At 40.3% G+C, this 57,671-nt stretch carries 49 protein-coding genes (1 of these 49 running past the window's edge); 26 read left to right on the top strand and 23 right to left on the bottom strand.

Features of this window, described 5'->3' with window-relative positions; genetic code table 11:
• Positions 1-800, top strand: partial view of a hypothetical protein gene (locus tag J3L16_RS11955; protein ID WP_207613215.1) — the 3' portion only. 196 nt of this gene lie to the left of the window's left edge; only the last 800 of its 996 coding nucleotides appear in the window; the start codon falls outside the window, past its left edge; the stop codon is at positions 798-800.
• A 39-nt stretch (positions 801-839) separates the two neighbouring features.
• Here J3L16_RS11955 and J3L16_RS11950 read toward each other — a convergent pair whose 3' ends face one another.
• From J3L16_RS11950 to J3L16_RS11940, 3 genes are read right to left on the bottom strand one after another with little or no spacing between them, the layout of a single operon-like run.
• Complete coding sequence (locus J3L16_RS11950) at positions 840-1,157, bottom strand: DUF2007 domain-containing protein (protein ID WP_207613214.1); 318 nt, start codon at positions 1,155-1,157, stop codon at positions 840-842.
• 6 nt (positions 1,158-1,163) lie between these two features.
• Complete coding sequence (locus tag J3L16_RS11945; RefSeq protein ID WP_207613213.1) at positions 1,164-2,276, bottom strand: PilT/PilU family type 4a pilus ATPase; 1,113 nt, start codon at positions 2,274-2,276, stop codon at positions 1,164-1,166.
• 9 nt (positions 2,277-2,285) lie between these two features.
• Entirely contained in the window at positions 2,286-3,326 is a 1,041-nt protein-coding gene (locus tag J3L16_RS11940; RefSeq protein ID WP_207613212.1) for a type IV pilus twitching motility protein PilT, read from the bottom strand.
• A 31-nt stretch (positions 3,327-3,357) separates the two neighbouring features.
• Here J3L16_RS11940 and J3L16_RS11935 point away from each other — a divergent pair, with 31 nt between their 5' ends.
• The 3 genes from J3L16_RS11935 to J3L16_RS11925 are packed head-to-tail and all read left to right on the top strand — an operon-like array spanning position 3,358 to position 5,473.
• Positions 3,358-4,056 carry a YggS family pyridoxal phosphate-dependent enzyme gene (locus J3L16_RS11935; protein WP_207613211.1) on the top strand — a complete coding sequence of 233 codons (699 nt, stop codon included), beginning with the start codon at positions 3,358-3,360 and terminating at the stop codon, positions 4,054-4,056.
• Positions 4,057-4,069: 13 nt separating this feature from the next.
• Positions 4,070-4,891 (top strand): pyrroline-5-carboxylate reductase, encoded by an 822-nt coding sequence (gene proC, locus J3L16_RS11930; RefSeq protein WP_207613210.1) that lies wholly within the window; start codon positions 4,070-4,072, stop codon positions 4,889-4,891.
• Positions 4,892-4,921: 30 nt separating this feature from the next.
• Positions 4,922-5,473, top strand: coding sequence for a YggT family protein (locus J3L16_RS11925; protein ID WP_207613209.1), 552 nt, complete (start codon positions 4,922-4,924; stop codon positions 5,471-5,473).
• Positions 5,474-5,555: 82 nt separating this feature from the next.
• Here the strand turns inward: J3L16_RS11925 and soxR are convergent, their stop codons facing one another.
• Positions 5,556-6,032 (bottom strand): redox-sensitive transcriptional activator SoxR, encoded by a 477-nt coding sequence (gene soxR, locus J3L16_RS11920; protein WP_278252853.1) that lies wholly within the window; start codon positions 6,030-6,032, stop codon positions 5,556-5,558.
• 108 nt (positions 6,033-6,140) lie between these two features.
• On the opposite strand from soxR, the gene J3L16_RS11915 reads away from it, so the two are divergent.
• Positions 6,141-6,560: a VOC family protein gene (locus tag J3L16_RS11915; protein ID WP_207613208.1), complete on the top strand. Its 420-nt coding sequence runs from the start codon at positions 6,141-6,143 to the stop codon at positions 6,558-6,560.
• 33 nt (positions 6,561-6,593) lie between these two features.
• Here J3L16_RS11915 and J3L16_RS11910 read toward each other — a convergent pair whose 3' ends face one another.
• Both J3L16_RS11910 and J3L16_RS11905 read right to left on the bottom strand, forming a co-directional pair.
• Entirely contained in the window at positions 6,594-6,938 is a 345-nt protein-coding gene (locus J3L16_RS11910) for a HopJ type III effector protein (protein ID WP_207613207.1), read from the bottom strand.
• An 11-nt stretch (positions 6,939-6,949) separates the two neighbouring features.
• Complete coding sequence (locus J3L16_RS11905) at positions 6,950-7,255, bottom strand: hypothetical protein (protein WP_242698811.1); 306 nt, start codon at positions 7,253-7,255, stop codon at positions 6,950-6,952.
• 158 nt (positions 7,256-7,413) lie between these two features.
• Between J3L16_RS11905 and J3L16_RS11900 the strand changes: the two genes are divergently transcribed.
• Positions 7,414-8,106, top strand: coding sequence for a DUF1461 domain-containing protein (locus J3L16_RS11900; protein WP_207613206.1), 693 nt, complete (start codon positions 7,414-7,416; stop codon positions 8,104-8,106).
• An 85-nt stretch (positions 8,107-8,191) separates the two neighbouring features.
• Here J3L16_RS11900 and J3L16_RS16435 read toward each other — a convergent pair whose 3' ends face one another.
• On the bottom strand, positions 8,192-9,946 hold the full coding sequence (locus J3L16_RS16435; RefSeq protein WP_207613205.1) for a PAS domain S-box protein: 1,755 nt from the start codon (positions 9,944-9,946) through the stop codon (positions 8,192-8,194).
• 304 nt (positions 9,947-10,250) lie between these two features.
• Here J3L16_RS16435 and J3L16_RS11890 point away from each other — a divergent pair, with 304 nt between their 5' ends.
• Positions 10,251-12,551, top strand: a complete 2,301-nt coding sequence (locus J3L16_RS11890; protein WP_207613204.1) for a chondroitinase-B domain-containing protein — start codon at positions 10,251-10,253, stop codon at positions 12,549-12,551.
• Positions 12,552-12,708: 157 nt separating this feature from the next.
• Here the strand turns inward: J3L16_RS11890 and J3L16_RS11885 are convergent, their stop codons facing one another.
• The 3 genes from J3L16_RS11885 to J3L16_RS11875 form a co-directional block, all read right to left on the bottom strand.
• Positions 12,709-14,286, bottom strand: a complete 1,578-nt coding sequence (locus J3L16_RS11885; protein ID WP_207613203.1) for a PepSY-associated TM helix domain-containing protein — start codon at positions 14,284-14,286, stop codon at positions 12,709-12,711.
• Positions 14,283-14,540 carry a hypothetical protein gene (locus tag J3L16_RS11880; RefSeq protein WP_207613202.1) on the bottom strand — a complete coding sequence of 86 codons (258 nt, stop codon included), beginning with the start codon at positions 14,538-14,540 and terminating at the stop codon, positions 14,283-14,285. Before J3L16_RS11880 ends, J3L16_RS11885 begins: the two co-directional genes overlap by 4 nt.
• A 446-nt stretch (positions 14,541-14,986) precedes the next feature.
• Positions 14,987-15,877: an ADP-ribosylglycohydrolase family protein gene (locus tag J3L16_RS11875; protein WP_207613201.1), complete on the bottom strand. Its 891-nt coding sequence runs from the start codon at positions 15,875-15,877 to the stop codon at positions 14,987-14,989.
• Positions 15,878-16,052: 175 nt separating this feature from the next.
• Here J3L16_RS11875 and J3L16_RS11870 point away from each other — a divergent pair, with 175 nt between their 5' ends.
• Positions 16,053-16,694 (top strand): MSMEG_1061 family FMN-dependent PPOX-type flavoprotein, encoded by a 642-nt coding sequence (locus J3L16_RS11870; protein ID WP_207613200.1) that lies wholly within the window; start codon positions 16,053-16,055, stop codon positions 16,692-16,694.
• A gap of 211 nt (positions 16,695-16,905) precedes the next feature.
• Here the strand turns inward: J3L16_RS11870 and J3L16_RS11865 are convergent, their stop codons facing one another.
• Together J3L16_RS11865 and J3L16_RS11860 are read right to left on the bottom strand one after the other, a co-directional pair.
• Positions 16,906-17,847 carry a hypothetical protein gene (locus tag J3L16_RS11865; protein ID WP_207613199.1) on the bottom strand — a complete coding sequence of 314 codons (942 nt, stop codon included), beginning with the start codon at positions 17,845-17,847 and terminating at the stop codon, positions 16,906-16,908.
• Between the two features lie 274 nt (positions 17,848-18,121).
• Positions 18,122-18,418 carry a hypothetical protein gene (locus J3L16_RS11860; RefSeq protein WP_207613198.1) on the bottom strand — a complete coding sequence of 99 codons (297 nt, stop codon included), beginning with the start codon at positions 18,416-18,418 and terminating at the stop codon, positions 18,122-18,124.
• A gap of 410 nt (positions 18,419-18,828) precedes the next feature.
• Here J3L16_RS11860 and J3L16_RS11855 point away from each other — a divergent pair, with 410 nt between their 5' ends.
• Positions 18,829-19,542, top strand: coding sequence for an autoinducer binding domain-containing protein (locus tag J3L16_RS11855; protein ID WP_207613197.1), 714 nt, complete (start codon positions 18,829-18,831; stop codon positions 19,540-19,542).
• Positions 19,543-19,607: 65 nt separating this feature from the next.
• On the opposite strand, the gene yaaA is transcribed toward J3L16_RS11855, so the two are convergent.
• Positions 19,608-20,387, bottom strand: coding sequence for a peroxide stress protein YaaA (yaaA, locus tag J3L16_RS11850; protein ID WP_207613196.1), 780 nt, complete (start codon positions 20,385-20,387; stop codon positions 19,608-19,610).
• A gap of 112 nt (positions 20,388-20,499) precedes the next feature.
• Between yaaA and tal the strand changes: the two genes are divergently transcribed.
• The 3 genes from tal (at position 20,500) to J3L16_RS11835 (ending at position 23,508) form a co-directional block, all read left to right on the top strand.
• Complete coding sequence (tal, locus tag J3L16_RS11845) at positions 20,500-21,453, top strand: transaldolase (RefSeq protein WP_207613195.1); 954 nt, start codon at positions 20,500-20,502, stop codon at positions 21,451-21,453.
• The gene (gene pgi / locus J3L16_RS11840; RefSeq protein ID WP_207613293.1) at positions 21,447-23,093 is read left to right on the top strand and encodes a glucose-6-phosphate isomerase; all 1,647 of its coding nucleotides are present in this window, start codon (positions 21,447-21,449) and stop codon (positions 23,091-23,093) included. The genes tal and pgi overlap by 7 nt, the downstream gene beginning before the upstream one ends.
• A gap of 238 nt (positions 23,094-23,331) precedes the next feature.
• The gene (locus J3L16_RS11835) at positions 23,332-23,508 is read left to right on the top strand and encodes a DUF3545 family protein (RefSeq protein ID WP_207613194.1); all 177 of its coding nucleotides are present in this window, start codon (positions 23,332-23,334) and stop codon (positions 23,506-23,508) included.
• Between the two features lie 32 nt (positions 23,509-23,540).
• On the opposite strand, the gene ung is transcribed toward J3L16_RS11835, so the two are convergent.
• Genes ung through thrA form a run of 4 tightly spaced genes read right to left on the bottom strand, consistent with a single transcriptional unit; the run spans position 23,541 to position 28,933 of the window.
• Positions 23,541-24,206 carry a uracil-DNA glycosylase gene (gene ung, locus J3L16_RS11830; protein ID WP_207613193.1) on the bottom strand — a complete coding sequence of 222 codons (666 nt, stop codon included), beginning with the start codon at positions 24,204-24,206 and terminating at the stop codon, positions 23,541-23,543.
• 2 nt (positions 24,207-24,208) lie between these two features.
• Positions 24,209-25,495, bottom strand: a complete 1,287-nt coding sequence (gene thrC / locus J3L16_RS11825; RefSeq protein ID WP_207613192.1) for a threonine synthase — start codon at positions 25,493-25,495, stop codon at positions 24,209-24,211.
• Positions 25,496-25,507: 12 nt separating this feature from the next.
• Positions 25,508-26,470, bottom strand: a complete 963-nt coding sequence (gene thrB / locus J3L16_RS11820; RefSeq protein WP_207613191.1) for a homoserine kinase — start codon at positions 26,468-26,470, stop codon at positions 25,508-25,510.
• 3 nt (positions 26,471-26,473) lie between these two features.
• Positions 26,474-28,933: a bifunctional aspartate kinase/homoserine dehydrogenase I gene (thrA, locus tag J3L16_RS11815; RefSeq protein ID WP_207613190.1), complete on the bottom strand. Its 2,460-nt coding sequence runs from the start codon at positions 28,931-28,933 to the stop codon at positions 26,474-26,476.
• Positions 28,934-29,283: 350 nt separating this feature from the next.
• On the opposite strand from thrA, the gene J3L16_RS11810 reads away from it, so the two are divergent.
• Positions 29,284-30,174, top strand: coding sequence for a pyridoxal-phosphate dependent enzyme (locus tag J3L16_RS11810; protein ID WP_207613189.1), 891 nt, complete (start codon positions 29,284-29,286; stop codon positions 30,172-30,174).
• Positions 30,175-30,178: 4 nt separating this feature from the next.
• On the opposite strand, the gene rsmI is transcribed toward J3L16_RS11810, so the two are convergent.
• Positions 30,179-31,030 (bottom strand): 16S rRNA (cytidine(1402)-2'-O)-methyltransferase, encoded by an 852-nt coding sequence (gene rsmI / locus J3L16_RS11805; RefSeq protein WP_207613188.1) that lies wholly within the window; start codon positions 31,028-31,030, stop codon positions 30,179-30,181.
• Positions 31,031-31,134: 104 nt separating this feature from the next.
• Here rsmI and J3L16_RS11800 point away from each other — a divergent pair, with 104 nt between their 5' ends.
• From J3L16_RS11800 to dolP, 4 genes are read left to right on the top strand one after another with little or no spacing between them, the layout of a single operon-like run.
• Positions 31,135-32,979, top strand: a complete 1,845-nt coding sequence (locus J3L16_RS11800) for a penicillin-binding protein activator (RefSeq protein ID WP_207613187.1) — start codon at positions 31,135-31,137, stop codon at positions 32,977-32,979.
• 3 nt (positions 32,980-32,982) lie between these two features.
• Positions 32,983-33,333: a YraN family protein gene (locus J3L16_RS11795; RefSeq protein WP_207613292.1), complete on the top strand. Its 351-nt coding sequence runs from the start codon at positions 32,983-32,985 to the stop codon at positions 33,331-33,333.
• A gap of 21 nt (positions 33,334-33,354) precedes the next feature.
• Entirely contained in the window at positions 33,355-33,957 is a 603-nt protein-coding gene (locus J3L16_RS11790) for a phosphoheptose isomerase (protein WP_207613186.1), read from the top strand.
• Positions 33,957-34,529 (top strand): division/outer membrane stress-associated lipid-binding lipoprotein, encoded by a 573-nt coding sequence (dolP, locus tag J3L16_RS11785; RefSeq protein WP_207613185.1) that lies wholly within the window; start codon positions 33,957-33,959, stop codon positions 34,527-34,529. Before J3L16_RS11790 ends, dolP begins: the two co-directional genes overlap by 1 nt.
• 29 nt (positions 34,530-34,558) lie before the next feature.
• Here dolP and arcB read toward each other — a convergent pair whose 3' ends face one another.
• Entirely contained in the window at positions 34,559-36,913 is a 2,355-nt protein-coding gene (gene arcB / locus J3L16_RS11780) for an aerobic respiration two-component sensor histidine kinase ArcB (protein WP_207613184.1), read from the bottom strand.
• Positions 36,914-37,430: 517 nt separating this feature from the next.
• Here arcB and gltB point away from each other — a divergent pair.
• The 4 genes from gltB to J3L16_RS11760 all read left to right on the top strand — a co-directional run bounded on the left by gltB (position 37,431) and on the right by J3L16_RS11760 (position 44,502).
• Positions 37,431-41,897 carry a glutamate synthase large subunit gene (gltB, locus tag J3L16_RS11775; protein ID WP_207613183.1) on the top strand — a complete coding sequence of 1,489 codons (4,467 nt, stop codon included), beginning with the start codon at positions 37,431-37,433 and terminating at the stop codon, positions 41,895-41,897.
• A gap of 18 nt (positions 41,898-41,915) precedes the next feature.
• Positions 41,916-43,331, top strand: coding sequence for an FAD-dependent oxidoreductase (locus J3L16_RS11770; RefSeq protein ID WP_207613182.1), 1,416 nt, complete (start codon positions 41,916-41,918; stop codon positions 43,329-43,331).
• 82 nt (positions 43,332-43,413) lie between these two features.
• A complete protein-coding gene (locus J3L16_RS11765) occupies positions 43,414-43,764 on the top strand; it encodes a hypothetical protein (protein WP_207613181.1) in 351 nt (116 codons plus the stop codon).
• A 156-nt stretch (positions 43,765-43,920) separates the two neighbouring features.
• Positions 43,921-44,502: a DUF2726 domain-containing protein gene (locus tag J3L16_RS11760; protein ID WP_207613180.1), complete on the top strand. Its 582-nt coding sequence runs from the start codon at positions 43,921-43,923 to the stop codon at positions 44,500-44,502.
• A 34-nt stretch (positions 44,503-44,536) separates the two neighbouring features.
• Here J3L16_RS11760 and J3L16_RS11755 read toward each other — a convergent pair whose 3' ends face one another.
• Positions 44,537-45,022: an acyloxyacyl hydrolase gene (locus J3L16_RS11755; RefSeq protein ID WP_207613179.1), complete on the bottom strand. Its 486-nt coding sequence runs from the start codon at positions 45,020-45,022 to the stop codon at positions 44,537-44,539.
• 185 nt (positions 45,023-45,207) lie between these two features.
• Here J3L16_RS11755 and J3L16_RS11750 point away from each other — a divergent pair, with 185 nt between their 5' ends.
• Positions 45,208-45,906: a 5'-methylthioadenosine/adenosylhomocysteine nucleosidase gene (locus J3L16_RS11750; protein ID WP_207613178.1), complete on the top strand. Its 699-nt coding sequence runs from the start codon at positions 45,208-45,210 to the stop codon at positions 45,904-45,906.
• Here the strand turns inward: J3L16_RS11750 and J3L16_RS16290 are convergent.
• Complete coding sequence (locus J3L16_RS16290; RefSeq protein WP_242698822.1) at positions 45,895-46,095, bottom strand: hypothetical protein; 201 nt, start codon at positions 46,093-46,095, stop codon at positions 45,895-45,897. The two genes, J3L16_RS11750 and J3L16_RS16290, sit on opposite strands and share 12 nt — an antisense overlap.
• Between J3L16_RS16290 and J3L16_RS11745 the strand changes: the two genes are divergently transcribed.
• Positions 46,028-46,888 carry a cobalamin biosynthesis protein gene (locus J3L16_RS11745; protein WP_347564667.1) on the top strand — a complete coding sequence of 287 codons (861 nt, stop codon included), beginning with the start codon at positions 46,028-46,030 and terminating at the stop codon, positions 46,886-46,888. The two genes, J3L16_RS16290 and J3L16_RS11745, sit on opposite strands and share 68 nt — an antisense overlap.
• A 40-nt stretch (positions 46,889-46,928) precedes the next feature.
• On the opposite strand, the gene J3L16_RS11740 is transcribed toward J3L16_RS11745, so the two are convergent.
• Together J3L16_RS11740 and J3L16_RS11735 are read right to left on the bottom strand one after the other, a co-directional pair.
• The gene (locus tag J3L16_RS11740; protein WP_207613176.1) at positions 46,929-50,075 is read right to left on the bottom strand and encodes a multidrug efflux RND transporter permease subunit; all 3,147 of its coding nucleotides are present in this window, start codon (positions 50,073-50,075) and stop codon (positions 46,929-46,931) included.
• Between the two features lie 8 nt (positions 50,076-50,083).
• Positions 50,084-51,187, bottom strand: a complete 1,104-nt coding sequence (locus J3L16_RS11735; RefSeq protein WP_207613175.1) for an efflux RND transporter periplasmic adaptor subunit — start codon at positions 51,185-51,187, stop codon at positions 50,084-50,086.
• Between the two features lie 372 nt (positions 51,188-51,559).
• On the opposite strand from J3L16_RS11735, the gene J3L16_RS11730 reads away from it, so the two are divergent.
• The 3 genes from J3L16_RS11730 to J3L16_RS11720 all read left to right on the top strand — a co-directional run bounded on the left by J3L16_RS11730 (position 51,560) and on the right by J3L16_RS11720 (position 56,969).
• A complete protein-coding gene (locus tag J3L16_RS11730; RefSeq protein ID WP_347564662.1) occupies positions 51,560-52,567 on the top strand; it encodes a choice-of-anchor A family protein in 1,008 nt (335 codons plus the stop codon).
• A 70-nt stretch (positions 52,568-52,637) separates the two neighbouring features.
• Complete coding sequence (locus J3L16_RS11725) at positions 52,638-55,442, top strand: tetratricopeptide repeat protein (protein ID WP_207613173.1); 2,805 nt, start codon at positions 52,638-52,640, stop codon at positions 55,440-55,442.
• Between the two features lie 204 nt (positions 55,443-55,646).
• Positions 55,647-56,969 (top strand): peptidoglycan DD-metalloendopeptidase family protein, encoded by a 1,323-nt coding sequence (locus J3L16_RS11720; protein WP_207613172.1) that lies wholly within the window; start codon positions 55,647-55,649, stop codon positions 56,967-56,969.
• Positions 56,970-57,671: the final 702 nt, after the last annotated feature.

The raw sequence follows: 57,671 nt of genomic DNA, 5'->3' as shown, positions 1-57,671 counted from the left end.
TCGTTTTGAAGCCTATTAACGAAACATTAGGTTACGTGAGCTTTATTGCAATTTCTTGGGGATTAGCTGAATTTTTTGTACTGCGAAAAAGAATGGCGTTGCCGGCAATTGTACTGATGATAGCATTTGTTGGCGGTGTGTTTGCATTACTCATGCCTCAATCAATTCAGCTTGAGTCTTTCAAATTAGTATTTGCTTCAGGTTTTGCGGCCATTGCAGCCTACGCACATTGGCGCAGATTTCACGTACCTATCACTGTTGCTACAGGCACCTTTGCCGCTTTAGCCTTAACGGTTTCCAGCTTAATCTACATTTTCCCACTGTTAAAACACATACTCTTTATACTGATATTTATGAGTGGAGTCATTACCTTTGCCTTCGCTATGTATTGGGATTCTTCAGATACGTCCCGCACGACCTCAAAGTCTGACGTTGCCTTTTGGTTACACCTTATATCGGCTCCCTTAATTATTCACCCTGTCTTTTCCATGCTAGACGTTCTCGGCGGAAACGAAAGTGTATTAAGCATGAGCTTAGTTGTAGTCTTGTACCTATTAATGACCATTGCGTCTCTTATTATCGACCGCAGGGCATTTATGGTTTCGTCATTAATTTACGTTGTATACGCTCTTAGCACTATATTTAATAGCTTTGGAAGCGTTGGTTATGGCTTTGCGTTGACGGGGGTCATAATGGGCTCTGCGTTATTATTACTATCGGCGTTTTGGCACTCTGTACGCAGGTCAATAACACAAAAGTTACCTCAGAGCATAAGAGCTTACGTGCCTGAAGCCAGCTAACTGTGCGAAAATCATTAACATCAATAAACCAGCCTCGATTCATTCTGTGTCAGGGCTGGCTTCTCCACACTGCCAACACACTTCGAAGGCAGCATCATTATCCTCTGTGCATCGATAACACGTCCAATCTCGACTATTCGCTGCAACCTGTTTTAAATCTTCCACAAGTGCGTTAGCTCGGGCAAACCAGTCATCGTCAATTAACCAAACTTCAGGCTGAACGTCAAAGGGCGACAACTCGCCCATTGCACCGGATGAAAATTCATTTTTAACCATAAAAGGAATACGATGAGCTTCAAGTAACTGTGCCACCTGCTGAATTGAAAACCAATCATTACTGACGTACAGTTTTTTCACTACAGACTAGTCCATATCAATAGAAACATTAGACAGGGTGCCAAGGCTATCGCCTTCCCTTGAATCCAGTTTGATCATCAGGCGCAAGTCGTTAGGCGAATCAGCATGATGCAGAGCTTGCTCTAAATCGATACGCCCTTCTTTGTATAGCTCGTATAGCGCCATATCAAAGGTCTGCATCCCCATTTCTTTGCCTTTTTTCATGGCTTCTTTTAATTCACCCATGTCATTTCGACGGATCATATCGCCAATCAGTGGAGAATTAAGCAGGATTTCAATTGCCGCAACGCGACCTTTTCCATCGACGGTAGGAACAAGCTGCTGCGCAACAATCGCACGAATATTTAGACTTAAATCAAACCTCAATTTGTCGTGCAAATCTTTCGGCGCCAAATGCATAATACGTTCAATGGCCTGGTTTGCGTTATTCGCATGAAGCGTAGCAACACACAAATGCCCCGTATCGGCAAAAGACATTGCATATTCCATCGTTTCCATAGATCGGATTTCACCAATTAAAATAACGTCTGGTGCTTGACGCAAAGAGCTTTTTAGAGCGTCATCAAATGTTTGTGTGTCCAATCCCACTTCTCGTTGTGTAATAACACAATTATTATGTTCGTGAACAAATTCAATAGGATCTTCGATAGTTAGGATATGCCCTTTTGAATGCTCATTTCTGTGTCCAATGAGTGCCGCAAGAGACGTCGATTTACCTGTCCCTGTTCCCCCTACAAACAACACCAAGCCTCGTTTAGCCATAATGATGTCTTTCAACACAGGTGGAAGACCCAAATCTTCTGCTTTGGGGATTTGCGAGACAATGCGCCTTACAACCATGCCCGCCAAATCACGCTGCCAAAATGCACTGCAACGAAAACGACCAACACCGTCTCTTGCAATGGCAAAATTGCACTCTCGGCTGGTTTTAAATTCTTCTTTTTGGCTTTCTGTCATCGCTTCATGCACTAGAGCCAAGGCTTGTTCATCAGACAATACCGCATCATTAAATGGCGTAATTGTGCCATCAACTTTTGCACTTACAGGGTAGTTTGCCGTTACGAATAAATCGGATGCTCCTTGGCTCACCATATATTCTAGGCATTCATTTAGGTTCATGTATTACTCCTACATACCAAAGCTTTGTTTGTTAATACATTTTTCTAATGCATCTTGCCTAGAGATAACCCCCATTCCAACCAACCGCTGTAAACATTGGTCCATCGTCTGCATACCATGAGATTGTCCAGTTTGAATAACCGAGTACATTTGCGGTACTTTGTCTTCACGAATTAGGTTGCGAATAGCAGGGATCCCTACCATTATCTCATGTGCAGCCACTCGTCCTCCTCCCTGCTTTTTCAGCAAAGTCTGAGAAATCACAGCGCGAAGAGATTCCGATAACATAGAGCGGATCATGCTTTTTTCTGCAGCGGGGAATACATCAATAATACGGTCAATGGTTTTTGGCGCAGAGTTAGTATGCAGGGTCCCAAACACTAAATGCCCTGTTTCCGCCGCAGAAATTGCTAATCGAATGGTTTCTAAATCACGTAATTCACCCACTAAAACCACATCGGGATCTTCACGTAATGCCGAACGAAGTGCATTGTTAAAGCTCAATGTGTCTCTGTGAACTTCACGCTGGTTGATCACACATAGTTTATTGTTGTGAACAAATTCGATGGGATCTTCGATAGTCAGAATATGTTCTCTTTTGTGGGCATTAATATGGTCGACCATGGCCGCTAAGGTAGTACTTTTACCAGACCCCGTAGCTCCTGTTACTAAAACGATCCCCGTAGGTTGGTTAATAATTTCTTTAAAAATTTCAGGTGCACCTAGTTCATCTAAAGTGAGTACTTTACTAGGAATGGTTCTTAAGACAGCCGCAGCACCGCGATTTTGAACAAAGGCATTGACACGAAAACGTGCAAGATCTTTTACTTCAAAAGAAAAGTCTGTTTCTAAGTTTTCTTCGTATTCTTTACGTTGTGAGTCATTCATTATTTCATAAATTAGTGCGTGTACATCTTTATGGTCTAATGCTGGAACGTTTAGTCGTCTCATTTCACCGTCTACACGAATTACAGGAGGTAATCCGGCTGACAAATGTAAATCTGATGCATTGTTTTTAACACTGAAAGCTAAAAGTTCGGTAATATCCACAGACTGTCTTCTCCAAAATAACAAGGCTAGTATGCAAACCATAGCAGAACGATTGGATAACGCTCGAAAATCAATAAAGGATGCTACGATAAATGCACAACGTAATGTTGATTCTGTTCAATTATTAGCAGTAAGTAAAACAAAATTGGTATCGGAAATTACTCAAGCGTATAAACATGGACATCGAATGTTTGGCGAAAACTATATTCAAGAAGGTGTCAGTAAAGTCAAAGAAATGAGTGCTATGGCTGATATTGAATGGCATATGATCGGTCCAATACAATCTAATAAAACCAAAGATGTTGCCACCTATTTTGATTGGGTACAAAGTATCGACCGTGTAAAAATTGCAAAACGACTCAACGATCAACGCCCCGAAAGTTTACCGAATTTAAATGTGTGCATACAGGTGAATATTGACGACGAACCCACTAAGTCAGGTGTGAGCGTTAATGAGGTTGATACATTGATAAATGAAATAAAAACAATGCCTCGCTTATCTTTAAGAGGGTTTATGGCTATACCCAAAGCCGACGCCGAACTTCAAACACAAATCGCTTCTTTTAAAAAAATGCAGGGTTTATTTACTGATTACAGTAAATTGCACGCTGAATTTGATACCCTTTCACTGGGAATGAGTAATGACATGAATTTGGCAATACAACATGGTTCAACCATGGTCCGTTTGGGCACCGCTATTTTTGGTGCTCGTTCCTATTCTAATAATTAAAAGCGGAGTATAGATGCAAACTAAATCACTGACGTTTATCGGTGCTGGAAATATGAGTAGAAGTATTATTTCTGGGTTGGTAAATTCTGGCTATCCGGCATCCAAAATAATGGCCTGCAATAGGTCATCAGGTGCTCTAGATTCAATAAAATCAGACTTTGGCGTGAATGTAAGTACTAACAATGATGAAGGAATAGACTTTGCCGACGTGGTCGTTTTAGCGGTAAAACCTCAAATGATGGCAGACATGTGTGAGGCGTTAAACCAACACGGCAGGCATGCAGATACCTTATTTATTTCCATTGCTGCAGGTATCAGCATCCCGCGATTGCAACAAATGTTGGGAAATTCAGTACCGGTAGTACGGGTTATGCCTAATACGCCTAGTTTGCTAGGAAAGGGCATGTCTGGATTATACGCAGATGACTCTATTTCCAATGACGATAAAGCATTTGTAGAGCATATGATGAATGCGGTAGGCACAACAGTGTGGGTAAACAATGAATCCGATATTAACGGCGTTATTGCAGCCGCAGGAAGTAGCCCCGCTTATTTCTTTTTGTTTTTACAAGCTATGCAAGAAGAAAGTATTGCCATGGGGTTTGACAAAGAAACCGCGCGAGCTATGGTTCAACAGGCAATGCTAGGTGCCGCTGAAATGGTTTGTCACAATCCTACACTTGAATTAAGTGAGCTAAGGGCCCAAGTTACGTCTAAAGGTGGAACAACAGCACAAGCTGTTAATACATTTATCGACAATGGCTTAAAAGAGCTCGTCAGTAAATCAATGCAAGCGGCTGTAACACGGGCACAAGAGATGGAAAAAACGTTTTAATATGAATACTATTTTTGGAGACTTATCTTAATGAATGCGGTGTATTTTTTAATTGATTTCATCTTCGGTTTATATTTAATGATAGTGCTGCTTAGGTTGTGGCTACAAGCCGCAAGAGCAGATTTTTACAACCCGTTGAGCCAAGGAATAGTAAAAGCTACTCATCCAATTCTTGCGCCCATGCGCAGAGTACTCCCCTCTATTGGGCCCATAGACACGGCTATTGTCGTGTTAGCGTTAATCGTCTCTAGTGTCAAAATAATCGTTATAAATGCATTATTTTCGAGTGGATTTCCCGCGATTTCAGCGCTAGCCGTTGGAGCCGTGATAGATGTGATTAAAGAAGGCTTACAACTGATTTTTTGGGTACTTCTTTTACGCGCGATATTAAGCTGGGTTAGCCAAGGCAGTTCACCGGTGGAGTATTTATTACACCAATTGACTGAGCCATTATTGGCCCCGATTAGAAAAATACTTCCATCTACAGGTGGGTTCGATTTTTCTATTTTGATTGCGATCGTCGCGCTTCAGTTTTTTCAAATATTGTTGAATGATGTACTTCGAACTCTTTTGAGTGCGTAAAAACCCGCAAAGGCATTGTGCTCTTTACGTACTCTTTTTGTACGATGCCTTTATTTAAATATTTAGCTAGACACTACAAAAACTAATCACCTTTAAGGTCAATCAGAACCGCCCCAGTTCCTTTGTCTGCAAGCTTGTCATCTTCGTTATACAGTGGACATGCTTCCATCGATAAGCAGCCGCAGCCGATACACCCAGTTAAATAATCTCGTAATTTTTCCATACTTTGGATACGTTGATTTAGGCTCTCTTTCCAATGACTAGATAACCTCTGCCAATCTTTTTGGTTTGGCGCCGTTTTCCCCTTTAGCGTATCAAGCTGAATTTTAATTTCAGCTAAGGTAATCCCCATTTTCTGAGCCGCTTTAATCAATGAAACACGACGTAATACTTGTTTGTGGTAACGACGCTGATTTCCTGTATTACGAGTACTTTGAATGAGCCCTTTGCTCTCATAAAAATGAAGAGTAGATACCTTAACACCACAACGCTTTGCGACATCCCCTACCGTTAACGCTTCATTTGCACCTAACCTATTTCTCACATTTTCCATATTCATTCAGTTGCATTGCCACATGTTCTTTTTACTTTATCTCTATAAAGCCTTGACCTCAAGTTAACATGAGGTTTTACAGTATCTACTCACACAATGTCGATAAGGGTTCACATGTACTTAGAACATATCAATTTAACCGTCAGTAATATTGACGAAGCATTAACATTTTACCGAGCAGCATTTCCCGATTGGGTCATACGGGGAGAAGGCGAACAAGTATGGTTTGGAAAACCTCGTCGTTGGCTACATTTTGGCAACGAACATTACTATATAGTGTTATGTGATAACGGCGAAGGAAGTAATCGAGACTTAACCGGGCATCAAGTAGGGCTAGCTCATTTTGCGTTCGTCGTCAGCAATATTAAAGCGATGCAGACTCGACTATTAGAAGCTGGCTTTGTGCCCGATAAAGACGGCGCTGATGAACCCTACAGGACAAATTTATATTATATAGACCCAGCAGGTTTCGAAGTTGAGTTTGTGGAATATCACAGTGACCTAATGGCCGAAAGAAATACGTACGCCGCTTAATTTGGCGCACATTAATAAAGAGATGCCTAAGGGCTAAAGTGCACTAAGGGCTTCTCCTTCAAATTTCACTCCAGCCCAACCACTACGCATAAAATTACGGATATTCGCGTGATCACTCCCATCTGGATTCTGCAATACATCTTTACGGTAATAATCACCAAATAGCGCAACAGTTTGCGCTTCAGGTAAATTGTTTAGCTTTGCAAAATAAAACAATTTGCACGACCCCTCATTCGTACCCGCTTGATTAAAAGTATCACCGTTATGAAAACTGGTAGGCGTATACTTGTAGGTGTCTTCAATTACCTGAATGACATCTGAAAATTGGATAAGATTCGCATCTTCATTCAGCTGAGTGAGTAACGTAGAAATGGTCATAAACCTTCCTTTTATTGTGGCGTTAAAACGGTATAAGCGAAACTCAATTTACAATCGATATGCTTGAGTAATTTATTCACATAACTCGGGGCGCTGATTGCTCCCGAAATGTCATAACTTTCAACACGGACGAGTATTTCACAATCTTCAATAGCGATTTGCTGGCGCACATAAAAAATATTTAAGTCGTCTAAACAGCTTAACTGTTCATCCAATATCACCTCGCCAATATACCTATCCCCTTTAAGGTTTAGTTGATAACTTGAGCCTTTAATTTCATGGGTTAAGGTAATAGCTTGTAATTTATCTAGGTTCAAAAATCGAAAGGTAACGAGACTGTTAATGTGAAATGACTCCAACGGCGTACTATAAACTGAGTATTTAATGTATATTATACTGCATAGCGGAATGAGTTAGTGACACTATTTTAATGCAAATAAAAACAATAATTACACTGCTATTTAGCATTTCAAATATGTTTGTTTTAGTCGCCATATCGTGGTTTTTACTTTATCAGAGTAATTTTTTATATGGTTTTTGGCATGATCATGGTGGAATTCAGCAAAAAATAGAGCGCTATGCCCCACAAAACCGAAATATAAAAGGGTTCGAGAACACCTCAAAAATAGAAAGAACTCGTGTATTTAAGCGTATTAATTATGCCGTTCATATAGATAAAACAATTTTATCTACAATTACATTCATTACAAAAGACGATACGGAAAAGACACTGTTAACCCAAGATGAAATTCTTCATCTTGAAGATGTGGCTAATCTTATTCGTATTTTATATTACTTCATGGTCGTTATGGTGCTGTTATGGGCTTACTTGTTAGCTAAACACATCAAATCTTACAACCAATTTCCAAGCCTCTTAGGTCAAACAAAATCTGTAGGAGGCTTTATTGGAGTCATTGGTTTAAGCGTTATTTTCGTGGGGCCGACCAAGGCGTTTTACTGGTTACATGACGTTATTTTTCCAGACAATCACAAGTGGTTTTTCTATTACCAAGATTCACTGATGTCTACGTTAATGGCTGCGCCAGATTTGTTTGGCTGGATAGCGATAGAGTGGGTATTGTTGTTTTCAATTTGTTTCTATTTTATGCATTTAGGATTAAAAAAATTACACTTCAAAATGCATATACAGCACACATCTGCAAACTAGATTTCAATTGCTTTTAGATAAAATGTAACTCAAATTAATCGGGTGCTAAGTATTGTTACCGAACACCCTATTAATTGGCTCAAGGTTAACCTTCAGAGCCGTTCATATAGGTAGAAAGCTGATCAACGTGTTGTTTAGTCTCATCAATCAAAGCGCCAATTTCTTTTGCTGATTCTGTGGTACTTTGTGCCAAATTCCTTACTTCATCAGCAACAACGGCAAAACCTCGCCCTGCTTCACCTGCTCGTGCAGATTCAATAGCTGCATTTAACGCAAGTAGGTTAGTTTGACTCGATATGCTATCGATAGTTTTGATGATGTTTCCTATTCTCTCCATTACTTGGCTCATTGCCGTATGGGTATTGGAAATCACTGCATTTCGTTCAGACACGTCAGAACCGTACATCAATATTTTCTCTAATCGCCCTTCAACATCCATTACTGGCGAAATCGATACAGATAACCTGACCGTTTTTTCGTCTTTGTCCTGTAAATTGATATCAGCATTCACTATTTCGCCAGATACAACCTGATTCCAACTTTCCGTTTGAACATTACTCTTCAAACTACCGATAAGTCTACTTAAATGCTCTACATCACCTACTTTTATCGCTTCTAACGCTAACGAGTTTGATGTCAGCAGTGTACCTGCGGCATCAAATTCCATCACTATATTAGTTTGACCGATGGCATCTAACCTAATGGCATTTTCTAATGCTTTTCCTTTAGTTTCATCAATATTAGCCTGAATAGATATGAAACGCTTTAATGTACCTTGCTCATCAAAAACTGGGTTAATCGCTAAACTAATCCAATAAGCATTACCATGGCAGTCATAATTTAAAATTTCACCTGTGTAAGGTATTCTTGCCTTCAGAGCTTCTCTAATCTCTGAAATTGTCTCTTGACTGGTACGTTCACCTTGCAAAATTGAACTTGGTTTTTTACCAAGAACTTCATTATCGGTGAAACCCGTTAGCTTTCTAAATCCTGAATTTACATATTCGATTAGTCCTTTAGGACAGGTAATAATAACGGAGTTATCGGTTTCATTCGCTACCAGAGACAATAGATTAAACCGACGCTCCTGCTCTACGTTCGACGTTACATCTGAGGCAAATTTCACCACTTTGAATACGTTACCATCACTGTCCAAAATTGGGTTATAGGTAGCTTCTATCCAAATTTCTTTCCCACCATTTCCTACACGCTTAAAACGACCACTTTTAAAACTTCCCCCAGCTAAATCTTGCCAAAATTGTTTATATTCAGCCGACTGAGCATGATGGCTTTCTACAAACATCGAATGGTGCTTACTTTGAATTTCGTGTAACGCATAACCCATAGCGCCAAGGAAATTGTTGTTTGCATTTAAGATGTTACCTTTTGTATCAAATTCAATTACCGCTTGGGATTTATGTATCGCCTGAATCTGACCTAACATATCAGCAGAGCTAACTTTTTGAGCGGTGATGTCAGAGGCAAATTTGATGACTTTAGCTACTTTTCCATTAGAGCCCAAGATAGGATTATACGTTGCTTGTAACCAAATTCGTTTCCCTTCTTTGGTTACTCGGCGAAATTCTCCTTGATTAAATCGCCCTGACTCCAGTCCTGACCAAAAAGACGCATATTCGCTAGTTTTTGCATCTATGGAATCGACAAACATACTGTGATGCTTACCTTTAATTTCTTCTAAAGAGTAACCAACAGTGTTTAAGAAATTATCGTTAGCTGTGAGTATTTTCCCTTGAGGAGTGAACTCGATAACCGCTTGGGAGCGGTCTAAAGCCTCTGTTATCGCGGCATTATCGTTACTTGTCTTTGAGAAATTAAACATCAGTACGCCTTAATCAAAATGGAAACGGTTTTTCAAAAATCTGAATTAAAAATCCGATATTAGTTTATCTATTAACCAATCACTTTAAGGTATAGGCAATAACAATAGATATTGCAAAAATAAAATTCACACATTAGCTACAATAATAAAACGCTTTTTCAAACTATCTGTACCTATTTTAGTCAATTTTTATTTTCACTCATTTAAGAAAAAACAAGGTTATAATAATGTTTGAAATTAACCTTCTAATAACACACAGCACTGATTTCGAGCTTTTGATAATCGCCATAAGGAATACAAAGAAATGTATAAACTACTGTTAGTCATAAGTACATTTTCGTTGCTGATAGTGAGTCAATTATCACTAGCAAAAGATAGGTTTGTTGGTGGTACTAACGAACTCAAAATCGCCATAAAAGACGCAAACGCAGGCGACAATATCATTCTGAAAAATGGAACCTATAAAGACATCCAAATTAAATTTTACGGACAAGGTACCAAAGACAAACCGATTACACTAAAAGCCGAAACGCCTGGCAGCGTGTTTATTGAAGGAAAGTCGAATTTACAAATCGGCGGTACTTACCTTATTGTTGACGGACTGCACTTCCGTAATGGTTACACGCCTACAAGACAAGTAATACGGTTCAAAATTGACGACGAGCGCATTGCTTTTCATTCGAAAGTCACCAACAGCGTAATTGAAGAATTCACCCAGCTCGACCGTGAGGTCACTGACCATTGGGTAGAATTTTGGGGTCAACACAATGAATTAAGCCACAGTTATATTGCCGGAAAATCTAATTTTGGACCTACAATTATGGTGCAATTGAAGGGCAATCAACACGTCAACAACTATCATCAAATAGTAAACAATCACTTCGGCCCAAGACCAAGAAAAGGAGGGCCTCATGGAGAAACCATGCAAATTGGTGACAGCAGCACGTCTATCACGCCTTCTTTTACCAATGTTGAAAATAACTTTTTCGACCGCTGTAACGGCGAAGTAGAAATCATTTCAAGTAAATCAAATTACAATCAGTTTAAAAACAATATCTTCTTTAAAAGCGAAGGTTCGTTGGTGTTGCGCCACGGTAATTATGCAACCATTGACGGCAATGTATTTATTGGCGATGGCGAGTCGGAGTTTTTTGGTGGTATCAGGGTTATCAATACAGGTCATTGGATCACCAATAACTATTTTTACAAACTAACTGGTAAGAAGTTCAGAGCCCCCATTGCTGTGATGAACGGTATTCCAAAATCGTCTCTTAATCGCTACAACCAAGTCACTGATGCTGTTATTGCATATAACTCTTGGATTGATTCACCCACACCATGGCACTTTAGTGTGGGATCGAATATTGACCAAAGCGGCGTGTTACCAAAATCAGAAATTCGTTCCGCAAGACCCATTAGAACCATTTTTGCCAATAACCTTATTTATAATACAGAGCCCGCAGAGTACCCGATTTACCACTATGACAAAGTAGACGGTGTAACATTTAAGAACAATATCTCAAATCACAGCAACAAAACAGATATAGCAAAAGATGGGATCACGACTCAAGCCGTGACTATGATAAATCACTCACACTATTTAAGTTATCCAGCTACAAGCAATAGTGATCTTTATCACGGCTTTGATTTTGATAAAATTACTACTGACCTATTCGGCAATTCCCGATTAGAAAACAATAATGTTGGCGCTATTGTTGGCGCAGGTAGTAATGATGTCCCACTCATTGACAAAACAAAATACGGAACACGTTGGTTTATTACTGAAAAAGCAGAAAAACAAGCCACTTCATTTAAAGTTAACACATCAAAAGACTTAGCAAACGCGATTAAAGACGCAAAATCTGGTGACGAAATCATCCTTGCATCAGCAACATACGTTGTAAAACAACCTCTTGCCATCAACAAAGAAGTTCATATTCGCTCTGCGGATAAAAATGATAAATCGACAATACACTTTAACAGCAAGCACACCGGATTTTCTCTGCAGCCCAAAGGGTATTTGTATTTAGATAATGTAATTCTAAAAGGAAACAACAAACAGAACGCCTTTACAACTTTAGATAAAAACATGTCAAAAGCCTACAATTTATCTATTCGAAATAGTGAGATTTATAACTTCATTAATGTACTTGAAGTTTCTAAAGGCTCTTTTTCAGACTCTATCCTTGTTATTGATTCTATAATTGAAAACACTAAAAATGGTTTTATTTTAAACAAAGAGACCAAAGACAAGGGTGACTATAATGTAGAGTTTCTAACTGTAAAAAATACTGAATTTGACCATATAGACGGTGTCATTTTGGACTACCACCGAGGTGGGTATGATGAATCAACCATTGGTGGCAATTTAGTATTTGAAAACAATACAGTCACTCATTCAGGTGGAGACCAAAAAGAGAAAATACTGATAAAAAACAGAGGTATTGTTAATGTTTCCCTAAAAAACAATACGTTCACCGACAACCCTGTGAAATTGATTGCCGTGTTATGGGGTGCTAAAGGACAAAAACCAGACAATAACACCATCACACAGTCTGGTGAAATCAAAGTTGTCGATAACTTAAAATTGAAGCTTGTTTACTAATAAACCTGTATCTTGTTGAAGGAATGGTGCAAGTGTTTGTTAGAATTGAGCGCCGTTTCTTAAACAGGATTCAGGTTGATAACTTTAACCAAGTTTGATTCAGTGCGTATTCAAAGGCTGGAAATGAAGCCATCTTCCAGCCTTTTTTAGAATTAAATTATGACACCGCTACCTTTGCGACGTTTGAATTATTCGTTTCAGAGGTCTTATCAATCAGTTTGTTTCCGATGAATACTAGTAATGTAGCCGAAAGTAGTAAACCTATATCAACGGCGAAAATATCCGTTATTCCTTGTGACCAAAGTATAAGGTTTTCATCACTAAACATTACCCAACCACATGCAACAGTTACAACACATAAGCACCCTGAAGCGCGCAAAAACCAACTTAGTAGTGTGATCTTACGAAATTTAAAGCACAGCATTACAGCACTTAAGACAAGAGTTATCACAAAACTACTTGCCATGTAATCAGCGCGATTTAGCAAGCTAATAGGCAAAACTCTTTCGACGAAAAATGCAACGGAAGTAGCCAACACAACGCCTCCCGCAGACCAAACCGTAAAACGTTTTACGAAGTCTAATGTTCTTGCAGATTGACCACGTTGCTTCTCTCGTTTTTTTATCCACAATAAGTTACCTGTCACAATAAGACCACACACCCCCATCCCCAAGATGAAATACAAAATACGAATATCAACACCTGCAAAGTCTGCAAAATGTAGCCTTGAAAACACACCTAAACCTTCTCTTAGTGCGTTGCCATGTTCAGCGTCATATTGTGTATAAACAGTGCTATCTTTAAGGTTGTAGCTGATATCATTAATATTAGTTAAGCTGTTTTTTTCTCTCACAAAGAAACGAGCAACAGCACTATCATCTGAGTAATTAAATAATTGTGTAAGGTAAGGATCCTGACCGTATTGCTCTGAAGTTTTAGCAAATAGTGTATCTAGTTCATGTGTACCTAGCGGCTTGCCTTGCCACTCAGGATTAACAACTTGAACGCCAGCATCGTGTAATAATGCTTCTTGATCGCCTTTGTATAACACGACAGCAAATGCGATTTGATAAATAATGACAAGGTTAAAAATGAGCCCGCTCATCGCGTACATAAGAGTAAAAGGAATACTCATAACACCAATAACATTATGCATGTCTAACAATTTACTTCGAGTTTGATTGTCGTGGCGGTATTTGAAGAAATTAGTAACCAATTTACGAGCGTGAATAAAAATACCTGAAATCACGGCGAAAAAGAGGAACAAAGTAACGAAGCCCACAATGTAAGTCCCAGTAGGGATATTTAATTCTGTGTGCAAATCGTATATAAAATCAGATAACTCAAAATTATCATGAGTTTCAAATTTGGCTCCGCTGTAAGGATCAACTAAAAAATTCACCCGCTGCGCCTTGCCTTCAACATCCAAAAGCTCAAAACTTACATCAAAATAAGGTAAATGTTTCTTAGGCGAATCAAGAGTAATACGCCCTTCGGGATCAATGTGCTCCACACCATCTTTGGCGATATCAATAACCTTACTTATTGGTAGTATTTTTTTATTTACCGTTACTACTTCAGATAAAGGATAATGAGGTTGCTGCGCCCATTGCTTTACTTCATCTCTAAACAACGAAATTGAACCGGCAAAAAACACCACAAAAAGCACACCTGATATACACAGGCCAAGCCAGCTATGAGCTTCTGTTAAACGTCTTATAAACCCTTTACTCATTTTGCCTCCAAAAGAAAAAAGGCATTAATGCTCACTGAAATAAGTAAAGTAAATCCATACTTTTTCCATGCTTGCTTACCTGAAGTACTACTATACCCCCACACCATAGCTGCCACCCATAATGGAAAAGAAATAAGCACACCAATTAAAAGCTTTACATCAAAAGGAACCGGCGCAAGGTAGTTTACATTTAGCATAATTGAAATAGACACTAAACAGCCACCAAAAACACTGGCAATAGTTTTAGAAATCATAAAGTAAAACCGAGAATGTGAATTGAAGAAAAGAAAACACAACCGCTAAGTAAGTATAAGGCCAGGCTAGGCTTTGTATGGCTTAATATAAAAACGGTACTAGGTAGCATAACCATCGCTTGAATAACGATAATAATAAAAGCAATCACACCAGAATAACTAGGTAACAGTACGTACCAACTTACACAGAAACACCCTACAGAAAAAAAATAGGTGAGGTTTTTGCGTAAACTATGTTTGAGTAACTTCTGGTTTGGACTTGAAAGATAAACCAGCAAGCAGCCAATCCATAGAACAACACTTGAAATTAACATACGCGACAAAATATAATACGACTTATTATCATTAATAATACTGTGATTTAGTCGTATTGGATAGTTTTATCTTTATTAAGCGAAAGAAAGTATTACCCCTCTTCCGCTTTCTTTATACATCAATGATCCAAATTAAAAATTAATGGGTACTCGTTTATCTTCCATACGTTCAATAAGGTGCTCAGGAACCCCAAAGACTAAACCGGCAATTGCCCCTAATGCCATAGAGCGTCCACAGCTATCACCACCACATAAAATATTGTTGCGAATAGCCGATTCAAAATCAGTTGAGTTATTCAGTATGTACCACACTACCGGCATGGCATGCTCGATATAGCACGCCAAACCAAAGCTCTTCGCTGTTTCACGCATATCATTGAAATCAGCTACAAGTGCATCTTGCATCAGTTTCCCCACAGGGCCTTCAGTGCTTTCAGCCGCCGTAGCTAATGCTTTAGATAAGCTTAAGCCGTCATTAATATCTTCAAGACACTGATATACGGCTTTAACCGACTCAATCACATCAGCGTTAATTGATATTACTTTCGCTGCCATTTCTGCAACATCCACGCCTTGTGAAGACGCGAAGATACCTGGAACAACACATAGCGCAGGCATTTGATTGTCGTCCATGCCAGAAGGCTCCGATATATCCCCTTCTTCAACAAGCATTTTAGCTAACAATACTTTTGTAGGTTTGTCAGCATAACCACAGTAATTCCCACAAGGACCAAATGACTCAAAAAAATCAATTCTATGTTGTTCAGTAGAGTAATCATTTTGTGCCGTCAATTGCCCAACTACCCGAGCGGACTCGCCATAGTGAGACAGTTCACCAGAGCGCTTTACGCCATGAGCAAAGTATCCACGCTTATCTTTATATGTCTGGGCATCAGGTTGGCGAAAAAGAACGTCGCCGGTTTTCGCTACTGCCGCGACTTGATCTTGGTCGTACATCCAATGAAGGCCCATGGCTGCGGCGTCGGCCACTAACGCCCCTATAAGTGCATCTTTACGGTTCATCTTAGTCTCCGTTTGGGCGTTTCATCTAGAATAACCCTTGGGTTAATAGAAAACTCTTTATTTCACTCTGGTCGGAAATTAGACAAGGCGAGAATGAAACAAAAAAATTCATTTTGTGCTAGGGTTTTATGTTAATTAGTTAACATTTCTAAATCCTAACAATGGTGGTCACGGCATGCAAGGGCTGAACATAGACGATAAATATATATTAAAAAATGAAGCTCAGTTAAGAGAGCAATTTGGTGAGACCACAGAAAGCATTTGGGCAAAAGCAGCAAGCTTTATTAGCGAACCCATGAAAGAGTTTATTGCTTTATCTCCGTTTTGTTGTATTTCTTCTTACGACAACACTGGGCGCACAGACATATCCCCTCGTGGCGATGCTCCGGGTTTTGTTACCGTAGCGGACTCAGGTGAGTTGCTTATTCCCGATAGACCGGGAAATAGGCGCTATGACACCATAAGAAATATAATGGAAACCCGTCATGTGTCGTTACTTTTCATGATCCCTGATATAGCCATTACTTTACGTGTAAACGGACACGCTCAAGTTACTTTCGACCCAGATATTCTTGCCCGTTTTTCAGTACAAGGTAGATTGCCACAAATGGCGTTAGTCATAACTGTACAAGAGGCTTACGGCCACTGTGCAAAAGCAATTTTGAGGGGCAAAGTATGGCAAGACGACTACAAAGTAGATACACAAGACGCTCCCACATTAGCTTCATTGATGTCTAGTCACTTAGATTTACAGAAAAAAGAAGTGGAAGCCATTGATAAAAACGTGATTAAAGATATTAAAGACAGTATGTATTAATATTCAAGACCATTACTATTTAGTTGGTGCAAGTGTTTGTGTGAAAGGACTAATTTTAATCTTAACACTCGACGCTGTTAGAATTGTGAAGTTCAAGGCATAAAAGTCATGTAATAGCTATTCTATTGTTGGTTTTTACAACGCAGTAATTCGCAATTCTAGCACTATTGAGCGTCCTTTCTTAAACAGGATTAAGGTTGACTTAATTAAATCAACTATCGCCTAAATACTGTCCTCTTGTCTTCTCAAGACTTTCAGCATAAATTTCAAACCAAGGTTGCCTTAACAAATCATCGGCATCAGTGATGTTGCCAAATGTTTGACTACTTTCAAGCTCTGTTTCAGCTAATTTCAACGCATCGAAAAGTAACCTAACTAAAGAGTTGTCTGTACTGAAATCCTCTGGAATTTCTCCATTTTCTCTAACTGAGTTCTCATACGAACGTTGTAAACTCGCTCGTTGAAACGCAAATTCAATAGAGCCAGCTTGCTCTTCTTTGCTAACCCCATCAAGAAATTCGATCCCTAATTTAAACTTTTGGGAAAAATTTCCAAACGTGGTAATGAACTTATCTTTTTCACTTGTTGGCCCACTATATAACCCCATTGCCAAACTCTGCTGTTGTCGCATCTTACTAAGCGCAACATCCTGCTCATTTTTTGTGAATAAACCGCCCTCATTACTAGCGACAGCGTATAAAGCCCTTCGGTCAAGTTCACCAATCAAAGAATTCCTGTCTATGGTTTTCGATGAATTAACGCTATACGGCTTGCCAATTTCTTCAAGTCGGTCATAATTTTTATCTAAACTGGCCCGAGCATCAATAGCGACTTGTTCGAAATTTTTACCTGCAGAGAAACTTTCTATTCCCGGTTCAGATACACCGCTAGCAATATTTTTTGCCGAAAAACCATCGTACGTAGGCATAAATTGCTCATAATATTGTGTAGAACTGCTGACAAGAGCACTGTTTGACGAAGCTTGTCCTGCACTAGAAATAGAAACGGTATCAATAGATTTATCAGATAAAACTTCGCCCGCACTTTGATCCTGAGTTTCGATATTATTATCGGAGCGATCTAAATCCTGATTAGACTTATTCGGCAGCGAATTATACAACGTACCTATTGGAATTTTCGCAAATGTAATCATAACGCACTCTCAAAATAAGGCGCTAAAATTTTTTGTTTACAATAGATTGATACATTAGCTGTACTAAAACCATTAATAGTCATTATTACTTCCTTATATAGCCGCTTATTTTTACTGATACTTAAATCGAGCAAACAGCATGCCGAAAATTCAGACCATTATTACAGTTTGCCTCGTACCGAATTAAATGGACACAAATGTTGAGACTAGGGTTTCCAGCGTAAAGTTAGTTTATAACAAACGCAAAACGAAAAAACCTGACACAAATAACAGGCTAATAATTCATATAACTACAATAAAAAATCGGATGTAGTGGTAAGACAACGCCTAAGACATTAAGGTCAACATAACACGCGACGAGAACATACCCATTAAGCCGCATCGGAGTCCCTAACCGATTACTCTGTATACCCATAGACCTTAACAAACGTTCAATTCCTACTGAAGAAACACTTACAATGGCTTTGGCTCCATATTTCTGCGCTATACAAAATGATTCTCTAAGCAATTCCTCAGTAACTTGCCCAGTTAACTGCCCACTTCCATCGCAATACTCGTCTTGAAGGTTCATACTTGTAAACCGAGAAAGTTCCCAGACATCTTCTGACTTCGGAGCGTCAAAACCATCTAATAATGAGGATTAGTTGTAAAGGTTTAAGGTGAAATATTGCTCCTGCTAAAAATAACAGGTTTAAAAAAGTGTTTGTTGTTAACACTAAATTATAACTTTCTCGTTTAGCGGTATATTGGATGGATGATAACGTTTATTTTAGCTCATCGAGTATGTATAAATTTGCAAATAGTAGACTATCCCATAAATAGATTCTTTGGTCTTACTCACACTTATCAACATCCCCCCTAATTGATATAAAACTTTTAATTCTCGAAATTTAAACTGGATTTCTTAGCTACATGGCCCGTAATTCTCTCATTAAATTTGACTAAAAAATTCAAATTAACATTATAAAGAACGGAAGTATTATGGATGTACATATCTCGGCTTTATTTTTTCAAATCATTCAAGAGCTATCCCATTCATCAAATGACATTGATTTATTCAAACATTTACGTTCAGCCACAGAATACTTAGAATTTAATTACTGGGCGTATGGAGTTCAATTAGCTCACCCTGTAAGCAAACCGACATTTATTTTGAAAAACAACTATCCAAAAGCTTGGCAATCAAAATACATTGATAGTAACTATATAAATATTGATCCAACTGTAAAGCATGGCTTAAATACATCGCTCCCTTTTGCTTGGACTCCTAAACAAACTGGAAAACAAAAAGCATTTTGGGAAGACGCCCAATCTTTTGGCCTACAATCTGGCTGGGCTCAATCAGCTAACCTTAAGCCCAATACAACAGGTATGCTAACCATATCTCGCAATGACAAATCAGCAATTTCACCTTTTCACTCTTGTCACCTATTGCTCTTAAGTAGCACCTTTCAGGCTGCCTATACCGAAATACAGCTTCCAAAAATCGATAAACACTGTGTAATAAAACTAACTCCCAGAGAAACTGAAATACTGAAATGGTGCTGTGACGGCAAAACCTCCGACGAAACAGCATTAATACTTAGTATCAGCAAGCGCACCGTAAATTTTCACATCGCAAATTTAATCACAAAGTTAGATGTCACAAACAAGGCTGCAGCCGCAGTAAAAGCAATACAGCTACATCTACTTTAAAGAGTATGAAATAGTACGTTAAGTCTAAGTTTATCCAGCCAATGTACTTCCTTTCTAATTACTCTTTACTGCCCGTTTTCATCTCTTAAAAAAACCGGCGCAGCAGCCGTACTAGATTGTTCATCGTAATAGTAACCCGCTTCGGTAAACCCTTTAATGTCTTCAGCTTGGGTTAGCCTATTTTGAATAATGTAACGCGCCATCAAGCCTCGAGCTTTTTTGGCATAAAAGCTAATCACTTTATAAGTGCCATTTTTACAGTCTTTAAAAACTGGCGTGATGATATTCCCTTTATAAACCTGTTTTTTAACCGCTTTAAAATATTCATTAGAAGCTAAATTGATCAGTGTTGTTGAACCACTTTCTTCAGCAGACACATTCAATGTTTCAGCAACTGTGTCCCCCCAATATTCGTACAGATTCTTGCCGCTATCCGTATCGAGTTTAGTGCCCATTTCTAATCGATAAGCCTGCATGAGATCCAGAGGACGTAATACACCATACAGCCCAGATAAAATGCGCAAATGCCCTTGTGCAAACTCAACGTCTTGTTCCGTTAACGTATAAGCGTCAAGCCCTGTGTAAACATCGCCATTAAAAATATACATGGCTTGACGGGCATTATCTTTATTAAAAGGGGTCGTAAAACTGTTAAAGCGTTCAGCATTTAATATGGCAAGCTTGTCACTAATCGACATCAAAGAGCTCAAATCAGCAGGAGACAAATCCTTGCAACGCTCTGCTAAGCGACTGGCTTTGTCGAGCAAAACGGGCTGAGAAAAGTTATCTGTAGGAATTTGGGTCTCTACATCCAAGTTTTTTGCTGGCGATACTACAATGATCATAAAGGCTTCCAGTGGTTTTTATTAGTAAGAGAGTATACCATCACAGTATCAAAACAGTTTAGACCAAATGGTTTGGCTGTATTTTTTTTTGAATTGAGTTAGAGAGTATTTTATGGCGCACCAATTAGACGCACTAAAACAAGTTACCACAGTCGTTGCCGATACTGGCGATATTGAAGCGATTAAAAAATATGAACCCGTAGATGCCACAACAAACCCTTCATTACTATTAAAAGCAGCAGCGTTACCTCAATACAAAAATCTTATCGAGCAGTCTATTGTTTGGGCGAAGCAACAATCAAACGACACTGCAACGCAAATTGAAGATGCCAGTGACATGTTAGCCGTATTGATTGGTAAAGAAATCAGTGCACTTATTCCTGGACGTATATCAACAGAAGTTGACGCAAGGCTTTCTTATAACACTCAAGCGACAATAGACAAAGCTCATAGACTAATACAGTTATACGCCGATGCGGGTATCGAAAAGTCTCGTATCCTAATCAAAATAGCCTCTACTTGGGAAGGAATTAAAGCCGCTGAAAAATTAGAACAAGAAGGCATTAATTGTAACCTCACTTTGTTGTTTAGTTTTGCTCAAGCAAGGGCCTGCGCTGAAGCAGGTGTGTATCTTATTTCTCCTTTCGTTGGACGTATTCTAGATTGGTACAAGGCGAAAACGGGTACTGAAAGCTACGCTTCCTTGGAAGATCCTGGTGTTATTTCAGTCACTAAAATTTACGATTACTACAAAACTCACGGGTATAGCACAGTTGTTATGGGTGCAAGTTTTAGAAATGTAGGCGAAATTCAAGCGTTAGCTGGGTGCGATAGACTTACAATCAGTCCGCAATTGCTAGAAGAGTTAGCCAACCTCAATGAGCCTTTAACCACGCAATTGGTGGACAATGGAGCACAAGAAGCCGCTCCAGCCCCACTCACTGAGACGGAATTTCGTTGGGATATGAATGAAGACGCTATGGCCACAGAGAAATTAGCAGAAGGCATACGCAACTTTGCTATCGACCAAGGCAAATTAGAAGTTCAACTAAAGGACTTATTATAATGCTTACCGATTTACCTATTTGGGAAACGTTAACCGCAAAAGCAAACGCAATTAAATCATCTCACATGCGCGACATGTTTGTAGCTGATCCCGAAAGAGCTCAGCGCTATAAGGTGTCTGCATCTGGCTTGAACATCGATTTTTCTAAAAACATTATCGATGATGAAGTGTTTGGCGCACTAACGTCTTTGTTTCAACAGTCAAACGTAGAAGAAAAGCGCAATGCAATGTTTCAAGGCGAGGTGATTAACACTACCGAAGGCCGAGCTGTGCTGCATACAGCATTGCGTAACAAAGGTGCAGATCCCATTTATGTAGATGGCAAAGATATTATGCCAGACGTTCGTGATACGTTAGCAAAAATGAAAGACTTTGTTGAAAGTATACATACTGGCAGTCATAAAGGTTACACAGGAAAACCCATTAAGCATATTGTTGCAATTGGCATTGGCGGCTCTTTTTTAGGGCCCAAAATTATGACTGAAGCACTTAAGCCCTATCAAACTGATGCCGTAAAAGTGCATTTCGTTGCCAATGTCGATGGCTGTCATATTCACGATGTACTCGATACCTTAGATCACGAAGAAACCCTTGTCGTGATGTCATCAAAATCGTTTTCTACTCAAGAAACACTGCAAAACACTTTAACTGCAAAAGACTGGTTTATTAAAAGTGGAGGAAATCAAAATGATGTTTCTTTGCATTTTATCGCCATATCTTCCAACGTTGAGGCCGCAGTAGAATTTGGTATCGATGCTGACAACATTTTCCCTATGTGGGATTGGGTTGGCGGGCGTTACTCACTATGGTCGGCTATCGGCCTACCCATAGCACTTGCGCTGGGCTTTGAGCATTTCGACGCCCTATTAGAAGGTGCATTTGAAATGGACACCCATTTCTTAAATGCTCCGGCAGACCAAAACCTCCCCATGATTTTGGCCGGCCTAGGAATATGGTACAGACACTTTTTTGATGCGCAATCTCAGGTGTTACTGCCTTATTACCATTATTTACGCGGCCTGCCAGCCTATGTTCAACAATTGGACATGGAAAGTAACGGCAAGCAAGTCGATATTACAGGGCAAAGAGTAGACTATCCAACGGGGCCAATAATTTGGGGAAGTGAAGGCACAAATGGGCAGCACAGCTTTCACCAATTGATCCACCAAGGTGCAGGTTGCATGCCTATCGACTTTATATTTCCGTTAACTGCGCAGAATACTAACCACCAACACCACGCTATGTTGGCATCAAATTGTTTCGGTCAAGCCCAAGCATTAATGCAAGGTAAGTCATTCGAAGAATGTTATAAAGACCTTGAAAATAAAGGACTTTCTGCATCTGAACAAAAAGAATTAGCGCAACATAAAACCATGCCGGGCAACAAACCCAGCACAACAATTACCTTCAATGCACTCACTCCTAAAATTTTGGGCGCACTAATTGCAATGTATGAGCATAAGGTATTTGTTCAAGGTGTTGTTTGGGGGCTTAACTCTTTCGACCAATGGGGCGTTGAGTTAGGTAAAGTACTAGGCAGTCGAGTATTAGATGGTTTGAATGGCGATACGCCACTTTCAACATTCGATACATCAACTTCCTCGTTAATAAAGCAATTTCAAGACGCAAACCCACTTTAAGGGCTGTGTTAGGCGCTAAGTTTCGTTAAATTAAGTTACTTAGCGTCTCAAAAATTGCTCAACCTCCACTCTCCTCGCTGTACCTTAGTCTTAGAATTGTCATTTACTTGTCACTATTTGTTAATAAAAAGTAAACCAATTCGTGTTATTTTCATTTTGTTGTGTTAAAAAGTAATAAGTAAATTGAAAATTCTCAATTTACTTCAACGAAGTAAGCGGTATCAACAAGGAGATCTACGTGGATAATTCCGATCTTTTTTCAACATTAGATATTGAAGCTCGCCCAGTCAAAACAAAAAGTAAAAAACGCAAATGGCGTGAAATCGAAGCGATAAAAGATCGCTTCGAGCTAAAAAAAGAATTAGCCGAATTCGATATGGACTACGAGTACGAACTCGAAGTCTCTGAACGATAAAAGAAAGGTCGCTTTGTTATAGGCGGCCTTTTTTAGTTTAGGCAGTTCCAATTTACTGGTGACTTACCTTGGTCAGCTAATAGTGCGTTGGTTTGGCTAAAATGTTTACAGCCAAAAAAGCCTCTGTATGCCGATAAAGGTGACGGGTGTGGCCCTTTGAGAATACAATGCGTATTGTTAGAAATACGCTTGGCTTTCTTCTGAGCATGAGCACCCCAAAGTAAAAAGACCGTTCCCTTAGTATGGTCATTTACTGCGTCAAGTATACTGTTGGTGAATTCCTCCCACCCTTTATTGGCGTGAGAGTTTGGTTGGCTGTCTTCTACTGTAAGCACAGTGTTTAACAATAAAACACCTTGTTTAGCCCACGGGGTTAAATCGCCGTGAACGGGTGTTTGAAAATCAACATCATCCTGTTCGAGTTCTTTAAACATATTTTTTAAAGAAGGAGGATGAGGAATGCCCTTACCCACAGAAAAGCTTAACCCTTGGGCTTGGTTTGGGCCGTGGTAGGGATCTTGACCCAAGATAACAACCTTCACCTTATCAAGGGGAGTGAGTGTTAACGCATTAAATACATCGTCATCTGGAGGGTATATTTTTTTACCAGCAGAGCGCTCCGAAGCAACAAAAGCCATTAAACTGTGATAATAGGCTTTTGACTTTTCTTGCTTAAGTGCGTCCTGCCAATTTGGCATTATTATTTTGCCAATCTTTCAAACATAGCGGCTTTCAACGCTTGATAATCGTTCGGTAAACTCTCATCAAGGCTCTTTTCCACAGAACACTTAACCAATGGCTCAGGCAGCGCAATAGGGTTGCCCAATACATTCTCAACTGTTTCTCTGAACTTAGCTGGATGAGCCGTGCCTAAAAACAGCCCCACTTCGCCGTCTTCAAGAGTATGCTCAAGGGCTTTGTAAGCAATTGCAGCATGAGGTTCACTGATATAGCCTTTGTTCGCCAGCTCTTTCATCGCAATCATTGTTGATTCTTCGTCAATAGCCACGCCATTTAACAAAGCTCCATCAATAATACCGCGCTCAATCATGGCTTCGATACGAGGCCAGTTGTTTGGACGACTAACGTCCATCGCGTTTGACATAGTAGCCACTGTGTCATTTGGCTCCCACTCACCAGTTTTAAGATAGCGGGGCACAGTGTCATTAGCATTAGTTGCAGCAACAAAGCGTTTAATGGGTAAACCCAGTGCTTTTGCTATCATACCTGCGGTTAAGTTACCAAAATTACCGCTAGGCACGGATAACACAACCTTATCACGGTCATTTTTGTCGATTTGTGAGAATGCTTCAAAGTAATAACACACTTGCGCAAGTAAACGACTTATATTGATAGAGTTCGCACTGTTTAAATGTAATCCATCTCGCACTTCTGCATCGTCAAATGCGGTTTTAACCATAGCCTGACATGCATCGAAATCACCATCAATCGCAAAGGTATGAATGTTGCCACCAAGAGTAGTAAATAACTTCTCTTGTAGCGGGCTAATTTTTCCTTCAGGGAACAAGATCACAACATTAATGTTATCAATTCCGTGGAAAGCATGAGCCACTGCCGCACCGGTATCGCCCGATGTTGCCGTTAAAATAGTGATAGGTGCGCCATCGCTAATATGCGATAACGTTTGCGCCATAAAACGGCCACCAAAATCTTTAAACGCTAAGGTTGGTCCATGAAAAAGCTCTAAGGTTTTTATATTCTCAGTCACTTGCTCTACAGGTGCTGGGAAGTTAAAAGCCTGATTAACTATATTTTCAATCTCAGTTGACGTTAATTCGTCTCCGATGATGTGCTTGAGAATCAATGCACTTCGCTCTTGCAAAGATAACGCTAAGCAAGCATCAATATCACTAAGAGGAGTAAATCCTTCAGGGAAAAATAGTCCCTGATTTTTTCCTAGCCCTTTTTTAACGGCTTGTTTAAAACTTACAATTTCTTGTGGGTCTTTTAAATTGACTAATTCCACTGTGCCTTCCTACTACGATTGATGGATTTCTATGCCATGCTCGGGAATACGACACACATGACTAAATCCAGTTTCATTTTTTACATAATGAGTACGCAACCACTGTGCTATCTCATTGGCGTTTTGTTCGTTGTCTGTTACTGCAAAAACCGTTGGACCTGACCCTGAAATACCAAAGGCCAAGGCGCCACTTTCTTTTGCCGCATCTCTAGCTTCCGCAAAGCCAGGAAGTAATTTTTGTCTATGGGGCTCTGCGATAACATCATGCATCATTTGAGCAGCCAAACTTGCGTCTTGTTGATGTAAGGCGTGTACAAACACACCTAACTGCTTACCAAAAACCAAGGCATCTTTAAGCGCTACTTCTTTTGGCAAAATTTCTCGCGCCGCCGATGTAGACACCGACAGTCCTGAATAACACACAGTCCAGTACCAATTTTTCATCAGAGGTAATGACAAAGAAACTGGAGACTCAACCCCAGTCATAAATGTCATGCCGCCTAAGTAACTTGGCGCTACGTTATCGTAGTGAATACTGCCACTGATTCTGCCTTCGCATTCGCCCATCATTAACAATAACGTATCTTGGTCAAAAGGGGAGTCAAAATGAGAATTTAACGCAGCAAACGCTGCAACAATAGAACTAGCACTTGAACCTAGGCCACTTCCAATGGGTAAATTTTTGGAAAGTGCCAATGCAAGTTTAGGTACAGTTTTACCTTGGGCTTGCATTTTTTCTCTAAAAAAATGTAAACACTGTAAAACAATATTTTTTTCTGGCTCTGGTGGTAACTTGTCAGCAAAACGCCCCGTTACACTCAGCGAATCCTCACTCGCATCAGATACAGTAACCGTATCGCCTAACTGCGTACCATCAACAGGTTTCAGTGCGGCGCCTAATAAATCAAAACCCAAACTAACGTTACCAATGCTCGCTGGCGCAAATGCTGTGGTTGATGAAGCTTGTTTAGACATAACTTACACCTGCTTCCATGGTTTCGTGCGCAATACATCAGAGAACACGCCAGCTGCAGTTACTGCTGCTCCCGCACCATAGCCTCGAATAACATAAGGTTTGGGTTGGTAATATTCACTGTGAATTGCCAATGCATTTTCACCATCTCTGATGGCTGCTAATGGATGCTCTGGCTCAACAGCTTCAATACTTACACTACAACGACTGCCTTCTATTTGACCAATATAACGCAGTACCTTGCCTTCGCTTTTCGCTTGAGCAACTCGTTTTGCAAACGCCTCATCACATTCGTGTAAACGGGCCATAAAGCTTTCTATATCATCATCGCCACCAAAGCCTTGAGGCAAAATAGGCTCAACTTCAATATCGTCAAGCTCTAACTCTAAGCCTGATTCTCTCGCTAAGATAAGGAGCTTTCTCGCAACATCAGTTCCACTCAAATCGTCCCTAGGATCTGGTTCTGTATAGCCGTTAGATTTAGCTGTAGATGTGGCTTCTGATAACGTCATACCATCTTCTAGCTTTCCAAATACGTAAGAAAGACTACCTGATAAAATACCGTCAAACTTATGCAAAACATCACCTGCAGATAATAGCTTTTGGAAGTTATCAATGACGGGTAAACCAGCACCAACAGTTGTCTCATACAAATATTGTCTATTGGTTTTCAATGCAGTTTGTTGAAGTGCACGGTAGTACTCTATGGTATCAGTGCTGGCTTTTTTGTTTGGAGTCACAACATGAAAACCTGCATTCATCATATCCACATACTGACTTGCCACTTTACCGCTACTAGTGCAATCAATCAGTACTGGATTCACCAAACTATTGTCGTTAACAAATTGCTGCAGTGCTGCCAGGCTTAACCCATCTTCAGATTGGGTTAATTCTGCTTTCCAATCGCTACTTAAATCAATACCTGAATTGTTTAATAGGAGCTGCTTGCTATTAGCGATACCGTACACTCTAAGTTGAATGTTTTTTGCTAATAACGACGATTGCTGGCGATGAAACTGTGATAACAATTCGTCGCCCACTGTTCCACAGCCCACCAAAAACACATCAATAGTATGACGGTCTGAAAAGAAGTTTTGATGAATTGCACGAACTGCTTTTTTCGCTTTATCAGCTTCAACCACAGTTGAGATTGAACGCTCACTAGAGCCTTGAGCTATAGCAACGTTATTCACTCTCGCTTGAGACAATGCGTTAAAGAAACGAGCAGCAAGACCATTAGTGTGCTTCATTCCGTCGCCTACCAAGGTCACTATAGCTAAACCTTTACGTATTTCTATTGGGTCGAGCAACTTGTTGGTGAGTTCGAGTACGAAGGCATCTTCTAACAAAGACTGCGCTTTTTCAGCATCTTTGCTGTGAATACAAAATGAAATGCTGTATTCCGACGAAGATTGAGTAATTAAAGTAATCGAAATGTTTGCATTCGAAATAACCTCGAATACACGGCTCGCCATGCCAACCATACCTTTCATTCCAGGTCCCGCAACATTAAACATAACCACGTCATCTAGCTGTGAAATTCCTTTCACACTTGTCCAAACGGTGCTGGCTTCTTGGCTAATAAGTGTACCTGGAGCAGCGGGATTCAAAGTATTTCTAATTAAGCATGGGATATGATGCTGGGCGATCGGCCCAATGGTTTTCGGGTGAAGCACTTTGGCACCAAAGTAAGACAATTCCATGGCTTCTTGATAAGTTAACTTATCCATCAATACCGCCCCTTCAACTTGATTGGGGTCGGCGTTATATACACCATCAACGTCTGTCCAAATTTCACAACAAGATGCATCGATACACGCCGCAAGAATAGCCGCTGAATAATCAGAACCGTTGCGTCCTAAGGTCACTTTTTCGCCGCTTTCATTAGCTGCAACAAATCCGGGCATGATCAACAGGGTTTTGCCTGATTTATCTACATCGCCAAACTGCGCTTTACTTAAACTCACGTCCGCGATGCTGTCAAGGTAATCCCCTTCAGCGATAACGTAATTAACAGGGTCAACAATGGCACACGAAACTCCTTTACTTTGCATTATGCCTTGTAAAAAGTTAACACTGACATATTCACCTACGCTTAAAATCGCAGCAGAAATAGCATCCGGCGAACAGCCCAGCAAAGTAAAGCCTTCTAATTGACGACTTAACCATAGTAACCGTTCAGTAATAAAGGTTTCTAATGTTGCATGAGGGTAACCTGTAAGCTTTTCGTTTAGCTCATCGTTAATACCTTGTAGTGTCATCCGCAACTTAGCCAACAATTCGCCATAGTCACTTTGACTCGCAGCTTGTTCGCAAAGTAAAGATAAGGCATTGGTCACACCTTTCGGTGCAGATAAAACAACTGCCGCCCCTTCAGCTTGATGGCAATCCAACGCAATATCAGTGACGCGTAAATAACGCGTTGCATCGGCAAGAGAACTGCCACCAAATTTCATCACCTTCATGTTTTACTCCCGTTGCTTCTCACTTTAGAGAAGTCCAAAAAAAAGCCCGCTTGTTTAGGGCGGGCTTTTGTGAATCTTTTTCTACTCACACTACCCGACGACCATCAGCATACGGATGGTAATAATCATTGTGTCGATAGTGCTTGTAATAGTTTTCATGTCGCCAATTTGCCGTATAGACGTCTATATGTCAACCTAGATCTGCTTTGTAAGTGAATTTATCCTAATAAAGTACAGTTTTTAACTAAAAATATTCTAATTTTCATAACCTATTAAAGACTATGGGTTTTAGATATACTCATTCTTTGTGTATTCGCTATGCTTAAAGACAACTTGTATATTGTTTTATTATGACCCCTATCCCACCTATTTTTAGTCAGATTACGTCTCCCATTGAGTCTTTTAGTTTACCTCACTGGCCTCAATGTGCTCCAAAGGTGTGGGTTAAGCGCGATGATCTTATTCACCCCTTCGTATCGGGTAACAAATGGCGAAAACTAAAATACGCCAATCTTCATCACCATAAAAAAATAGTCAGTATTGGCGGCGGTTATTCTAACCACCTGCATGCACTGGGTTATTTGTGCTCACAATTACAGCTACCTTTTACCGCACTGGTACGGGGACATTATGGCGCGACTCCAACGCCGATGTTAAATGATTTACAAAACTGGGGTTGCCACATTGAGTACATAGATAAAAAACTCTACGCAACACGAGACACAGAGCAATTCAAAACCTGGTTAGATGAACATCATATCGGAAGTCACTTTATTCCTGAAGGTGGCAGTACCGCGCAGGCCGTTAAAGGCGTTAGCGAACTTTGTGATGAAGTTCATACACAACTTTCTGCTTTACCCACTCATTTTATTACTCCCGTTGCCAGTGGCGCAACGCTAGCAGGTTTAGTCACAGGGATGGCCAGTACAACGCAAAGGGCAATAGGTATTGCCGTACTAAAAGGTAAAGGGTACCTAGAGCAGCAAGTGCAGCGTTTTTTACCAAAGGCTCAAGAAAACTGGCAAATACAACATGGTTACGTACACGGAGGCTATGCAAAAAAATCAGATGCGTTATCTGATTTTATCATTCAATTTAACCAGCACAGTACTATTCCTATAGAGCCTGTTTACAGTGGCAAACTCTTCTTTGCCGTAAATGAAATGATTATGAACAAGGAATTTAGCTCCACCGATAGACTGGTGCTATTACATACCGGTGGAATACAAGGAAGTCGTTAATTGGCTACTTTGACTCTAGTCCAATTTGATATAACTGATTTTTTTTCAACCCATAATGGGCAGCAACAATCCCCGCTGCTTTTTTTAATGGCAACTCTGTCTGTAACACGTTAAGCAACTGCAACGCTTCTGCTGGTAGCGCATTATCTTGTTTATCCGCAGGAGAAATTAAAATCACAAATTCGCCTTTCTGACGTAACGGGTCTGCATTTAACCACTCAATACAAGACGCAGCACTACCTAGCTGATAATGCTCAAAGGTTTTAGTTAGCTCTTTTACAATCGCGATTTTTCGATCATCACCTAAGGTTTCTTGTATTACCGCCAAAGTATTTAATATTCGTCTTGGCGCTTCATAAAAAACTTGGGTTTCAAATGCATCTAATAGCGCAGTAATTGCCGCTTTTTTTGCTTGTTCTTTGACAGGTAAAAAACCGCGAAAAGAAAAACTATCTGTAGGAAGACCCGCACCGCTTAAGGCAGTTATTAGCGCACTTGGTCCAGGTAATGCCGACACCAAAACACCTGCTTCACGACACGCATTAACAAGAGTATAACCAGGATCGCTGATCAATGGCGTACCTGCATCACTCACTAACGCGATGTTTTGTCCTTCTTGTAACTTTCCAATTAACATTGAAGCTCTACTGGCTTCGTTGTGTTCATGAACAGATAATAGCGGGGTCGATACCCCTAAATGCTGCATTAACACACCACTATGGCGCGTATCTTCTGCTGCAATTAAATCAACACTTTTAAGTGTATCGACAGCTCTTAATGTAATGTCTTTGAGATTCCCGATAGGAGTTGGCACAATGTACAGGGTGCCAGTTGTAGCATCTGCTGGTAAACTCATGGATGCTCCATGTATTGTAATACTGATTTTGAGAGTAAGTTTAACACGCTTATCTTAAAGACTTGATTGATTTTATTAAGATCTACGTAGGGATTATCACGTTAATGCGCCTCAATTACTTCATCTATTTGTTCGCTTTATCTGTTGTTGCAACATTATTGGTTTCAGGTTGTAGTAATCAACCTACCCAGCCACAAACGAATACAAACCAAGTAAAGCCTAAACGAATCGAACAAAAGCCAGTTTCTCGCTTGCCTTCAGTCGCGCAAGTTAAGCAGTTATTAGAAGAAACACCTTTAGACAATGAACAGTTACTCGCGTTTACCCGCCAATTTGTAATCGCTGAAGATTACGCTAACGCAAATGCACTCTTATATGCCATAGCTCCTAATCTTCCTATTGAATATCACAGTCAAGCAAAAACACTACTCGCGCTATCATCTAGTCAGCAAACCGGTATACCTGATGATTGGCTAGATGTAGAACTCGAATCAAATGAGCTAAACATCCGTAGAATTGAGAAATTAATACAGTCTCTGAATAACCACGGTAAAATTTGGCAATCACTTGCACTTTCAGCCTCTTTGAAAGAGCAAAGTGCTCAGGTACATCACCAAATTTTTAATCAACTATCTCCTTTATCAGATAAATCTCTGAATGAGCTCCATAATAAATATTCCTCCCTACGCCCTCACATTACGCTAGTAAAACTGACTAGGAATTGGGCTGAAGACAACCAAAAGTTAACGAATGCAGTTGTTCAATTCAAGCAGGTTTACAATGGTCATCCATTAGTGACACCACTGCCAAATGAATTAACCGAAGCGATGGAAACGATACCGAAAAAACTATCCGATGTATTGATTTTATTGCCTTTATCCGGCCGTTTTGAATCTACAGGAAGTGCGATAAAGCAAGGTATTTTAGCGGCGTACTATGACGAAAATTCTGATCTATCCCCTGAACTCAATTTTATCGATACTGCTTCAAGCTCAAAAGAAGAAATCTTAGAGCATGTTAATAAGGCTACTGCTGTTTTAGGTCCGCTGCTAAAAGAAAATGTAGATGCACTACTCCCGTTTTTCCCACCTAACACCAGTCACCTTGCACTTAACCGTTCGAATCAACTTGAGTACCAAAAAGCAGCAGCTCAATTACCAACCAAGCAAACATCATTTTTCGGTTTAGCGCCAGAGGACGAAGCAATACAACTGGCGCATCATGTACATCAGAGCGGATATAAGCACCCAATTGTTGTGGCATCTTCTGCTGGTACAACCAAGAGAATGTTGGACGCATTCAACGCTAGCTGGCAACAAACTCAGCAGGGTAGAGAAGAAAAAACACCTGTGGATGTAGTTTCGTTTGACGATATTGACAGCTTAGACGCTTCACTTTCCTCGGCTCTCGGCGTTGCACAAAGCGAAGCAAATGCTAAGCAAATAGATAGAATGACAAACAGAATATTATATGACCAAACTAGGAGTAGACAAGATATTGACGCCATAGTGGTATTTGCTAGTCCAGAAGAAATGGCCCTAATTAACCCCATGGTTGAAGCCAGCATAAGCCCTTTTAGACAGCAAGTTGTGCCAGTCTATGCAGCGTCTCGTTCAATTGGACTAAATCAAGGTAAAAATACCCGACGAGATCTAGAAAATGTCCGCTTTGTAGACGCCCCCTTACTCATAGAAAAAGACAAATGGGTAACCACTAACAATACCCTAAAACAATTGTGGCCAGATCAAACTGCTAGCTTTAATCGCTTATTTGCTTTCGGTTTCGATGCCTATTCATTATTGCCTAAATTACCTATTTTAATGAAACTTCCCGCTTATCAGTATTCCGGTATGTCGGGTTCACTACAGATGTCGGATAACAATGAGTTAATACGAACCTTACCCATGGCAAAAATAGATAACGATACAGTTAATTTAATTAAGGATTAAGCTCTGGCCTTTTCCTATAAGCAAGGTCAACAGGCAGAAAACCAAGCCGTCGATTTTTTACTTTCGAAAGGCCTGCGTATTGTTGAGCGAAACTTTAGGCGAAAAGTAGGTGAGCTAGACATTATTTGCAAAGAGAATGATGTCTGGGTCTGCGTTGAAGTGAAGTTTCGCCGCCACTCTGACCATGGTCACCCACTAGAAATTGTCGACCGGAAGAAATTAAATAGAATGATTGCTGCTTTCAATCTTTTTTTGATGGATAATGGAATGAATCCAGCTCATACACCCATTCGATTTGATATTGTAGCGATAAATAATGATGAACTCATATGGCTTAAAAATGTCACAGTCTAATAACCAAATCTCGGTATTGCCATGATTGAAAATATAAAAACAAATTTTACTGAAAGTATCCAAACAAAAATTGCTGCGGCCGAAGTGCTTCCTCCTTATATAGAAAGCGCTGCACTTATGATGGTAGAAGCATTAATTCGCGGAAATAAAATACTTTGTTGTGGAAATGGCGGCTCTGCTGGCGATTCTCAGCATTTTTCATCTGAACTCCTTAACCGATATGAGAGAGACAGACCTAGCTTACCAGCAATAGCGCTGACAACTGATACCTCTACCATTACCAGTATTGCCAACGATTACAGTTACGATGAAGTGTTTTCCAAACAAATACGCGCCCTTGGTCAGGCAGGTGACGTACTGTTGGCTATTTCAACTAGCGGGAATTCTCGCAATGTGATCAATGCTATGGAAGCAGCCTTATCTAGAGATATGACAATTGTTGCCCTCACGGGAAAAGACGGCGGAGAAATGGCCGGTTTTCTCAGTGAAAACGATGTTGAAATACGGGTTCCATCAAACCGTACTGCACGTATTCAAGAAGTGCATTTGTTAGTCATTCACAACTTGTGCGAATCCATAGATGATAGTTTATTCCCCACTGACGAAAGCGAGAGAGAAGACTAATGCAAACGAGATTACTTTGTTTAGTTGTCACTAGTATTTTGTGCCTACAGGGCTGCACTGTATTGGTTTTAGGGACTGCTGGCGCAGTAGCCGCAAAAACCGCAACAGACAGGCGTACCGTAGGCACACAAATCGATGACACTACATCGAGTAGTTCCGTTTCACTCCGCTGGGGACAAGATGAGAGTTTGAGTGAATCAGCAAATCTGCAGGCAAATGTATATAATGGAGTGCTGTTAATTACAGGCCAAGCGCCAACACAAACATTAATTGATAAAGCAGAAGAAATAGCAAAATCAGTTCCCCATATTACAAAGGTACACAACCAAGTCCGATTAGGTAGTCCTATTAATGCGTCAGCGCAAGCGAACGATCTATGGATTGACTCGAAAGTCAAAGCCAAGTTACTTACCGATAAAACAGTACCTACCACTCAAGTGAAAGTTGTTGTCGAAAACAGTGAGGTGTTTTTAATGGGGAAATTATCAAGCCTTGAAGCGACACGGGCCATTGAGCTGACTCGAAATATTCAAGGCGTAAAGCGCGTAGTACGCGCTTTAGAACTTATTTAATAGAATGCGACTAATCTGGATAATCCAGATTAGTCATCTATTCGTTGCCCCTGTAGCCAATCATTTAAAGCACTGGTATCGTTTAATACCGCCATTTGTAATTCTTCAACCCAATCGTGAACATTCTCCCACCATGCTGGGTGGTCGCCTTGTTGAATTTGATTTGCGATACGCTGCACTCTTCCTAAACCAACTGACCCCGCGGCACCTTTTATTTTATGGGCTTGAGCACACACTTCTGATTTTTCATCTGCACTTAAACTCAGCTGTAGAATTTCCATATATTCGGGCATTTTTTCATGGAAAACACCTACGCTCTCGCGAACCATATCAACACCAATGGTTTCAATGAGCATTTGCAACAACTCCAAATCAAGAATGGTGCTTAACATCTTATGAGGCTCTTCTTGTTTCGTATTTTGAATAAACTCCGGTGTTGCAATGGGTTCACAGAAAAGCTCATTAAAAACCTCGACAATGCGGCTTTTTTTAATGGGTTTAGCGATAATGTCATCCATACCATTCTGCAAATATTCTTCTCGTTTTTTAATCACATTTGCGGTTAAAGCAACAATCGGTGTTCCCGTGCACAATTCTTCTTCATGCAACACTTCAGCAACATCAAACCCAGTCATATCTGGCAATTGTATATCGAGTAAAACAAGATCATATTGCTGTTTTCGGGCTTTATCGATAGCTTCCGTCCCTGTCATTGCAACATCCACGTGCTGACCTAATTTTTCCAGAAGCGCCTTTGCAACCATGACATTAAGTTCAATATCTTCGACAAGTAAAATATTGAGATCATGTACTTTGAGCTCCTCAACTTGCATAGGCTGCTTGGACAATTCCAAAGGCAACTTAATAATAAATTGAGTTCCTTGGCCAACAATACTTGAAACCTCAATACTGCCTTTCATGAGGTCGACCATTTGTTTACAAATAGCCAAACCAATTCCAGTCCCGGTCGCAGATTGGTGATCAGGGTGATCAACTTGATAGTACATAGCAAAAATGTTTTCTAATTCCGACTCAGGGATGCCAACCCCCGTATCATTAATAATAAAACTAACCTCGCACACATCATCGCGAGGTGTACTTGCAGAAATGGCAAGTGATACATGGCCTTTTTGAGTAAACTTCACCGCATTATAAAGTATATTCCATAAAATCTGACGTAAACGAGTCCCGTCAACCTCGACTAAATTAGGAAGAGGCTCTTGCACTTCGCAAATAAATTCTAGGGATTTGTCTTCTGCAAGCAAACGGATAATACTGCTGAGTTCCTCAGCAAACTCTCGTGGAGAGATGGTTTTTAGTGACAGCTCAAGTCTATCTCTATCCAGTTTGTCTAAATCAATAATGTCATTAAAAATATTACCTAGAGTAATGGCGCTTGCATAAATAGTGCTAACCCAGTTAAATTGTTCTTTACTTAAATCTGTATCTCGAAGCATTCGACTCAAACCAACAATACCGTTTAATGGCGTTCTTAGCTCATGACTTATAGTTGCTATGAATCGAGTCTTATCTTGACTCGCTTTTGCCGCTGCACTTTCAGCCTGTTTACGTTCGGTCATATCTCGACCAAAAGCCAATAAACCAAGCCTATTTTTTTCTGAATCATAAAAAGGTACTTTTCTCATTTCAAAGTACCGTCGTTTGCCGTCTGCAAATCGCAGCCATAACTCTTCGGTTATACTGGCATTTCCTTCCAAGACTTCATGATCACTCAGCACAACTTGTCTGGCTAAATCTTCTTCATAGACATCATGAGGTGTTAAACCTAACATCTCATCTTGAGTCATTCCTGCCATTTGCTCGGCTACACGGTTACACCCAGCAAAACGTCCCTCTTCATTTCGGTAGTAAATTAAATCCGGTGAGGCATCAATAATAGATCGTAGCAGCGTTGATAGCCTCCGAGCCTGCTCTTCTTGCTCGGTTTTATCGCGGATCTCAATTTCCAACTCTTTGAGAACCGTTTCTCGCTCTTCTTGCGCAGCGCGCCTTTTTTCAATTTCATGGTTGAGCTTTCTGATATTTGATTGAAGCTCTCTATTCAAGAACACATCTTCTTCACGTAGGTGCTCTAATTGAGCTACAACCTCTTTCAAGTTTGTGCGAGAGTTTTCAAGATGTAGTACCAGCTCTCCAAAAAAGTACATTATCCAAGGCGCTGAAAATAGAGTAAGCAGAACTGCGCTAACAAAATCATCATAATAAAACTCTGTACCCAAAGCTGCGCGGATCCCAAAAGAAGCGCCCACAACAAACAACAACATAATTGCCACTACAATTATATAAAGTTTCAGTTTGCCAAAGTATTTTAGAAACTGTGCTAATCTAATGGCCCAAGCGTCTTGAGAAGGATCGGAGTGCATAAACAGTCACACTGTAATTTCTGATGCTAGCATCCTACCAGCTCTTTTCGTTGACGCAACGGCTGGTTATCAAACACGAACCAGGTTAAAAAATAACCAAACAGAATATTTATTCATATTTTCTGAAAAAAAAGTCCACTTACAAAACTAAACAAAGACCCTACAACGAAAAAAAAACCGTAATGATAATCGTTCTCAGAAAGAACATTTGAAACTTAAAAAAACTGCCACAGGGTTTATTTTTCATGGCTTTTGTCAAATTATATATACTATATATATTAATACTGTTTGATTTTATTCCCGACTATCTGTATTTTGTACGGCCCGCTGAAGCAAGTGAATATTCATGCTATTTGGCGAATAAATTTGAGGGCTGGCTCCTCCTCGCTGATATCTTAAAGATGTCAGCTCCAACATAATAATAAAAATAATCTTGGCCCCCCACATCTAAGCATTTAGATGGCTGGGGACATCATACTGAATCACCTTGCCCAGCCCAAGGTGCGTGGAGAGTAACATGAGTTTATATAATCCGAACGACTCGAAAGACAACTGTGGTTTTGGCTTAATTGCCCATACAAATGGAGAACCAAGCCACAAGCTAGTTACCACTGCCATTACTGGCTTAGACCGTATGCAGCACCGTGGTGGTATCGCCGCTGATGGAGTAACTGGCGATGGTTGTGGTTTGTTGTTGCAAAAACCTGATAGTTTCTTTCGAGCTGTAGCCGATGAAAATGGCTGGAAGTTAGGTAAGAAGTACGGCGTTGGCATGATCTTCTTAAGCCAAGATGAAGACAAAGCGAACGCTGCAAAAGCCATTTTAAACGAAGAAATCGCGAAAGAAACACTCGATGTAGTGGGCTGGCGCGATGTACCAGTTAATACCGAAATACTCGGAGAACTGGCTTTAACTGGCGTACCAAATATTGCTCAAGTATTTGTAAATGCTCCTCCTGGTTGGCGTGAACGAGATGTAGAACGCCGTTTATTTATGCTACGTCGCAGAGCAGAAAAACGCTTAGCGGAAGATCCTGATTTTTATATAGCTTGCTTGTCTGGCCTTGTCACCGTTTACAAAGGTCTAGTGATGCCTAAAGATTTGCCGGCATTTTACAAAGATTTAGCAGACACTAGAATGGAAAGTGCTATTTGTGTATTCCACCAGCGCTTTTCAACCAATACCTTGCCTAAATGGCCATTAGCTCAACCATTTCGTTTCTTGGCCCACAATGGTGAAATTAATACGATAAAAGGCAACAGAGATTGGGCTAAAGCCAGAACATCAAAGTTTGCTACTCCTTTATTGCCTGATTTAAAAGACGCAGCACCATTTGTAAACACCGAAGGTTCTGACTCCTCATCACTAGATAACATGCTAGAGCTGTTTCTTGCTGGCGGCATGGATTTATTTAGAGCGATGCGTTTGCTTGTTCCACCTGCGTATCAAAACGATGCGACTATGGACCCAGAATTACGTGCGTTTTATGAATTTAACTCAATGCACATGGAGCCATGGGATGGTCCAGCGGGTATTGTAATGACCAATGGTCGTCACGTAGCCTGCAACTTAGACAGAAACGGCTTACGTCCAGCGCGCTATGTACTAACAAAAGACGGCTTTATTACGCTAGCCTCAGAAGTTGGAATTTGGGACTACAAAGAAGCTGACGTTCTAGAAAAAGGCCGCGTCGGCCCAGGCGAAATGCTAGCGGTTGATACCTACACGGGAAAAATCTGGCGCTCTAACGAAATCGACGAAGATTTAAAAGGTCGTCATCAATACCGTGAGTGGTTAGATAAAAGTATCCGCCGCTTAACACCGATTGAAAAACTCGATGCCGATCAAATTGGTAAACGTGAGTTTGATGACGACACAATGGCCACTTATCATAAGCTGTTTAATTACAGCTATGAAGAAATTCAGCAAGTGGTTAAAGTGCTAGCAAAAGATGGCCAAGAAGCGGTTGGCTCTATGGGGGATGATACCCCAATGGCTGTAATGTCTTCTCGTCAACGTACTTTGTATGACTATTTTCGTCAACAATTTGCTCAAGTGACCAACCCTCCAATCGACCCATTGCGTGAAAACCACGTGATGTCATTAGCAACCTGTATTGGCCGCGAACAAAATGTATTCAGTGAAGCCAGCGGCCATGCTGATCGTGTATTGTTCGATAGCCCAATTTTAATGTACACAGATTTAAAACAGCTTAGAGAGTTCAACCCTGACAACTATTACTCTGAAGTTGTAGAGCTACAATACCCTCAAGAAGAAAGTCTAAAGCGCGCAATTGACCGGATCTGTAACGAAGTAGAGTATTTAGTAAAACAAAAGCGCGCTGCTTTTGTTATTTTGTCGGAAAGAAACATTAAACCTAACCGCCTGCCCATTCCTGCTGCCATGGCGGTAGGTGCTGTACAGCGTCGTTTAGTTGAAAAATCATTGCGATGCGACGCAAATATTGTTGTAGAAACGGCATCAGCAAGAGACCCACACCATTTTGCAGTACTTATCGGTTTGGGTGCGACGGCAATTTATCCGTTCCTTGCATACGAAACAATTGAGCAGCTGTCATCAAGTGGTGATATCGATATTCCTGTAATGGACGCCATGTTGAACTACCGTAAAGGTATCAACAAAGGTCTATATAAAATTATGTCTAAGATGGGCATAAGCACTATCGCGAGCTACCGTAGTTCGAAGTTATTTGAAGCCGTTGGTATCAATGACGATGTCATGAATCAGTGTTTTGAAGGTGTTACTTCACGCATTCAAGGTGCAGGGTTTGAAGACTTTGAACAAGACTTAGTCAACTTAAGCCGAGTTGCGTGGATAAAACGTAAGAGTATTAGCCATGGTGGCTTACTCAAATACGTTCACGATGGTGAGTACCATGCCTACAACCCAGATGTAGTCAACACACTACAACAAGCGGTGATGACAGGTGAATACAAGCACTATCAAGAATATGCCAGCTTAGTAAACGACCGTTCACCTTCTCATTTAAGAGATTTACTTGCCCTGTCACCAGATAGCGATGCAATATCTATCGATGACGTAGAAAGTGCAGAATCGCTTTACCCTCGTTTTGACACTGCAGCAATGTCAGTAGGGGCACTTAGCCCAGAAGCTCATGAGGCACTTGCGATAGCAATGAACCGCTTAGGTGGTCAATCTAATTCTGGTGAAGGTGGCGAAGACCCAGCTCGTTTTAACACAGAAAAGAATTCTAAAATAAAGCAAGTCGCATCAGGCCGGTTTGGTGTAACGCCTCATTACTTATCTAATGCTAGCGTCATTCAAATTAAAGTTGCTCAAGGTGCTAAACCGGGAGAAGGTGGTCAACTACCTGGCGACAAGGTAAATAAATATATCGCTGAACTTCGCTTTTCAGTGCCAGGTGTAACCCTAATTTCACCTCCGCCACATCATGATATTTATTCCATTGAAGATTTGGCGCAGCTCATTTTTGACTTGAAACAAGTCAATCCTAAAGCGCTTATTTCTGTAAAACTGGTTTCAGAACCAGGAGTAGGCACCATAGCTACTGGTGTAGCAAAAGCCTACGCAGATTTAATTACCGTATCTGGTTACGACGGCGGTACAGGTGCAAGTCCACTTACATCAGTAAAATATGCTGGTTGTCCGTTCGAGCTAGGTTTAGCGGAAACTCAACAAGCCCTAGTGGAAAATGGCTTACGCCATAAAGTTAGATTGCAAACCGATGGCGGATTGAAAACAGGCTTAGATGTAGTGAAAGCAGGTATTTTAGGCGCCGAAAGCTTTGGCTTTGGTACCGGTCCCATGGTTGCCTTAGGATGTAAATATTTACGTATATGTCATCTAAATAACTGTGCCACAGGTGTTGCAACTCAAGATAAAAAGTTAAGAGAGAACCACTTTATCGGTTTGCCTGATATGGTGATGAACTATTTCAAATTTGTTGCACAAGAAGTTCGTGAAATCATGGCCTCTATGGGCGTAAGAAAATTTGAAGATTTAATTGGTAGAACTGAATTACTTTCTCTTTTAGATGGCGTAACAGCGAAGCAATCTAAATTGGATTTATCACCACTGTTAGAGAAACCAACTGCGGGAAATCACACCAAGCTATTTTGCTCAGAAACAACCAACAGCCCATTAGATAAAGGTGAGTTGAACGCCGATATACTAGCGGCATCAGAAAAAGCTATAGATAGTGCTTCTGGTATTAATCTAACTTTCCCCATATGCAATACAGACCGCTCAGTCGGCGCATTGGTTTCTGGAGCTATCGCTCAGAAATACGGTAATCACGGCATGGAGGATTCTCCTGTTGTAGTTAGATTCAAAGGTACTGCGGGCCAAAGCTTTGGTGTATGGAATGCTGGCGGCTTAAATATGTACATTGAAGGCGATGCAAACGATTACGTGGGTAAAGGTATGACTGGTGGGAAATTAGTCATTTATCCACCAGAAAATGTATCTTATAAAGCAAGTGACAGCGCAATTGTGGGTAACACATGCTTGTACGGCGCTACTGGAGGTAAGCTCTATGCCGCCGGCCGAGCCGGTGAGCGTTTCGGGGTAAGAAACTCAGGAGCTATTGCAGTAGTTGAGGGCCTTGGGGATAACGGCTGTGAATACATGACAGGCGGTATTGTTGCTGTTTTAGGCCAAGTAGGCTTGAACTTTGGCGCAGGTATGACTGGTGGTTTTGCTTATCTTTACAATGAACACAATGATATTGAAAACCGCGTTAATCCTGAATTGGTCGATATTATGTCGATTCAAGACAAAGGTATATTGTCTGAGCATTTACGTGGACTAATCAACCAGCATTATGAAGAGAGTGGCAGTGAAAGAGCATTGCATTTATTAACTCACTTCCAACAAGAGCTGAGTAATTTCAGGCTTGTTAAACCTAAAACCAGTGATGTGAAAAACCTATTAGGTCACATCAGCCGCTCCAGCGCTGAACTTCGCGTTCAAGCACAATAATTGGGAGAGTATTAAGTTATGGCTAAAAATGTATATCAATTTGTTGATGTAGAAAGAATTGACCCTCCTAAAAAGCCGATTGTTGTGCGCCAAGAAGGGTTTGATGAAATCTATCATGAAATGACAGATTCTCAAGCTCAAGGCCAAGCGGATCGCTGCCTTGATTGTGGTAACCCGTACTGCGAATGGAAGTGCCCTGTGCACAACTATATTCCTCAATGGCTAGCATTAGTGAACGAAGGCAAAATCATGGAAGCTGCAGAGCTTTCATCGAAAACCAATAGCTTGCCCGAAGTCTGTGGTCGCGTATGCCCACAAGATAGACTGTGTGAAGGTTCATGCACATTAAATGAAGATTTCGGTGCAGTCACCATTGGCTCGATCGAAAAATACATCACTGACACTGCATTTAAAATGGGCTGGCGCCCAGATATGTCAAATGTAGTATGGACAGACAAAAAAGTCGCCATTGTTGGTGCTGGACCAGCAGGTTTAGGTTGTGCAGACATACTCGTCAGAAATGGGGTTAAGCCTGTTGTATTTGACCGTTATGAAGAAATTGGAGGCTTACTTACATTTGGTATTCCTTCGTTTAAACTCGAAAAAGATGTCATTAAACTGCGTCGTGAAATTTTTGAGGACATGGGCGTTGAGTTTGTACTCAATACAGAAATCGGAAAAGACATCGACTTTGAAACTCTGTTAGAAGATTATGACGCAGTATTCCTTGGTATGGGTACATATCGAGCAATGAAAGGCGGTTTTGAACATGAAGAAAGCCCAGGTGTTTACGACGCATTACCTTTCTTAATTGCCAATACCAACCGAGTCATGGGTATAGAAAAATCCCCTACCGATTATATCGATATGCAAGATAAAAAGGTGGTTGTATTAGGTGGCGGTGATACCACAATGGATTGCGTAAGAACCTCTATTCGCCAAAATGCGACTAAGGTAACTTGTGCATACCGTCGAGATGAAGAAAGTATGCCAGGGTCACGCCGCGAAGTGATTAATGCAAAAGAAGAAGGCGTAGATTTTCAATTTAATTTACAACCTTTAGACATCGAAGTTGACGGCAGTGGTAAAACCATAGGTGTAAGATTTGTTCGTACCCAAATGGGTGAACCTGATGCCGAAGGACGTAGAAGACCCGTACAAATTAAAGATTCTGAATTTGTAATGGAAGCAGATGCAGTCATTATTGCATTCGGTTTCCAACCTAGCCCATCAAGTTGGTTTGCTGATCACGGTATTATCCTTGACGAAAAAGGCCGTGTTAGAGCCCCATCAAATGGTAAATTTGCGTTCCAAACCTCTAATCCAAGTGTATTTAGCGGTGGTGACATGGTGAGAGGAAGTGACCTTGTCGTAACTGCAATAGACGAAGGCCGAAAAGCCGCAGATGGAATTATGGACTACTTAAACGTTTAAAAAGTCTAAATGTCGGTGCTGGTTCTTGCCAGCGCCGTGCTGACCACCGTATACTCATTAAAAAATAGATGGGAATTAGACTATGCGGGTGTTAGGATTTTTACTATTGGGGCTACTAAGCACTTCTAATACTCACGCTGAAGGGCCTGAGGTTTCTACTTGCCCAAATAAATTCCACTCATTAACCGTTCACGAAGAAGCTAAGCTTTGTCAAATTTTTGACTCTACTCCCCCCTTTTCTATGGTGTATCACGTAAAAGAAATGCCAGATGACGTCATTGCATTTTTCCTGCGGAATAAAAATCTCTCCATGGCATCCAGAGAAAACAACCGAACGCTCATTATGAATGATTCTAAAACTCATCGGGTTGTTGTCTCTCCAGACGGTAATGGAAGCCAAATTGATATCCTAGTTATCAATCCTAGTAGCTAACAAAATCTTAAAAACGAATTATATTTTTTATACACAAAATTATGTGGCATTACTCTTGCTCTTATTCATTTAGTGAATAAACACAGTAATTAATCTTTTCTTTTAGTCAATGTTTTGACAAGAGGGTTAATTGCCAAGACAGTTTGAGGAATGAATATGGAACTTGCAATTATACTAATGATGCTGTTGATCGCAGTGTCTGCTGGGGCAATAATTGTTTCGACACCGAATACCAACTATGTGTTTAAGCCTAAAGGGCAGCTTTTTACTCCAGTAGAACGTTCCTTTTTACAGTTGTTGGAACAGGCTGTTGGTCACGAATTTAAAATTATGTGTCGTGTTAAATTAAGTGACTTAGTAACAGTAAGAAACCCTCTTCGCAAAAAACAAATGTCCGACGCACTAGCTAAAACATCAACTAAACATCTTGATTTTGTACTTTGTGATAGAAAAACTATGGACCCAGTAATGGCGGTAGATTTGGTTTACCGGCAAGGCAATGAAAGCTACAAAGCACAGAAAGACCTCTTTGTTACAAACGCTCTCGATAATGCAAATATCCCGCTTGCAAGGATTAAGGTTAAATCTGGCTATTCTTTAGAGGAAGTCAAAGATTGCGTAGAAACTAAACTCATTCCCCTTCGCAGAAAACAGCAAAAATTGGCAGAGAGCAAAATGACATTAGAAAAGCCCAGCCGCCCCACTCGTCCTTTGCGCTCTAGCAGAGCTGCTGCGTAACTGGCAGAGCTGCTTGCATACTTAGTATTGAATATTAGTTACCGAAAGGGACAGACAAAGACAAAAACGCCGGTTCCGTTCCCGGATTGCTGTCCCCTAATCCTCCATTCGACAGGTGAAATAGTTCTACACCCAAACGCATTTTGTTCTCAAATTCATAAGCAATTCTTACTCCAGAACGGAATTGAATATCGTAGCCTAAATTTAAACTTTCGCTGTCATTAAAAAATCCTGCTCCAAAATTGGGTGAGACTACCCAATGTTTTTTTACGTAAAAATCTCGCTCAACAAATCCAAAAACAAAATTCGCATTGTTTCCGGCTCTTGATACGCCTAAACCTGGAGCTAGCTGCAAAAATTTAGTTGGCTTAAATCGATACTCTAATTTAACAACCTCTGGGTCATCTAAATCTCTATCAAAAACCCCAGCATGCCCCACTGACACAGTAAAAAAGCCAGTTTCATTTGCATAATTTAACTGCGAAATAGATGTCGCTACTACTAATAAAATTAACTTCAATAAAATTGTGATTATATATTTCACCTTTCAACTACCCATAACTACCAAAGTAAATATAGAAAGTAGGGACAGAAACTCCCCGACTTTTATTTCATAAGAGAATTGTCTATATAATACCATTTTAGGTTTAAAGTCTGTCCCTAAAACACTACACTGCAAACAATTCAACAATATGAGAGCATAAAATGAAGATCGGAATATTAGGTGCAATGGATCAAGAAGTCGCACTCCTAAAAGATAGCCTAGTTGGAATGACTGAAACTAAATGGGCTCACCTCACCTTCTACGAAGGTAAAATTCACGATCTCGATATTGTATTGGTCAAATGTGGTATAGGTAAGGTCGCCTCCGCGGTCGCTACAACCGCTTTAATTCATCAGTTTTCACCAGACTTTGTCGTTAACACAGGCTCCGCTGGAGGATTTGATAGCTCTCTTCAAATTGGCGATATTGTCATTGCTACAGACGTTGTTCACCACGACGTTGATGTAACTCATTTTGGTTATGCACTTGGACAAATGGCTGGAATGCCCGAAACTTATTCTTGCAATAGTCGTCTCATAGAAGCCGCCGAAAGCGCACTTAGTGATATTAACGGAGTAAAGTCGACTCGAGGATTAATTTGCACGGGCGACTCATTTATAGGCTCCGATGAAGCAGCAGAACTACTACGTACTCAGTTTCCTAATGTTGCTGCAGCCGAAATGGAAGGTGCAGCTATTGGACAAACATGCTTCATGCTAGATGTGCCCTTTTTAGTGATCCGTTCTTTATCCGACATAGCTGGTGTCACCTCAACGGTGTCGTTTAACAAGTACATCGAGACTGCCTCTGAAAACTCAGCTCAGCTGGTCATTAGCATGATAAAAGAGCTAAGCAAGTAATATCCAAGTGAATCCGCTTTTAGATTTTGACTCTATACCCACAGCAGCAATAAGCTGCTGTGTTGCTTTAATCGTTCTAATCATCAATAATTTTCTCACATTACCCGAACGCTTTAATCCTATAGCGGTTATTACTTTACTTGCAAAAAGAATAGACAACAAAGTACGTCCAACCCCCAAGTCTTCCATACAGCAACACCTAATATCTGGCTCGTTAAGTTATGTTGTTATTTTTGTGCCTCTGTTAGTCATATTATATATCGCACTATCACTTGTGGAATACGGAGTATTTTTTGAGTGTGTTATTCTTTTTTTCGCAGCCTCTTTTCAACCGCAAAAAAGAACGTTCATAAAAGTACAACAGGCATTAAATAACGAAAAAAAATTACTGGCAAGACAATGGCTTTCCTCAATAGTAAAACGAGATACTGAGGTTTTAAGCCCCATTGGGATAGGTAAAGCGGCAATTGAAGCTCTTATTTTGAGGTATGTTTATCAAATACTCACCCCCATATTAGTGTATTTGGCATTTGGCGTTGTTATGGCCTTAGCTTACAGGATTGCACTAGAATGTTATTGGCAATGGAAACAACCTAGAAATCCAGACGACAGTTTTTCAAAGCCAATGGCTCTAGTCTGTCGTATTTTTCAGTTTATTCCCATGTTGATTACATTGCTGCTTTGTTTCTTATTTATAGTAAAAAGAACAAAAGTGAGTAGAGAAAATGTAACTACTAGCAAACCAAAGTTAACGTTGAAAACACTTTCCCCTTTGCTTTTTCATACTGTAGGAAAACGCTTAGGTTTTACCTTAGGCGGCCCCGTACAATATTCTGGGATACGTAAAAAACTACCTAGATATGGAAGCCCAACACAAGTAAAAATGAGTGATATGCTAGTTACTGTTTACACTCTTAATACCATAACCTTAGTGGTTTCAGGATTTCTTTTAATCTTGACGACGGTATTGATAGTAGCTTAATAAAACGAAAGGCCGCAAATACGGCCTTTCTACTTTTATTCTATGCGGTTTTTTCTTGCTCTTTGGCGGCTCCCTTTATCCAGAGCGAAAGACGACGCATTAGCACATAAAACACAGGGGTAAAAAGAAGCCCGAAAAAGGTCACGCCTAACATGCCGCTAAACACTGCAACACCAAGAGCTTGTCGCATTTCGGCACCCGCACCGGTGGCAAGAACTAGAGGCACAACCCCTAAAATAAAGGCGAAAGATGTCATCAAAATAGGGCGCAACCGAATTTTCGCAGCATAGACAGCAGCATCAATTAAAGGCATTCCCTCCAATTCATTTTGACGAGCAAACTCCACAATAAGAATGGCATTTTTACTGGCTAAACCAACCAAAACAATTAAACCTACTTGAGTCAAAATATTGTTGTCCATGCCCATTAGCCCCACACCTGTAATTGCACTGAGTAGACACATAGGAACAATTAGTACAACGGCTAAAGGCGTAGTCCAGCTTTCATATAAGGCGACTAATAATAGGTACACGAAAACCACCGCAAATATGAAAGCGAAAATACCACTATTCCCCGCTTGTTTCTGTTGAAACGCAAGTTCTGTCCACTCAAAGCTAATGCCATCATGCAGCAATTGATCGGCTAAGCGCTCCATAGTGGCTAGTGACTCTCCAGAACTAAATCCGGGTGAGGTATTACCTTGTAACGCAGCCGCAGGGTAAAGGTTGTAACGCGGTACTCGAGACGGCCCGGAACGTTGTTCAAAACGCGTAATAGAACTAAGAGGAACCATATCACCATTACTATTTCTGACTCGAATACGTCCGATATCATCTTCTGTCATTCTGTAAGGTGCGTCGGCTTGAGCCGTCACCCTAAACGTGCGTCCTAAGTAGTTAAAGTCATTAACAAACGCGCTCCCCAAATACACTTCTAACGCACTAAATACATCAGACACAGGAACCCCTAACTTTTCTGCTCTAGCCCTGTCGATATCAGCGTAGATTTGTGGTGTTTTAGTTTCAAACAAACTAAATACAGCTGACGTAGCAGGTTCTTGGTTTGCGGCACCAGCTAACTGAAACATCGCCGTTTCGAGTACCTCAAGACCTCTACCTTGAGTGTCTTGCAGCATCATTTTAAATCCACCACCGTTTCCGACTCCGCGAATAGAAGGAGGAGGAATAACGACAACATACGCTTCCTTAATTGCCCCAGCTTTAGCTCGAATACCATTTAGCACGTCTTGAAAGCTAATGCCTTTTCTCTGACGCTCTTCAAAAGATTCCAATATGGTAAACATTGCCGCTGAATTGGACGCATTGGTAAATGTTGCCCCTGAGAAACCACTAAAGGCCACCACGTTTTCCACACCTTCGACACTTAAAACCTCATCGGAAACATTTTGTACAACTTTATCCGTTCGGCTCAAAGATGCCCCGGGCGGAAGCTGCGCAGCAATGATGATATATCCTTGGTCTTGGGCAGGAATAAAGCCTTTTGGAACCCGTTCAAATTGAAACACAGTCAAAAACATAAAACCGATGTACACCACCACCATCAAAGGAGCCCAACGGATCAACTTAGCGACAACTCTTCCATAAAATGACGATAGCCTTTCAATACCGTTGTTAAACTTATCGAAAATTCGCTGAAAAAATCCTTTTGTCGTTTTTTCACTATGCGACTTAAAGAAAACAGCAGACAATGCCGGACTTAACACCAGTGAAACAACCACCGAAATCATAGTTGCGGTTGCAATAGTTATGGCAAATTGAAGGTAAAATACGCCTGTAATTCCTGGAACAAATGCCGTAGGAACAAAAACCGCTACCAACACCAACCCCATTGCAACTAAAGCGCCGCCGACTTCGTTCATGGTTTCTTTAGCGGCTTTTAACGGGCTCATGCCTTCAGATAGTAGCCTTTCCATATTTTCTACTACGACAATGGCATCATCCACCACAATACCTATGGCTAGCACCAAACCGAATAGCGTCAAATTATTAATAGAAAAACCTAACCCACTCATTACAGCGAACGTCCCCACAAGGGAAATAGGAATAGCAAGAACGGGTATTATTGACGCTCGCCAATTTTGTAAAAATACCACTATTACTAAAACCACTAAAGCGATCGCTTCGTAAATCGTATATTCCACAGCATCGATAGACTGAGCAATGAACTCAGTGGGGTTATAAACTATTTTATATTCCAGCCCAGGTGGAAACGATTTTTCAGCCTCAGACATCACAGCTTTAACTGCATCAGCTGTCTCTAGCGCATTGGTTCCCGGACGTTGGAAAATAGGCATCGCGATAGCTTTATCACCACTTAAATACCCTTTTGTGGTATACGATTCAGCCCCTAATTCAACTCTTGCCACATCGCGAAGGCGAACAATTCTTCCTCCGTCATTTTTCACTATAATATTTTCAAACTGTTCAGGTTCAATCAAACGCCCTTGAGTTTGTATTGCAAGCTCAAATGCCGTTTGTCCATTAACTACAGGTGACTGATTCAATGTACCACTGGATACCTGAATGTTTTGCCCTCGCAAAGAGGCAATGATCTCAGCGGCTGTTAATTCCACTGATGCAATTAAGTCTGGATCTAACCAGATCCTCATAGAGTATTGGCTCGCGCCAAACACCCTTAGCTCCCCTACACCATTAATACGAGATAATTTATCTTGAATATGCAATGTAGCGTAATTCGCAATATAGGTTTGATCGTAAGTATCATCCGGTGACAGCATATGCACAACCATCATCAAATCAGGCGAATTCTTTTTTGTCGTAATTCCCAATGCCTGCACAGAAGTAGGTAGCCTTGGCGCAGCAATCGCTACCCGGTTTTGGACTTGAACCTGAGCTGTGTCTAAATCGGTACCAAGTTCAAAAGTCACCGTAATAGTAACCGTTCCATCTGCCGTGGATTGAGACGATAGATACAACATGTTTTCTACCCCATTGATTTCCTGTTCTATGGGGGTAGCAACGGTTTTTGACGCTATTTCTGCGTTTGCGCCCGGATAACTAGCCAATACTTGGATTGTAGGCGGCGCAACCTGGGGGTATTGTTCTATGGGTAAAGAAAAGTAAGACAAACCACCTACAATAATGGCAATAACAGCCAGTACAGTAGCAAATTTAGGACGTTCAATAAAAAAATGAGAAAGTGACATGAATTACCCTAAAATGAATACTGTTTGGATAAATCAACAGTCTCTGGTTTTACCGGAACACCGTCGCGAATACGCATAAGTCCGTTCACAACAATATTTTCATTTCCTTGTAAGCCGGAGGTAATAATACGTAAATCTTGATTGTGCAGTTTGCCCAATTCAACATATTTCCGTTCAATCTTGCTATCTTTATTTACGATATAAACGTATTTTCGATTTTGATCTGTGCTTAAAGCTATATCAGGAATAAGTAACACATTTTGTTTGTTACTAGATAAAACTTTAAGGCGGCCGAATACCCCAGGTAATAAGAAGCCATCATCATTATTAAAGATAGCTCTGCCTTCAATAGTGCCGGTGCTTCTGTCGACGCGGTTATCAACGAAATCCATCACCCCTGAATGTACATATTCGCTTTCATCTTGTAGTTTCACTCTTACAGGATTAGAGGCGGTACGAGAACTTTCACGATCGCCTGACAAAGAAGCTCTCATGTATTTTAGAAATTCAGTTTCACCTGCTTGAAAGTAAAAATGAATAGGATTGATGCTGACAACTGTTGTTAACAGCGTTCCATTAGAATCAGAAATCAAATTTCCAGCGTTAACTAAATCTCTGCTCACTAAGCCAGAAATAGGTGTTCTCACTTCAGTGAACGCCATATTGAGTTCAGCCGATGCGAGATCTGCTTCAGCTTGTCTAACCGCATTTATACGCTCATCGACCTCTTCTTGAGAGATAGATTTCTTTTCTCTTAACTCTTTTGCTCTTACGAGTTCTTTTTGAGCTAAATCGAATGTTGCACTGGCACTATCCAGTGCAATTTTAAATGGACGTTGGTCGATAACAAAGAGTATATCGTTTTTATTAACGAACTGGCCGTCTTCAAAGTTAACTGACTCAATATAACCTGTAACCCGAGCCCTAATTTCCACTTCTTCAACAGCTTCAAAACGGCCCGAATATTCGTCCCAAGATGTTACTGTCGTTTCTATAGGATTAGCAACATCCACCGATGGAGCATGAAACGTTTGCGGCACTGTTTGTTCTTCCGAACTACAAGCCACTAAAAAAAGAAAGAATGAAACAAAAAACGTAAAACGGATGGACATAGAAAATTTCCAAATGGATAAAACTCAAAGTGATTATAAAGAAGATACAGCAGATTACATAGTAAGTTTCGGTAGAGGCAAGAAAATGTCAGTTGAAAGAATTCAATTCTTAAAACAATAGATTGTCACGGAAAATGATGAAAAATACGTTTAAGAATTCTCACTTATATTGCTTTCACCTTAATATTGTGTTGATTTTTTTTACACAATAGAAAAAAAACACATGAAAAAGCAAAAAATACCCACCAGATCAAACACTAAATAAATTGGAATGTTTTTTGCTTATTACGTATAATGTAAGCCTCATGTATTTCAATAAGGCAAATCGTTCTCTGAACTTCTTTCCTTTAAATATTTTAACAAGGATTAAAAGTGAAATTTATAAAAATATGCACCTTTTATTTTTCTGTGTTTCTCTGCTGTGGATTAGCATCTGCAGCTACATTTAATTCTGCGGACAACGTTGGTACATACAATCTTATTTTGAAGAATGACTTGAGCACATCTTCAGATATTGAAGGTGCCATATTTGTAGGAGGGGATATCACCAATGCCTCTACATTCGGAAATAACTGTAATGCTGGTTGTACTAATGGTGTTGACGCAGTAACTGTTATTGGAGATATTAATTCCAATTTCAATCTTGTGGGTAACAACAGCGATGGAACTCGTAATGTTGTTTACGGTGGAACCATAAGTGGAAACGTTAACAATAATGCCAACGGAGAGATTAGGCAGGCAGATGCTGATGAGCTTTCTATGTTAGAGGAAGCGCTAGAGTCACTTTATCAAGGTGCAGTAGAAGACAGTGAAAACTTTTCGGCGCTCGCATCAAACGGTAGCGTAGACGACAGCGACCCTAATAGAGTTACTTTTACTCCAGACTCAGTTATCGATGGTGAAGCTATAGTATTTGATGTTTCTGGTGAACTCCTATCAAGAAACATAAGTTTAGATTTCGATGCTCTCATTGGCCTAAATGTACCAATCATAATTAATGTTACTGGAGCATCAGATGCGCTTGATGACACATTAACCGTGTCAGCAGGCTTCATAGGTAACCGTGAAGGTATCAGAAACTCGCTCATTTTCAATTTTAATAACTACAACGACATTACATTTTCCCGCGACGGGTTTGAAGGTTCTGTTTTAGCTCCCCAAGCTGATGTTACGATAACAAATGGGGCATTTGACGGTGGGCTAGTTGCACTATCTCTTGACTCTATGGCTGAACTGCATGCAGAGTTTTTCGATGAAGAGTTCGAAGACCCTGATGTCCCTGTTCCACCTTCAGAAGTACCAACCCCTGCTTCGCTATTATTGACTGTATTAGCATTGATTTATATTAGTAGACGACGCAAAACGATAAGCTCGATTTAACGTTGTGAAGACACACTGAAACCACAGTGTGTCTTTATTCCATAATAATTAGACTAAGCTTGCCTTATTCATGAAAAAAAAACTCTTCTCCCCCTTTTTCATCTTATTCTTATGGCTGTACTCCTTATTCAGTTTAGCTCAATCTACATCAATCATAGAATGTGAACTCGCGAGCACAGCAGAGAAGGAAGGCAAATTAGACGAAGCTCTCATAAGGCTGAAAAACTGTTTATCTACTAACCCCGAATATGCTCCTGGCTTACTGTTACGTGCGAATATCTTTGCTCAAAAAAAGCAATTCTCCGCTGCATTAAACATGTATCAATCCTTAATTGATAATAACGTCGACTATGCACTGTTTTCAGATACTTGGGGGCAGGTCTTATGGCAACAAGAGCAGTTCAATACCATAATTCAATTTTCTGAATTCAACACTTTACCTGCTAAACAACAAGTCAATTGGTTACTTCTTCGCTCTAAAGCATGTATTGCTACTAATGATGTACCTTGTGCTGAAGAGTCTGTTCAGTTAATTGAAAAAACATCTAAAAACCAATTCGATTTAATGCTTGGAATTGCCCAGATTAAAATACATGAAAAAAATTATGTAGAAGCTCGCGAATCACTTAACGAAGCATTGGCTTTATCTCCAGATAATCCATCTGTGAATTATCTATATGGAAGACTTGCTTTAGACGAAAAAAATGCAAAAGAAGCCATTAGCATTTTTTTAAAGCTACTTGAAAACGACCCCACAAATGTTCTTGTTTTAAGAGGCCTAACCGACGCCTACCTTATGGACGAACTTCAAGTTGAAGCTGCCGAGGTCATTGAAAATATTTTAGCTCTTCAGCCAGGTGACCCATTCGCCTTAACGACAAGAGAAATTGTACTGTCAGAACTCGACGAAATTAGAGCACCAGATCCCTCGTTTGAGAGAATGCGAAACAAGGTCGCAGAACTCCCTAATGGCGCAGTGCAAAGCAACTCTCAATTGCTTTACCTAAGAGGATTGCTAGCCTTTATTGCAAAGCAATATGAGTCGGCTTTGAGAGATTTTAATCTCCTTTACAAGCAAGACAAGACAGATTTGCAGTCTGTTATTTTCCTCGCCAAAACTCGATTCTCTTTAGGCAAAAACAAAGAGGCAATACAACTGTTAGAAAACCATCAAGACTCGTTACTTGACACACCCGATATACTTCTGTTGTTGACAGAACAATACATGGAGCGTAATCAAACCTTTAAAGCCTCTCCTCTCATAGAGAAGTTAACAACGCAATACCCTAATTCCCCTAATGTGTTACTTATTCAAGTAAAATACCTGGTATATCAAGGTCAAATAGATGACGCCTTAGTCCTACTTGAAACATTAGTAGATCAATACCCCAAAAGTGTCGATGTCAATCGCATTGCCACCATATATGCCATTCAAATTCAAAACTATACTCTAGCCGAAAAATCACTTTCAGCTCTTAAAAATATTAGACCCAGTTACACCGTAAAAGAGCTATCAGCAGTTTTAGCATTAAAACAAGGGAACGTAAAAACAGCCAAATCACTGTTTTCAGAGCTACAAAAGATTGCACCAAACTCCACCACCATAAATTACAATTTGGCATTAATCGATTTAGCACAGAAAAATAATGATGATGGCATCGCTAAATTGAAAAAAATAATAAAAGCGCAACCCGGACATGCACCGAGCCTATATATGCTTGGCTTGGTTGAATTAGATCAACATCACACCCAAGAAGGGCGTTCACTTTTGCAAAAAGCAGCATTTGCCAGTAAGAACGCGCCTTATATTTTAAAGTCTCTAATATCTCTAGAAAATAGACAAGGTAAATTCAATGCATCCCTCGACTATGCCAACAAACTTGTTGAAGTATCGCCATTCAACATAGATAACCTGATAATTCGAGCAGATATTTATAGAAAGATGGAGGATGTAAGCAGCGTTAAAATTGAAATTCAACGAATTTTGGCAATGCAACCTCTCACAATTCAGCACTATGAGTTATTGAGTAACTTGTACTTACAAATCAACCATGTAGACGAAGCTGCAGAATTACTTCTAATTGGTGCAGAATTATTTAACGAAGCCAGCTTTACCGTTCGTGCAGCGGAAATTTTACTTAACGCAAACGACACCGATAAAGTAGATACGATTTTTGCAAAAATGACGAAAGCTGAAAAAGCGCACCCAAAAGTCGTGTTTTTACTCGCAAGACGAGCGGAACAAAACGGCAACGTAGACAATGCAAAAGCGCTCTATACCCAACTAGCTAAAACAGACCCCTATTCCAACGTTTTGATGGGTAAGCTGTATCAATATTCAACGGACAAGCAAATAAAGTCCATTATGCTTGATGCATTACAACGTAGACTAAGCGAGAACAATAACGACTATTTTGCTCATAACCTGTTAGCCCAAATCTACTTTTATGACGGTGAACTTGTCAAAGCTCGCAATGAATACGAAACCTTACTTGAGTTTGATCAACAGGAAAACAGAGCTGGAATACTCAACAGGCTATCCATTATTGCTGATGGGTTAAATGATCCAGAATCAACGCTCCGTTTCGCCCAAGAGGCCTACGATTTAAATAACAACAACCCTGCAATAATGACCCAATTTGGCTGGAGTTTGGTGCGCTTTGATGACGCAAAAGAAGGTTTAAAAATACTCCGTCAAGCGTCTAGTTTAGATAATAGCAATGAATTAACCCGTTATTACACAGCAGAAACTTTATACAAGCTAGCCTTGTATAAAGAGTCATACGCAGAAATACAAACTATTTCAGAGACTGACAATGAGTCAATTCGGGCCTTAAGTTTAAAACTTGAAGAGAAACTGGAAAACCTAAACTAATTTAACTCAAGCAAATTTATGCTTTTCCATTTCAATATGATGCGTGCAAAAAGATAAATTGTTTTGCTTTCTCTTCGTTCCGCACCAATTTATATAAGATACAGCTAAAGTCTCTCTATTAAATCTACCCTATCCACCTCATTTTACTTGAAAACTACGATGAAAACGCTTTATTCTTTAGGCGTAGAATAATAAGAGAAAATTATGCGCATTGTTGAGTTGTTTTTAAATTTACCTAAGCCCCATAGAGTTTTGCTAGCTGGTTTATGCGTAGTCATGTTTTTATCTATTTTATCGTCAAACCATTCAGATAGTGTTTCTGCTCATTCTACATCTCTGGTTTTAGATTCAGGTATTCGCTATCCAATTGCCCTCGATACCACTCGATTTGAAGAGTTTACGGAGAATACCGAACTCCAATACGATACTTGGAAAAGTGTTACGGTTAAACCTGGTGACACATTGGCTAAAATTTTTAAACGAGTAGGCTTAACTCCGAAAGAAACTTACTTGGTAACCCAAGCTGGCGAACTAGCTAAATCCTTAACAACTATTCGCCCAGGAGAGCAGCTAGACTACATTAAATCTAGCGAAGGTAAGCTACAGCGTCTTCGATACGAACTATCAAACACAAAAGTATTATTCGTCGACGCCTCAGACGATTTCAAGTCCTATTCAACACTAGTAACTGAAAATCCGATAGAGATTAGAAGTAATTTCGCGTTCGGACAAATTGAAAGTAGTTTTTGGAATGCGGGCATCAAAGCGGGCCTAACTGACAACTTAATTATGCGCTTAGCAGGTATTTTCGGGTGGGATATCGACTTTGCGATAGAGCTAAGAAAAGGTGATATGTTTAATGTTGTCTTTGAGGAACATTATATCGACGGTGACTTCGTAGGTTATGGTGACATTATCGCAGCAGAGTTCATAAACCAAGGTGATACCTTTCAGGCGGTGATGCACACAGATGGCAATTACTACACGCCTGAAGGCCGTAGTATGCGTAAAAGTTTTTTACGCGCTCCCGTTGATTTTAGGTACGTAAGTTCAAACTTCAAAAAAGCACGCTTTCACCCTGTACAGAAACGCTGGAAAGCCCATAGAGGAACCGATTACGTAGCAGCTGTCGGCACTCCAGTAATGGCTGCAGGAGATGGCAAAGTTATTCGTGCAGGGTATGACAAATTCAACGGTCATCACGTTTTTATTCAACACGGCGAAAAATACACCACGAAATACCTTCACTTTAAAAAACGTGCAGTGAAAAAAGGCGACTGGGTAAAACAAGGTCAAACCGTAGGTTACCTCGGTTCAACGGGTATGGTAACTGGCGCACACCTACATTATGAATTTCTTGTAGACGGTGTTCACCGCAACCCTAGAACCGTAACCTTACCGAAAGCTCAGCCCATTGCTAAAAACGAAAAAGCGGCGTTTGACAAAATAGCAGAGCGTCGCCTTCAAGATCTTAACGCTTCTAAAAACATTATGACTACGATAGCCTATGCTGCGTTAACAGAGTAACAAGACGCTCACAACTCACTATAGGTATTAAACCATAGTTTCCGGTAAATAATGCATTACCTTCCGTATAGCCCATTCACACCAAGAATAGAGATAGCCGGCACTAATCACGCAAGCTAATACACCTTCTAGCATAAGTAGTTTCACACATCCCCATTTAACAAAAAATATTCATTAACACGCTTCTATGTTCTTTGCTCTTTTACATTGAGTCCATTAGATGAAAGTTACTCCATTACAAGGAAGACGACACAAATTAATACTGTCAACAGCTCTTCAAATATCGGATTTTTTTTAACACAATAATGGTCTAAACGTTAACTGAGGCGTCTAGGGTTGCCTTTTAAAAATGTGGGGATCAGGAACAGAACAGGAAGCTGTTCTGCTCTCTCATTGGCTCTGTGAGTTTATTTTAGGCAAAATAAGCCGCCCCTTAGGATAGCTTTCTCTTCGCTTTCAAGAGCTAAATAGGAATCTAGAGGCTCTATTCTACCCTGGGTAACCTCACACTATCCAAGTGCCGGTTACCGGTCACCGGTCACCGTGCGCCGTTAGGCGATGGTTATTTTTAATAATGCTATGGGCTTTGTGAGTTTATTTCAGGCATAAAAAAAGCCACCCTTTCGGATGGCTTTCTCGTAGCTCTCATGAGCTGAATAGAAGTCTGGCGATGTGCTACTCTCACATGGGGAAACCCCACAC

This window comes from Alteromonas sp. 5E99-2 (genome assembly GCF_017368475.1).
GTDB lineage: Bacteria > Pseudomonadota > Gammaproteobacteria > Enterobacterales > Alteromonadaceae > Alteromonas_F.
The sequence above is the reverse complement of the archived record's forward strand: the minus strand, read 5'-3'. Positions and strand labels throughout refer to the sequence as shown.

Bases quoted from the DNA above. Each gene is read 5' to 3' on its own strand.
- rsmI (WP_207613188.1), bottom strand. From the start codon at position 31,030: ATGAGTTTACCAGCAGATGCTACAACTGGCACCCTGTACATTGTGCCA.
- J3L16_RS11860 (WP_207613198.1), bottom strand. From the start codon at position 18,418: ATGAACCTTCAAGACGAGTATTGCGATGGAAGTGGGCAGTTAACTGGG.
- J3L16_RS11750 (WP_207613178.1), top strand. From the start codon at position 45,208: ATGAAGATCGGAATATTAGGTGCAATGGATCAAGAAGTCGCACTCCTA.
- J3L16_RS11885 (WP_207613203.1), bottom strand. From the start codon at position 14,286: ATGAGTAAAGGGTTTATAAGACGTTTAACAGAAGCTCATAGCTGGCTT.
- yaaA (WP_207613196.1), bottom strand. From the start codon at position 20,387: ATGATCATTGTAGTATCGCCAGCAAAAAACTTGGATGTAGAGACCCAA.
- J3L16_RS11935 (WP_207613211.1), top strand. From the start codon at position 3,358: ATGCAAACCATAGCAGAACGATTGGATAACGCTCGAAAATCAATAAAG.
- J3L16_RS11910 (WP_207613207.1), bottom strand. From the start codon at position 6,938: ATGACCATTTCTACGTTACTCACTCAGCTGAATGAAGATGCGAATCTT.
- proC (WP_207613210.1), top strand. From the start codon at position 4,070: ATGCAAACTAAATCACTGACGTTTATCGGTGCTGGAAATATGAGTAGA.
- J3L16_RS16290 (WP_242698822.1), bottom strand. From the start codon at position 46,095: ATGGAAGACTTGGGGGTTGGACGTACTTTGTTGTCTATTCTTTTTGCA.
- J3L16_RS11725 (WP_207613173.1), top strand. From the start codon at position 52,638: ATGAAAAAAAAACTCTTCTCCCCCTTTTTCATCTTATTCTTATGGCTG.
- J3L16_RS11865 (WP_207613199.1), bottom strand. From the start codon at position 17,847: ATGATTACATTTGCGAAAATTCCAATAGGTACGTTGTATAATTCGCTG.
- soxR (WP_278252853.1), bottom strand. From the start codon at position 6,032: ATGAATATGGAAAATGTGAGAAATAGGTTAGGTGCAAATGAAGCGTTA.
- J3L16_RS11720 (WP_207613172.1), top strand. From the start codon at position 55,647: ATGCGCATTGTTGAGTTGTTTTTAAATTTACCTAAGCCCCATAGAGTT.
- gltB (WP_207613183.1), top strand. From the start codon at position 37,431: ATGAGTTTATATAATCCGAACGACTCGAAAGACAACTGTGGTTTTGGC.
- J3L16_RS16435 (WP_207613205.1), bottom strand. From the start codon at position 9,946: ATGTTTAATTTCTCAAAGACAAGTAACGATAATGCCGCGATAACAGAG.
- J3L16_RS11760 (WP_207613180.1), top strand. From the start codon at position 43,921: ATGGAACTTGCAATTATACTAATGATGCTGTTGATCGCAGTGTCTGCT.
- thrB (WP_207613191.1), bottom strand. From the start codon at position 26,470: ATGTCTAAACAAGCTTCATCAACCACAGCATTTGCGCCAGCGAGCATT.
- J3L16_RS11810 (WP_207613189.1), top strand. From the start codon at position 29,284: ATGACCCCTATCCCACCTATTTTTAGTCAGATTACGTCTCCCATTGAG.
- ung (WP_207613193.1), bottom strand. From the start codon at position 24,206: ATGCCAAATTGGCAGGACGCACTTAAGCAAGAAAAGTCAAAAGCCTAT.
- J3L16_RS11870 (WP_207613200.1), top strand. From the start codon at position 16,053: ATGCAAGGGCTGAACATAGACGATAAATATATATTAAAAAATGAAGCT.
- J3L16_RS11770 (WP_207613182.1), top strand. From the start codon at position 41,916: ATGGCTAAAAATGTATATCAATTTGTTGATGTAGAAAGAATTGACCCT.
- J3L16_RS11875 (WP_207613201.1), bottom strand. From the start codon at position 15,877: ATGAACCGTAAAGATGCACTTATAGGGGCGTTAGTGGCCGACGCCGCA.
- J3L16_RS11945 (WP_207613213.1), bottom strand. From the start codon at position 2,276: ATGAACCTAAATGAATGCCTAGAATATATGGTGAGCCAAGGAGCATCC.
- J3L16_RS11790 (WP_207613186.1), top strand. From the start codon at position 33,355: ATGATTGAAAATATAAAAACAAATTTTACTGAAAGTATCCAAACAAAA.
- J3L16_RS11915 (WP_207613208.1), top strand. From the start codon at position 6,141: ATGTACTTAGAACATATCAATTTAACCGTCAGTAATATTGACGAAGCA.
- J3L16_RS11855 (WP_207613197.1), top strand. From the start codon at position 18,829: ATGGATGTACATATCTCGGCTTTATTTTTTCAAATCATTCAAGAGCTA.
- J3L16_RS11925 (WP_207613209.1), top strand. From the start codon at position 4,922: ATGAATGCGGTGTATTTTTTAATTGATTTCATCTTCGGTTTATATTTA.
- arcB (WP_207613184.1), bottom strand. From the start codon at position 36,913: ATGCACTCCGATCCTTCTCAAGACGCTTGGGCCATTAGATTAGCACAG.
- J3L16_RS11890 (WP_207613204.1), top strand. From the start codon at position 10,251: ATGTATAAACTACTGTTAGTCATAAGTACATTTTCGTTGCTGATAGTG.
- J3L16_RS11900 (WP_207613206.1), top strand. From the start codon at position 7,414: ATGTTTGTTTTAGTCGCCATATCGTGGTTTTTACTTTATCAGAGTAAT.
- J3L16_RS11765 (WP_207613181.1), top strand. From the start codon at position 43,414: ATGCGGGTGTTAGGATTTTTACTATTGGGGCTACTAAGCACTTCTAAT.
- dolP (WP_207613185.1), top strand. From the start codon at position 33,957: ATGCAAACGAGATTACTTTGTTTAGTTGTCACTAGTATTTTGTGCCTA.
- J3L16_RS11800 (WP_207613187.1), top strand. From the start codon at position 31,135: ATGCGCCTCAATTACTTCATCTATTTGTTCGCTTTATCTGTTGTTGCA.
- tal (WP_207613195.1), top strand. From the start codon at position 20,500: ATGGCGCACCAATTAGACGCACTAAAACAAGTTACCACAGTCGTTGCC.
- J3L16_RS11735 (WP_207613175.1), bottom strand. From the start codon at position 51,187: ATGTCCATCCGTTTTACGTTTTTTGTTTCATTCTTTCTTTTTTTAGTG.
- thrA (WP_207613190.1), bottom strand. From the start codon at position 28,933: ATGAAGGTGATGAAATTTGGTGGCAGTTCTCTTGCCGATGCAACGCGT.
- J3L16_RS11740 (WP_207613176.1), bottom strand. From the start codon at position 50,075: ATGTCACTTTCTCATTTTTTTATTGAACGTCCTAAATTTGCTACTGTA.
- J3L16_RS11880 (WP_207613202.1), bottom strand. From the start codon at position 14,540: ATGATTTCTAAAACTATTGCCAGTGTTTTTGGTGGCTGTTTAGTGTCT.